57 protein-coding genes, 5 tRNA genes and 2 pseudogenes (1 of these 64 running past the window's edge) are annotated in these 57,671 nt (G+C 35.3%); 26 read left to right on the plus strand and 38 right to left on the minus strand.

Annotation, left to right across the window (positions count from 1 at the left end; genetic code table 11):
• The 8 genes and pseudogenes from T368_RS12975 to T368_RS15255 form a co-directional block, all read right to left on the minus strand.
• A pseudogene (locus T368_RS12975) lies at positions 1-327 on the minus strand (type VI secretion system contractile sheath domain-containing protein); the annotation flags it as partial.
• A complete protein-coding gene (locus T368_RS0101610) occupies positions 279-815 on the minus strand; it encodes a hypothetical protein (RefSeq protein WP_196218701.1) in 537 nt (178 codons plus the stop codon). The pseudogene T368_RS12975 and the gene T368_RS0101610, both read right to left, overlap by 49 nt.
• Positions 790-1,140, minus strand: a complete 351-nt coding sequence (locus T368_RS0101615) for a hypothetical protein (protein WP_004084237.1) — start codon at positions 1,138-1,140, stop codon at positions 790-792. Before T368_RS0101615 ends, T368_RS0101610 begins: the two co-directional genes overlap by 26 nt.
• Before the next feature lie 72 nt (positions 1,141-1,212).
• Positions 1,213-1,908, minus strand: coding sequence for a hypothetical protein (locus tag T368_RS0101620; protein ID WP_004084235.1), 696 nt, complete (start codon positions 1,906-1,908; stop codon positions 1,213-1,215).
• Between the two features lie 131 nt (positions 1,909-2,039).
• Positions 2,040-2,183, minus strand: coding sequence for a hypothetical protein (locus tag T368_RS15250; protein WP_004084234.1), 144 nt, complete (start codon positions 2,181-2,183; stop codon positions 2,040-2,042).
• 97 nt (positions 2,184-2,280) lie between these two features.
• Positions 2,281-2,610, minus strand: coding sequence for a hypothetical protein (locus T368_RS14400; RefSeq protein WP_027338255.1), 330 nt, complete (start codon positions 2,608-2,610; stop codon positions 2,281-2,283).
• Complete coding sequence (locus T368_RS14405) at positions 2,604-2,903, minus strand: hypothetical protein (RefSeq protein ID WP_027338256.1); 300 nt, start codon at positions 2,901-2,903, stop codon at positions 2,604-2,606. The genes T368_RS14400 and T368_RS14405 overlap by 7 nt, the downstream gene beginning before the upstream one ends.
• Positions 2,904-3,021: 118 nt before the next feature.
• Positions 3,022-3,183, minus strand: a complete 162-nt coding sequence (locus T368_RS15255) for a lysozyme inhibitor LprI family protein (RefSeq protein WP_230455579.1) — start codon at positions 3,181-3,183, stop codon at positions 3,022-3,024.
• An 81-nt stretch (positions 3,184-3,264) separates the two neighbouring features.
• Here T368_RS15255 and T368_RS15260 point away from each other — a divergent pair, with 81 nt between their 5' ends.
• Positions 3,265-3,429, plus strand: coding sequence for a hypothetical protein (locus T368_RS15260; protein ID WP_155116614.1), 165 nt, complete (start codon positions 3,265-3,267; stop codon positions 3,427-3,429).
• Positions 3,430-3,434: 5 nt separating this feature from the next.
• On the opposite strand, the gene T368_RS0101650 is transcribed toward T368_RS15260, so the two are convergent.
• The 7 genes from T368_RS0101650 to T368_RS0101675 form a co-directional block, all read right to left on the minus strand.
• The gene (locus T368_RS0101650; RefSeq protein ID WP_223808366.1) at positions 3,435-3,572 is read right to left on the minus strand and encodes a hypothetical protein; all 138 of its coding nucleotides are present in this window, start codon (positions 3,570-3,572) and stop codon (positions 3,435-3,437) included.
• A 23-nt stretch (positions 3,573-3,595) separates the two neighbouring features.
• Positions 3,596-3,856, minus strand: a complete 261-nt coding sequence (locus T368_RS15265) for a hypothetical protein (protein WP_138160727.1) — start codon at positions 3,854-3,856, stop codon at positions 3,596-3,598.
• A gap of 183 nt (positions 3,857-4,039) precedes the next feature.
• Positions 4,040-4,648 (minus strand): hypothetical protein, encoded by a 609-nt coding sequence (locus T368_RS0101655; RefSeq protein ID WP_230455578.1) that lies wholly within the window; start codon positions 4,646-4,648, stop codon positions 4,040-4,042.
• Positions 4,649-4,752: 104 nt separating this feature from the next.
• Complete coding sequence (locus T368_RS0101660; RefSeq protein WP_004084226.1) at positions 4,753-5,868, minus strand: hypothetical protein; 1,116 nt, start codon at positions 5,866-5,868, stop codon at positions 4,753-4,755.
• A 16-nt stretch (positions 5,869-5,884) separates the two neighbouring features.
• Positions 5,885-7,492 carry a phosphoglycerate dehydrogenase gene (gene serA, locus T368_RS0101665; RefSeq protein WP_004084224.1) on the minus strand — a complete coding sequence of 536 codons (1,608 nt, stop codon included), beginning with the start codon at positions 7,490-7,492 and terminating at the stop codon, positions 5,885-5,887.
• A gap of 30 nt (positions 7,493-7,522) precedes the next feature.
• Entirely contained in the window at positions 7,523-8,023 is a 501-nt protein-coding gene (locus T368_RS0101670) for a hypothetical protein (RefSeq protein ID WP_004084222.1), read from the minus strand.
• Positions 8,024-8,046: 23 nt separating this feature from the next.
• On the minus strand, positions 8,047-9,729 hold the full coding sequence (locus T368_RS0101675; protein ID WP_372446106.1) for a 30S ribosomal protein S1: 1,683 nt from the start codon (positions 9,727-9,729) through the stop codon (positions 8,047-8,049).
• Positions 9,730-9,947: 218 nt separating this feature from the next.
• On the opposite strand from T368_RS0101675, the gene kdsB reads away from it, so the two are divergent.
• On the plus strand, positions 9,948-10,661 hold the full coding sequence (gene kdsB, locus T368_RS0101680) for a 3-deoxy-manno-octulosonate cytidylyltransferase (RefSeq protein WP_004084217.1): 714 nt from the start codon (positions 9,948-9,950) through the stop codon (positions 10,659-10,661).
• A gap of 646 nt (positions 10,662-11,307) precedes the next feature.
• On the opposite strand, the gene T368_RS0101685 is transcribed toward kdsB, so the two are convergent.
• A complete protein-coding gene (locus T368_RS0101685) occupies positions 11,308-12,708 on the minus strand; it encodes a cation:dicarboxylate symporter family transporter (protein ID WP_004084207.1) in 1,401 nt (466 codons plus the stop codon).
• Between the two features lie 278 nt (positions 12,709-12,986).
• On the opposite strand from T368_RS0101685, the gene T368_RS0101690 reads away from it, so the two are divergent.
• The 4 genes from T368_RS0101690 (at position 12,987) to rpsU (ending at position 16,814) form a co-directional block, all read left to right on the plus strand.
• On the plus strand, positions 12,987-14,273 hold the full coding sequence (locus T368_RS0101690; RefSeq protein ID WP_004084205.1) for a tetraacyldisaccharide 4'-kinase: 1,287 nt from the start codon (positions 12,987-12,989) through the stop codon (positions 14,271-14,273).
• A gap of 86 nt (positions 14,274-14,359) precedes the next feature.
• Entirely contained in the window at positions 14,360-15,214 is an 855-nt protein-coding gene (locus T368_RS0101695) for an ATP phosphoribosyltransferase regulatory subunit (protein WP_004084203.1), read from the plus strand.
• A complete protein-coding gene (locus T368_RS0101700; protein WP_004084201.1) occupies positions 15,214-16,476 on the plus strand; it encodes an adenylosuccinate synthase in 1,263 nt (420 codons plus the stop codon). The genes T368_RS0101695 and T368_RS0101700 overlap by 1 nt, the downstream gene beginning before the upstream one ends.
• Positions 16,477-16,601: 125 nt before the next feature.
• Positions 16,602-16,814: a 30S ribosomal protein S21 gene (rpsU, locus tag T368_RS0101705; RefSeq protein WP_005219948.1), complete on the plus strand. Its 213-nt coding sequence runs from the start codon at positions 16,602-16,604 to the stop codon at positions 16,812-16,814.
• 1,061 nt (positions 16,815-17,875) lie between these two features.
• On the opposite strand, the gene ftsH is transcribed toward rpsU, so the two are convergent.
• Positions 17,876-19,783 (minus strand): ATP-dependent zinc metalloprotease FtsH, encoded by a 1,908-nt coding sequence (gene ftsH, locus T368_RS0101710; RefSeq protein WP_004084199.1) that lies wholly within the window; start codon positions 19,781-19,783, stop codon positions 17,876-17,878.
• A gap of 38 nt (positions 19,784-19,821) precedes the next feature.
• On the minus strand, positions 19,822-20,937 hold the full coding sequence (locus tag T368_RS14410; RefSeq protein WP_004084198.1) for a 50S ribosomal protein L11 methyltransferase: 1,116 nt from the start codon (positions 20,935-20,937) through the stop codon (positions 19,822-19,824).
• A 140-nt stretch (positions 20,938-21,077) separates the two neighbouring features.
• Here T368_RS14410 and T368_RS0101720 point away from each other — a divergent pair, with 140 nt between their 5' ends.
• Positions 21,078-22,130 carry a dehypoxanthine futalosine cyclase gene (locus T368_RS0101720; RefSeq protein WP_004084196.1) on the plus strand — a complete coding sequence of 351 codons (1,053 nt, stop codon included), beginning with the start codon at positions 21,078-21,080 and terminating at the stop codon, positions 22,128-22,130.
• A gap of 154 nt (positions 22,131-22,284) precedes the next feature.
• Here T368_RS0101720 and T368_RS0101725 read toward each other — a convergent pair whose 3' ends face one another.
• From T368_RS0101725 to T368_RS0101740, 4 genes are read right to left on the minus strand one after another with little or no spacing between them, the layout of a single operon-like run.
• Entirely contained in the window at positions 22,285-23,064 is a 780-nt protein-coding gene (locus tag T368_RS0101725; RefSeq protein ID WP_004084195.1) for a TerB family tellurite resistance protein, read from the minus strand.
• Between the two features lie 23 nt (positions 23,065-23,087).
• Positions 23,088-23,396, minus strand: a complete 309-nt coding sequence (locus tag T368_RS0101730; RefSeq protein WP_004084194.1) for a hypothetical protein — start codon at positions 23,394-23,396, stop codon at positions 23,088-23,090.
• A gap of 29 nt (positions 23,397-23,425) precedes the next feature.
• Positions 23,426-24,337 carry an HdrB C-terminal domain-containing protein gene (locus tag T368_RS0101735; protein WP_004084193.1) on the minus strand — a complete coding sequence of 304 codons (912 nt, stop codon included), beginning with the start codon at positions 24,335-24,337 and terminating at the stop codon, positions 23,426-23,428.
• 12 nt (positions 24,338-24,349) lie between these two features.
• A complete protein-coding gene (locus T368_RS0101740) occupies positions 24,350-25,123 on the minus strand; it encodes a DUF5644 domain-containing protein (RefSeq protein WP_004084192.1) in 774 nt (257 codons plus the stop codon).
• A 148-nt stretch (positions 25,124-25,271) separates the two neighbouring features.
• On the opposite strand from T368_RS0101740, the gene T368_RS15270 reads away from it, so the two are divergent.
• Positions 25,272-25,550, plus strand: coding sequence for a hypothetical protein (locus T368_RS15270; protein WP_138160728.1), 279 nt, complete (start codon positions 25,272-25,274; stop codon positions 25,548-25,550).
• Here T368_RS15270 and mnmA read toward each other — a convergent pair.
• From mnmA to coaE, 3 genes are all read right to left on the minus strand, one after another.
• Positions 25,500-26,561, minus strand: a complete 1,062-nt coding sequence (gene mnmA, locus T368_RS0101745; RefSeq protein WP_268902563.1) for a tRNA 2-thiouridine(34) synthase MnmA — start codon at positions 26,559-26,561, stop codon at positions 25,500-25,502. The genes T368_RS15270 and mnmA overlap by 51 nt on opposite strands.
• A gap of 102 nt (positions 26,562-26,663) precedes the next feature.
• On the minus strand, positions 26,664-27,041 hold the full coding sequence (locus T368_RS0101750) for a c-type cytochrome (protein ID WP_004084190.1): 378 nt from the start codon (positions 27,039-27,041) through the stop codon (positions 26,664-26,666).
• Positions 27,042-27,113: 72 nt separating this feature from the next.
• On the minus strand, positions 27,114-28,151 hold the full coding sequence (gene coaE / locus T368_RS14415; protein ID WP_004084187.1) for a dephospho-CoA kinase: 1,038 nt from the start codon (positions 28,149-28,151) through the stop codon (positions 27,114-27,116).
• 353 nt (positions 28,152-28,504) lie between these two features.
• Here coaE and trpB point away from each other — a divergent pair.
• From trpB to T368_RS0101775, 4 genes and pseudogenes are all read left to right on the plus strand, one after another.
• Positions 28,505-29,722: pseudogene (trpB, locus tag T368_RS16480) on the plus strand (tryptophan synthase subunit beta); the annotation flags it as partial.
• Between the two features lie 2,881 nt (positions 29,723-32,603).
• Positions 32,604-33,911, plus strand: coding sequence for a hypothetical protein (locus T368_RS0101765; RefSeq protein ID WP_004084184.1), 1,308 nt, complete (start codon positions 32,604-32,606; stop codon positions 33,909-33,911).
• A 237-nt stretch (positions 33,912-34,148) separates the two neighbouring features.
• Positions 34,149-35,126, plus strand: a complete 978-nt coding sequence (gene gap, locus T368_RS0101770) for a type I glyceraldehyde-3-phosphate dehydrogenase (RefSeq protein WP_004084182.1) — start codon at positions 34,149-34,151, stop codon at positions 35,124-35,126.
• A 121-nt stretch (positions 35,127-35,247) separates the two neighbouring features.
• Positions 35,248-35,961, plus strand: a complete 714-nt coding sequence (locus T368_RS0101775; RefSeq protein ID WP_004084180.1) for a toxin-antitoxin system YwqK family antitoxin — start codon at positions 35,248-35,250, stop codon at positions 35,959-35,961.
• A 91-nt stretch (positions 35,962-36,052) separates the two neighbouring features.
• On the opposite strand, the gene T368_RS0101780 is transcribed toward T368_RS0101775, so the two are convergent.
• Genes T368_RS0101780 through T368_RS0101795 form a run of 4 tightly spaced genes read right to left on the minus strand, consistent with a single transcriptional unit; the run spans position 36,053 to position 39,507 of the window.
• On the minus strand, positions 36,053-36,715 hold the full coding sequence (locus T368_RS0101780; protein ID WP_004084179.1) for a protein-L-isoaspartate(D-aspartate) O-methyltransferase: 663 nt from the start codon (positions 36,713-36,715) through the stop codon (positions 36,053-36,055).
• On the minus strand, positions 36,712-37,449 hold the full coding sequence (locus T368_RS0101785) for a carbon-nitrogen hydrolase family protein (RefSeq protein WP_004084178.1): 738 nt from the start codon (positions 37,447-37,449) through the stop codon (positions 36,712-36,714). The genes T368_RS0101780 and T368_RS0101785 overlap by 4 nt, the downstream gene beginning before the upstream one ends.
• A complete protein-coding gene (locus tag T368_RS0101790) occupies positions 37,433-38,488 on the minus strand; it encodes a ribonucleotide-diphosphate reductase subunit beta (RefSeq protein ID WP_005219933.1) in 1,056 nt (351 codons plus the stop codon). Before T368_RS0101790 ends, T368_RS0101785 begins: the two co-directional genes overlap by 17 nt.
• Before the next feature lie 44 nt (positions 38,489-38,532).
• Positions 38,533-39,507 carry a DUF475 domain-containing protein gene (locus tag T368_RS0101795; protein WP_004084176.1) on the minus strand — a complete coding sequence of 325 codons (975 nt, stop codon included), beginning with the start codon at positions 39,505-39,507 and terminating at the stop codon, positions 38,533-38,535.
• 235 nt (positions 39,508-39,742) lie between these two features.
• Between T368_RS0101795 and fur the strand changes: the two genes are divergently transcribed.
• The 3 genes from fur to T368_RS0101810 are packed head-to-tail and all read left to right on the plus strand — an operon-like array spanning position 39,743 to position 41,293.
• Positions 39,743-40,204, plus strand: a complete 462-nt coding sequence (fur, locus tag T368_RS0101800) for a ferric iron uptake transcriptional regulator (RefSeq protein WP_004084175.1) — start codon at positions 39,743-39,745, stop codon at positions 40,202-40,204.
• 4 nt (positions 40,205-40,208) lie between these two features.
• Positions 40,209-40,832, plus strand: a complete 624-nt coding sequence (locus T368_RS0101805) for a hypothetical protein (protein WP_004084174.1) — start codon at positions 40,209-40,211, stop codon at positions 40,830-40,832.
• Complete coding sequence (locus tag T368_RS0101810) at positions 40,829-41,293, plus strand: hypothetical protein (protein WP_004084173.1); 465 nt, start codon at positions 40,829-40,831, stop codon at positions 41,291-41,293. Before T368_RS0101805 ends, T368_RS0101810 begins: the two co-directional genes overlap by 4 nt.
• Before the next feature lie 27 nt (positions 41,294-41,320).
• Here the strand turns inward: T368_RS0101810 and T368_RS0101815 are convergent, their stop codons facing one another.
• Positions 41,321-41,983, minus strand: a complete 663-nt coding sequence (locus tag T368_RS0101815; protein WP_004084172.1) for a M48 metallopeptidase family protein — start codon at positions 41,981-41,983, stop codon at positions 41,321-41,323.
• Between the two features lie 64 nt (positions 41,984-42,047).
• Between T368_RS0101815 and rplI the strand changes: the two genes are divergently transcribed.
• Complete coding sequence (gene rplI / locus T368_RS0101820) at positions 42,048-42,491, plus strand: 50S ribosomal protein L9 (protein WP_004084170.1); 444 nt, start codon at positions 42,048-42,050, stop codon at positions 42,489-42,491.
• 325 nt (positions 42,492-42,816) lie between these two features.
• Here rplI and rpmE read toward each other — a convergent pair whose 3' ends face one another.
• Positions 42,817-43,017 (minus strand): 50S ribosomal protein L31, encoded by a 201-nt coding sequence (rpmE, locus tag T368_RS0101825; RefSeq protein WP_004084168.1) that lies wholly within the window; start codon positions 43,015-43,017, stop codon positions 42,817-42,819.
• A 140-nt stretch (positions 43,018-43,157) separates the two neighbouring features.
• Between rpmE and xseB the strand changes: the two genes are divergently transcribed.
• Entirely contained in the window at positions 43,158-43,355 is a 198-nt protein-coding gene (gene xseB, locus T368_RS0101830) for an exodeoxyribonuclease VII small subunit (protein WP_004084166.1), read from the plus strand.
• Between the two features lie 367 nt (positions 43,356-43,722).
• Here the strand turns inward: xseB and T368_RS0101840 are convergent, their stop codons facing one another.
• Both T368_RS0101840 and T368_RS0101845 read right to left on the minus strand, forming a co-directional pair.
• Positions 43,723-44,997 carry a hypothetical protein gene (locus T368_RS0101840; RefSeq protein ID WP_004084164.1) on the minus strand — a complete coding sequence of 425 codons (1,275 nt, stop codon included), beginning with the start codon at positions 44,995-44,997 and terminating at the stop codon, positions 43,723-43,725.
• A gap of 841 nt (positions 44,998-45,838) precedes the next feature.
• A complete protein-coding gene (locus T368_RS0101845; protein WP_004084162.1) occupies positions 45,839-47,371 on the minus strand; it encodes a YifB family Mg chelatase-like AAA ATPase in 1,533 nt (510 codons plus the stop codon).
• 325 nt (positions 47,372-47,696) lie between these two features.
• Between T368_RS0101845 and T368_RS0101850 the strand changes: the two genes are divergently transcribed.
• The 9 genes from T368_RS0101850 to hemA all read left to right on the plus strand — a co-directional run bounded on the left by T368_RS0101850 (position 47,697) and on the right by hemA (position 52,831).
• Positions 47,697-47,781 (plus strand) — tRNA-Leu (locus tag T368_RS0101850).
• Positions 47,782-47,842: 61 nt separating this feature from the next.
• Positions 47,843-47,917 (plus strand) — tRNA-Gly (locus T368_RS0101855).
• Between the two features lie 74 nt (positions 47,918-47,991).
• Positions 47,992-48,258: a TRL-like family protein gene (locus T368_RS0101860; protein ID WP_372446104.1), complete on the plus strand. Its 267-nt coding sequence runs from the start codon at positions 47,992-47,994 to the stop codon at positions 48,256-48,258.
• 70 nt (positions 48,259-48,328) lie between these two features.
• A tRNA-Leu gene (locus tag T368_RS0101865) sits at positions 48,329-48,414 on the plus strand.
• 22 nt (positions 48,415-48,436) lie between these two features.
• A tRNA-Cys gene (locus tag T368_RS0101870) sits at positions 48,437-48,511 on the plus strand.
• A gap of 30 nt (positions 48,512-48,541) precedes the next feature.
• Positions 48,542-48,629, plus strand: a tRNA-Ser gene (locus T368_RS0101875).
• A gap of 236 nt (positions 48,630-48,865) precedes the next feature.
• Complete coding sequence (locus tag T368_RS0101880) at positions 48,866-49,729, plus strand: fumarylacetoacetate hydrolase family protein (RefSeq protein ID WP_004084158.1); 864 nt, start codon at positions 48,866-48,868, stop codon at positions 49,727-49,729.
• A gap of 347 nt (positions 49,730-50,076) precedes the next feature.
• The gene (locus tag T368_RS0101885; RefSeq protein WP_004084156.1) at positions 50,077-51,342 is read left to right on the plus strand and encodes a polyprenyl synthetase family protein; all 1,266 of its coding nucleotides are present in this window, start codon (positions 50,077-50,079) and stop codon (positions 51,340-51,342) included.
• A complete protein-coding gene (hemA, locus tag T368_RS0101890) occupies positions 51,326-52,831 on the plus strand; it encodes a glutamyl-tRNA reductase (protein WP_230455577.1) in 1,506 nt (501 codons plus the stop codon). The genes T368_RS0101885 and hemA overlap by 17 nt, the downstream gene beginning before the upstream one ends.
• Positions 52,832-53,019: 188 nt before the next feature.
• Here hemA and T368_RS0101895 read toward each other — a convergent pair whose 3' ends face one another.
• The 5 genes from T368_RS0101895 to hslV form a co-directional block, all read right to left on the minus strand.
• Positions 53,020-53,241, minus strand: coding sequence for a hypothetical protein (locus T368_RS0101895; protein WP_004084153.1), 222 nt, complete (start codon positions 53,239-53,241; stop codon positions 53,020-53,022).
• A gap of 29 nt (positions 53,242-53,270) precedes the next feature.
• Positions 53,271-55,766 (minus strand): DNA topoisomerase (ATP-hydrolyzing) subunit A, encoded by a 2,496-nt coding sequence (gene gyrA, locus T368_RS0101900; RefSeq protein ID WP_004084151.1) that lies wholly within the window; start codon positions 55,764-55,766, stop codon positions 53,271-53,273.
• A gap of 120 nt (positions 55,767-55,886) precedes the next feature.
• Positions 55,887-56,021, minus strand: a complete 135-nt coding sequence (locus T368_RS17035) for a hypothetical protein (RefSeq protein ID WP_268902556.1) — start codon at positions 56,019-56,021, stop codon at positions 55,887-55,889.
• A gap of 69 nt (positions 56,022-56,090) precedes the next feature.
• Positions 56,091-57,428 (minus strand): ATP-dependent protease ATPase subunit HslU, encoded by a 1,338-nt coding sequence (hslU, locus tag T368_RS0101905; RefSeq protein ID WP_004084150.1) that lies wholly within the window; start codon positions 57,426-57,428, stop codon positions 56,091-56,093.
• Positions 57,425-57,671 carry the 3' portion of an ATP-dependent protease subunit HslV gene (hslV, locus tag T368_RS0101910; protein WP_004084149.1) on the minus strand. Its footprint extends 302 nt past the window's final position, so the window shows 247 of its 549 coding nt (coding positions 303-549); the start codon falls outside the window, past its right edge; the stop codon is at positions 57,425-57,427. Before hslV ends, hslU begins: the two co-directional genes overlap by 4 nt.

Genomic DNA, 57,671 nt, shown 5'->3' on the forward strand with positions numbered 1-57,671 from the left:
ATATGGAGAACGAGTTAAGAATCTTGTCACCATAAGTCCAGCATATTTAGAATCCTCGTTCTCTCTAAAAGTGCGCCACTTTGTATATTGTGGACCTTCTAATAAACTTTTTAGATCTTGTATTGTTGGAAGTTCTGCATAATTATCAAGCCCAAAAAAGCTTGCATCTACAGATGTTAAAAATGGAGAATGACTCATAGCAGCAATTGATGACATTTTGAATAAAAAATTCATATCGGGACTTGATGCATTTAGCGCATAATCACCGATTATTGCTCCTATGGGTTCTCCTCCAAATTGTCCATATTCGGCAGAATAAATCTTTTGTTTGTGTAGGAATGTGGTTTCCTTTTTATTTCATTAAATCTAGTATCAATTTTACTTATGCTTTTTTGTATATCTTTTTCATTTAAAAATGAGGCTAACTCTACCATAATCGTGTTTATATCTAAGGTTTCTTGTTTGTTTGGTAAGATGGGCGATATGGCATTATGGAAAGCTTCTTGCGTTATCCCCTTAATGTTACCCTCTTCTTTCTTGCTATTGCACTCCAGTGCTATTTGTGTTCTTTTATCTAATGTAAAAATATATTTTGATTGCGATGCAACTTCTTTTTGATTAAAAAATATTTGCGAGGCTAATTGTAAGTCTGCTACTTGCATTTGTATAACATTTGTTAGCCTGTATTGATTGAGATCTTGTGGCTTTAAAACTTCAAGTGTTATAGTAGAGTTGTAGCCTATGTGTGTTGGTGATAGAAATTTTGATTTATTTTGGATATTAAGGCGATTACTCATTTGTGTTTCCCGTATCATTTTCATCTATCTTTTCAAATTTAAGATTTTTAATATGATTTATCAAGAGAATCACAAAAAAGATAGAAATAACACCCACAATTGCTATCTTACCATAGAAAGCATCTATATCAAAATACCGGCGAAGCAAGATATACCCAAGAACACATACAATAACAAGTGGTATCGCAAGTATATATGATTTCTTATTATTCATTTTTGGTACCTTGTATTTTGTCTTACATTTTGGACATTCACACATAATATCATATTCATTTTCACCGGTGGAATCTAATGTTAACAAGTTTAACTTCTCACCGCATACTTCACATGCATGACACAACATTCTTAACTCCTTATTTCAAGTTCCATAATGATAACATATTATCTATGTTTCCACTTCAATTAATCATTACTATTACCTCACCTCCACCCTCACTCTCTCACACGCATTAGGTGCTAGTAATACTTTGCCTTGTATATTGAGTAAAGATATTTTTGTATTGTCCCCATTTTTTCCTTCCTCTATGTTACATTCCCTCATGTAATCTCTGCCTAAATCTATAAATCTCCCATAACCATAACCTAATTCTTCTTTCTCTCTTTGTTCTTTTAAAAGTTTATTTATGAATTTAGGCATAGTTTTTGGCACAATAAGCAAGTATTCATAAATTGTGTAGGCAATTCTTAGAGTAAGGATTCTATAACTAAAGAATATAGGATTATATATCTTGCTTATATCTTGTAGTATTGGCGTAAGAGTAGGATTAGAATCTAGTCTAGCATAATCTACATTTTTAGATAATGGAGGTAGTGTTATCTCTAATGTATCATTTGGCGTATAAAAGCCACTTTGTGAAGAAATGTATTGTTCTTTAGATTCTCTATTTTCATAAGTGCTTGGTGTGAAGTAATATTCCTCTAAATCTCTATAAGGGGTAATAAGAGTGAAAGAGGGAATAGCAATATCTATTTGAGAATCTAGGACTTCTTTACTTATATCTTTAGTATGAGTGGGCTTAGGCGAGTGTATCTTAAAGGTATTAGGCTTAGGTGTAGCAATAAGAGGGAATCCTTTATCGCTAAAGACATTGCTATTAACTAAATCTTGCATTATGGGGTAGTCATAGCTTTATTATCTATATTATCTAAAGCCTTTACATCTATAATAGATTTTAAATTTGCTATGCCACCAAATAAGCCCGGCTCATTTAATGTAGCAATCAGCCAATTCTTACTTGTAAATTAATGCCATAACCTGATGGTTAAATATCCACTATTGTCGCTTTTTGCTCTATCATTATATGGGGATTTCTTAAAATCTTCACTCACTAATATAATCTTTAATGCTTCTTTTTCGTATTCAATATTTTTTGTTGTATCAAACATCATCTTGCCTTAATTTTATTTTCAATAAGTGCATTTAATATCTCTTTTGTTGCCTTCTAGGAGATAAATGCGCGTTGTTGGATACATAGAATCGTTATCATAAAAAATCTCTTATTATAGAGAACAACATAGGTTTTCCATTGAAACTCCATGACCCCGTAGATAAATAGCTAAGTAAAGGATACTCCGCATCAGCAAATTCTAATCGCTGTGAGTTTTTATTGCTTGGCAAGGCATAAGTAGTGAATGCCATGTAGGGCAATTCATTAAACATCGCAACCTTATAGCTCATTTTTTCTCCACTCAAATGCAAATCATCGCCATACATTCTATCACTTGATTTTGTGTCTAATTTACCATTTCTATATATCCAAAGCGCACTAAAATACTCCCCCCCCCCCCCTGTGAGAATCGCATCTTCTAGCACACCATCATTATCAAAATCAATCTGTCCTTTATAGCTTCGAGGAAAACTGATATAGAGGGATTTTCTCTGATGGCTTGTGCCATTTCTGCTTGTTTCATTTCTCCCCTTTGTGTGCAATAATCATAAAAGCCGCCATATTTAGCATTTGCTTCAAAAGCACAAAAGCCTATGCTAAATGGAGGCCTGATGGATTTGGGGGCTTCCTGCCATTTGTTCTCATTAAACCTATCTTTTCTTGCATACTTGCATAGTTCATTATTGTTTAAATCAAGCACTTCACCTAGAGTTTGCAACAGCGTAGAATTCTATCCTCATACAAATTTTGCAAATTATCAGATAAAGGCATTGTATTTGCTTCTTTGATAAATGCTATTTGAGAGTGCAATATGCTATTTAGCCTTTTGGTGTCATTTACTTTTTAAGCTCACTCCTAAGCTGTGTATAAATCTTGCTCATATATCTGTCTAGATTCTGTAGATCCCCACTCTCATCACTGCAAACAATCTTTTCTGCTTTTGTGGTTGCCTTAGCACAATCAAAGCTAGGTTTTTGCCTCATTGCTACTTTTTGCATTGACATCTTGAGGTATAAATAGAGTTGCAAACACCATGCTTAGTATAAATTTTTGCCCATTTTAGAATCTCTTTAGAATTATTGCGTATTTTAGCATTTTTATTAAATACTCATAGATTCTACTCATTCTTTACCTACCCACCTTTTACTACAAGCCCTTTAGAATCTATTATGACTTCTATTCCACCTGCTTTTATTGTAACAGAATCCCTCTCAGTTGTGATAACAGATTCTCCTACTTTGTGAGCGATTTAGTTTCCAGCAGTTGCGGTAATATCGCTTTGTGCTTCTATGTTTGTATGGTTAGAAGTAAAAGCAGGTGTTTCTCGTGATTCAAATGAGCTAGATTCTTGTGTAGAGAAAAATATATTGTCTTGTGATTGTAGCAATGTTTTGTCTTGTTTCTTTATCTCTAAAAAATATAAGTCAGTATAAAAGCCACCACTACACATAACAATACAATGAATCTAAATTGCAAATGAATAAGCAGGGATACGCTTACTGCGACAATAACAACAAGAATAAGCGGAATGCGTAGCATTGTAGGTATCACTTCATTTTTGTTAAAACCAAAGGCATTGCACAACATTTCGTATTTATATTCCACTTTATGTTTATAAAAAAGTCCAGAAATGTAATGAATTTTCCATTGAGATTCTAAGCCCCTTTTCATCACTTCTTAATCGAAGCTACTTTAATCATCATAAAATATCCAACGACTCATTGTATGCATACAATAATACGCAATGGCAGGAAAGATAGAATTTAAAAACTCCCTGCAAACAAAGTTCAAAAAGCAAATAGCAATCAAAGCTGTGTTCTGAAACATAGAATCTAAAAAAAATAAAACCTGCATTTACTCATAATAGTCTTCTATTTCTTTTACTATAAGGTTGCCATCATCTGTTCTTTGGGCAGTGTATTTTATCTCTTTCTCTTCTGCTGCCATTTCTTCTGCACCCCTAGACATCTCTTCTTTAAATTCTTTTGCCTTTTTCTTTGCCTCGTTTATTATCTTCTCTTTTTGTGCCTTAGACATATTATCGCTGATCTTGTTTTTTTCAGCAGTTCTTATAAAAATTTCTTCAATGTTTTTCTCTGTTAGCTCCTCGCCGGACTTAAACTCTAAAGTATCTTTAAGTTCTACTCTGCCTATTAGATACATAAAATCTTTTGCCGCATTGACATCGATTTTCACATGTGCTTTACAAGTAACCTTTTTTCTTGTGTCATTCACTTCATCTGTAATGAAATTTTGAAATTTCATGCCTTTTACGATTTTTTCCAGTCCTATGTCCCTAGTAAATGGAGTATCTTCCATGTGTGATTTTAAAATTTCGGTAAGTTTTTCTTGCACATCTTTATCGCCGCATTTTGGTGTGCTTGTATTATTTTCACACGCTACAAAAGCAAACACGCAAGCTGCACTTATAACACTAAGTGAAATCTTTTTTCTAAAACTCATACTAACTTCTCCCATAATGTATTCAGTCTTATTACAAACAATAAAACGCAAAAGGATTTTACAAAAAAAAAAAAACAAATCAAGTAAAAGATTAAGCCTAGTATCTATTTTCGCACAGATCGATAACTCTGCCATGTGGCGATAAGATTCTTACAAAAGTTACTTTCATTATGTGGATAGATAATAATGTCATCTTGTGTCAGTAGCAAACAGAGTTTAGAATCTGTAAAAATGGGTAGCACATAAGGGGAATTGTGCCGTTGTAAGCTAGATTGCAAATAAGCTAACCATGATATAAAGGTGGTTTGTATGCACTTCTTTTGTGCTGGATAGTGCGTATTTCCTGCTTTGCACTGCATAATAGCTGTGGGATTTGTAGGCTCAAAAGGTGTAAAGGAAAAGTGTTTTTGCATGGTTTTTACATTGCTATGCTTTTGCTGTGTGTATAAGATCTTATTGCTAGCTTTTAGCGTAGAATCTGGGAATTGCCTTGACATTACATGCAATATGGAATTGCTTTGAAATTTTTCCATATATTTGGCATATAAGATTCTATAAAATAAAAAAGAGTATAGGGAATCTGGCAATACATATTGTGTTGTTTCAGTGATTTTTTGTGTTTCTTTGCTAGTTTGTGTGGCATAGGTGTATTTTTGTGTGAGATATAAAAGGTTGTGTGCTAATACAATGTTATTGAGATTCTCATAGCTTTCATTTTCAAGTTCTTCTATCTCTGCGGCTATATTTGCTACAAAACTTGCACTTAAGATATGATTGCTAAACTCAATATCACTTGCAAAGGCTTCCCATGGGGCAACTATTAAGCCTCTTTCCTGTAAGAATAAAAACTCTCTAAATAAGTCTTGTGCAAAGAGTGTAAAGCTAACAGATTGCAAAAGTTTATCTTGTGGAATGCGTTTATCATAATCTTGTATTTGACTTAAATCTGCAAAATAAAGCTTTGCAAACTGCTCGTATTCTTCTGCACCTTTTTTGCTTGATGATTGTTTGAGAATGGGTAGAAACCGCTCTTTATACCATTTATTACTTTCTGCTTTATTTGTGGCAAATGGTATGCTTGGCTGTTGTGCTTTAACTTGTGTTTTTATATCTTGTTTGGGTGGGACTTCCTTCTTAGCACAGGCACTAAAAAAGGCATATATAATACAAAATAGAATGTATAAAATAGGTTTTGGCTGTGCTAACTTCCCTATATTCATGATTTTTATTCTTTAATCACATAAGCACATTACGCACACTTAAGCATTCTGGTATGGCTTTTAAATCATCTAATAGCTGGGTAGATACCGCACTATCAACAAGTATTAAGGCTAATGCATTTCTTTCACTAGAATCTGTTTTTCTGCCGAGTCTAAAGTCCGCGATATTTACCTTATGCTTTGCGATTGTATGTCCTATGCTACCTATAACACCCGGGACATCGGTATTTCGCACAAGGATCATATTGCCATTGGGCTCTAAATCCATGCCAAAACCATTAATATTATTGAATCTTACAATATGTCCATCATAGATTGTGCCGCTTACACTCATGCTTTCTTTAGCAGTATTGAGAGTAATTTTTACAAGATTCTTATAAGGTCCTGCATTATGTTTGACTTCTACACTGCTTTGCACGCCCCTTTCAGTCGCAACAAATGGGGCATTTACATAATTGATTTTATCATCAAGGGAAGGTTTCAATGCTCCAACAAGTCCAAATGTCAAAAATGCGTCTTTGTATTTCTCAAGCTCAACGCCATTAATATACACATGCAATGCACTGATTGCCCCATCAATTGCTTGTGCGGCAAAATAGGCAAGCTTTTGTGTAAGCTCAAGGTATGCGATAATAGAATCTGGCATATCTTGCGTTTTTGTGGGGAGATTAAGTGCATTTGGAAAAGCTGATCCTCTTGCTGCTGAAATGGCGGCATGTGCAGCTTCTATTGCTATTTTTTCTTGACTTTCAAGCGTATTTGCTCCAATGTGTGGCGTTACATAAATATTGTCTAAATCTAAAAGTTTGTTATTTGTAGCAGGTTCAGAATCAAATACATCAAGTCCAGCCCATGCGATTTTTTTTGATTTTAATCCATCATAAAGGTCATTTTCATTATACAAGCCACCACGCGCACAATTGATGAGTATCACGCCATCTTTCATTTTTGCGATTTCTTTGCTTGTAATCATATTTGTAGTTTGCTTATTCTTTGGCGTATGGATAGTGATAATATCACAGGCTAGAATGTCATCAAAATTCGTTGTATATTCTATACCTAAATCAAGCGCTTTATTTGGGTTAATGTATGGATCATAGGCGATTACTTGCATGTCAAAGGCTTTTGCACGGATTCCAACACGGCTGCCGATATTGCCAAAGCCAATCACACCTAGCTTTTTATCCTTTAACTCAATACCATACCAATCTTCTCTCTTCCATTTACGCTCGACTTTTAGCTGTGTATGTGCGCTTGGGAATCTGCGGATAGCACTTAAGAGATGTGTCATTGTGAGTTCTACTGCGGCAATAGTATTTGCAGTAGGCACATTCATAACCACAACACCTCTGTAAGAACACGCATCAATATCGACATTATCCACACCCACGCCAGCACGCACGATAGCTTTCAGCTTTTTAGAATCTTTATATGCAGATTCCAAAAGCTTTTCATTAACTCCAGTTGAGCTTCTAGTGATAAGCACATCGGCTTTATGTAAATGTGTGAGTAGCTCATCTTTTGGTAAATGGGCTAGATTCTCCATAGAAATATCATCTTGTGTGCTTAGAATCTTTAAGCCTTCATCATGAATATGATCGCATACTATAATATGTTTTTTCATGTCATTCCTTTAAAATCATTGAGATAGAATCTATTTTTTCAAACTAATTTCATACTCTATACCATAATACTTAAAATCATTTAGAATCATTTCTCGTTGCGCTTCATTTGGCATAAATAGTAATAAGTCAAGCGTATCTTTATGCTTAAAATAAGAAAAGTCAATATGCTTTTGTCGTAAAATCTCATTCAAACAAAAAAACTTATAGTCATCAAGGTTTTTTACTAGCACCTTTGTATAATCTGTCTTTAAGTCTTCATAGCGTTTGACTTCGATATTAATATCTAGCACATTTGAAGGAAACTGATAAGTAGTGGCAATTGCTTTTTCATTTGCATTGCTAATCCATACATCATCTTGTATGGTTTCCATTTTTGGGATATTTTTTATTACCTGCTTTTGTGGGATCTTGGCAACGGACTCTTCTACTTGCACATCAGCATTTTGCATTTTTTGATAAAACGCATATAAAACATAGCCACCACCAAGCACAACAATAAGTATAAGCCCAGCAATTATGCCCCTTATCATTCAAAACCCTACACACAAAGATATTATTTTTTACCGAGATTCTTAAACTTATCGCCTAATGTATCGCCTAATGTAACTTTTTCATCAGAATTATAATCATTTAATTCTTGACGCTCTTTTTTCTTTTGTAATCTACGCACAGATAACCGCACACGATTTGCCTTTCTATCAACCTGCACTAATGCTCCCTTGATAGTATCGCCCACCTTAATGCTGTCTCTAGCAATATTGCCTAAATCTTCATTGCGAATAAGTGCGTCAATATTTTCATTCTCTACCTTGATAAATACACCAAAGTCTTTAATATCAATAACCTGCCCAGAAATCTCATCATCAATAGCGTATTTTTTTGCAAACTGCTCACTAGGCGATTCTACAAGATAGCGTCTATTAAGTGAAATTTTCTCATTGGCAGTATCAATCTTATCAATTTTTACTTCAATAGAATCTCCAACCTTAAACTCATCGGCACATTTCTTAGATTTATCCCAAAATGCGTCTTCATTATGTAATAGTCCATCAACAGAGCCAAGATTCACAAATGCACCAAAATTTGTAATAGTCGCAACCTTACCTTTTATCACATCGCCTACCTTATGCTCTTTTGTAAATCGCACAAAAGGTTTATCTTGTAGCTTCTTTAAACTTACTCGTAAGCGTCTATTATCAGGATCAATCTCTATAACCTCAACATTAATCTCTTCGCCTACTTTTAAGCAATCGCTAGGTTGTTTAATGTTCTTATCCCACGACATTTCAGAGATATGCAAAAAGCCCTCAACATCATTGCCTAAATCTACAAACGCACCATAATCTTCAATATTACTTACCGTAACGCGTATAACATAGCCAACTTTAATCTCATCTTTAATCTCTTTCCATGGGTCATCAAAAAGAGCGCGTATAGAAAGTGATAGCCTATTTTTCTCTTCATTATATTCAAGTGGTTTTACTTGCACTTTATCGCCGACTTTGTAGTGCTTTTCAGGATTCACAGGTCCCCTATGACTAATCTCTGTAAAATGCACGAGTCCATCAACAGAACCTATCTCAACAAATAAACCAAATTTTGTAACATTCTTTACGACACCTTCATAAGCCAAACCACTATCAAGAATCTTTTTTGCATTCTCTTTTTGTGCGGCAGTATGTGTGTCAAGATAACGCTTTCTTGAAATTACAATGGAGTTGCCATTTGGTCGTATATCAACTATACAAGCTTTTATGGGCTTTCCAACCACTTTAGAATCATCTTTATCACGGCTTAGGGCTGAATAATGCCTTGGCATGAAATATTCAACACCATTTGCAGATTCTACAATATAGCCACCTTTATTTTTCCCTCGTATTACACCCTCTACCACTTTATCCTTATAATCAGTGCCAAGAGCCTTGATCTCATTTACAACTTTTTCATACTTAATGGCTTTTTTGTAAGATATTCTAAGACCACCTTTTTTTGACACATGCACAAGAATGCTATCGCCTTGCTTAAACAAAAGATTCCCATTAGAATCTTTTATCTCATCGATACTCATGCGACCTTCTTTTTTGTCTTGCACATCAATCATAACGCTTTCATCATCAATCTTTACGATTTTTCCTTCTCTCAAGACATTATCTTCAGATTGTTCTGAACGGCTTAACATTGTTGCAAAATCTTCTCCTTCATTTGGAAACATTTCATCGATTTTTTCTGGACTAATTTTCATCGGATACCTTTTTTGAAATCTATAGATTTTGTTATTTTAGTATATTTTCAGTGAAAATGCGATAAAAATCTACAAAAAACGACTTTTTTAAAATAGAGTTATTGCAAAGTTTTACGCAAATTTGATTTAAATATTGTTTTATGCTATTTCATAACATTCTAAATTTTGTTAATTTTATATTAGAATATAACATTTTAATATAAGGTTATATTATGATTATTATTCCAGCACGACTTGCTAGCTCAAGATTTCCAAATAAGATTTTATGTGATATAGGCGGTGCGCCCATGTTTATTAAAAGCGCACAAAACGCACAAGTAATCGATGAAGTCGTCCTAGCCCTAGATTCTACTGAAACATACAATATCGCAAAGCAGTATAAGATAAAGGCAGTCCTAACTCACCCAGACATTCCAAATGGCAGTCTCCGTGTGCTTGAAGCTGCTAGAATCTTGGGGCTAAATGATGATTGCATGATTATAAATCTACAAGCAGATGAGCCATTTTTAGAACACCATGTGATACAAGCGTTAAAAGATTGTATGCAGCCTGATATTTTTATGGCAACTTGTGCAAAGAGCATAACGGCTGAGCAAGCACAAAATCCGAATCTAGTAAAAGTGATAACCAATCACTTACAACATGCTATATATTTCTCTCGCACAGCGATACCATTTTGCAGAGATTGCAATGAATCTATACCTATAAATTATCTAGGGCATTTAGGCTTGTATGGATTCTTTAAAGCAACACTTGAAGAATACGCAAATTTGCCAGAAACAAAGCTAGAACAAATTGAAAAGCTAGAACAACTTCGTGCAATTTACCACAACAAACCCATTAAAATTGCGCATGTAGAGAGTGAAAGCATAGGCATTGACACAGAAGAAGATTTGGAAAATGCAAGAAATAAGTATGGGTTTTAAGAAGTTTTAATGACTGATTTAATTTTCCATAGCAATACATTGTTGCTTGATGTTTTAAACTTTTAAATACCGACTTTATTTGGCGTTCAAGCACTATAGAAAACTTACATAAAGTCCATATTGTTGCAATCTGCCAAATTCTAAAATTGTCATGTTGGGCTTAGTAAAATTCCGTATAAAGATTTTATCCCCTTTTAACTCTATTTAGCTTTGAATTTGCTTTTGCTGCAAATCTCTAGGGTTAAGCAAAATTACCATGGTAATGGGATTATACAACAATATGATACATACAAGGAACATGTAGTTTTATATGCCTTTAAGCAAACATACTTTAATACACAGTGATGCTTTGCGTATCCTTTTTTAGAATATATTCAAAAATACACATAGGATTATACAAGATTCAGTGGCAGTAAAAGAGCATTATAGCATATTAAGCACATTATAAAGCAACTTGTTATAAACCCTTTAATAAGGCTTTTATGTGCTCGTGTGTTTATTGTGTGTGATTAAGTGTTTTTTGTGGATTGAGAAGTTAAAAAGTGTTATTGGGTTAATAAGGGAAGTGTAAAGACCAAGCCGATGTCGTAAATTCCTGTAAAGTCGTGCAAGAGACAACACAGCTAAACAAGAATCTAAGAATCTATTACAACACCCTAAACTCTTCAGGGTGATCGAGTGCATAGCGGAATTTTTCCATATCTACTCTTTTATCCCAAATGCTTACAATCATACATGCAACAGCATTACCGCATAGATTCCCAACGCTACGCATTTCGCTTAAAAATTTATCAATGCCAAGTATTGCCGCAACGGTTACTGCGGGGATTAAGTGCGAGCCATCAGAGGTGGTTAGAGCTGATAGTGTCCCTGCAAGTACGATAAAGCCACTGCCTGTAACGCCCACTGCACCTTTAGAAGATACCATTAAAATGATGATTAGCGTAATGGTTTGCTCCAGTGTCAATGGAATATCAAAGGCTTGTCCTAAGAAAATAACTGCAAGGCTTAGATAGATATTTGTCGCATCAAGGTTAAAACTATATCCAGTTGGAATCACTAAGCCTACCGAAGCCTTTTGTATCCCTGCCTTTTCAAGCTTACGCATAAGGGGTGCTAGGGCTGTTTCACTGCTTGAGGTCGCAAAGACAACAAGCACTTCGCGGTAGATAAATCGCATGAATTTAAAGATATTCACACGCGCCATTGCCGCGATAATGCCTAGCACACCAAAGATAAACACAATTACAGCGAGTGCCATAGTTACAAGTAATAATGCCATACCACTAATTGAGCTAAAGCCAAACTTTGCAATCAAAAATGCCATCGCACCAAATGTTGCTAATGGGCTATACCAAATCAAAATTGTAAGCACTTTAAAAAATGTCTCTTGCATACTTTCAAAATACTTTAGGGCTGCTTCTTTGAAATTCTTACTTGTAAAAGATAGAGCGATAGCGATTAAAACCGCCATAACAAGCACTTGCAATGTTTTACCCTCCACAAATGGCGTGATGGGGTCATGCGGTATCGCACTCATTAGGATATTATAGAGTTCTCCACCTGCACTTTGCTGCTCCTTAGCACCCGCCTCTATATAGCCTTGCACACTTGCTGCATCAAGACTTGCAATATCAAGGTGCATACCATGTCCGGGCTTAATAATCTCACCAAAAAATACACCGATAATAAGGGCAAATGTGCTGACGACTTCAAAATAAATAACGGTTTTAAAGCCAAGTGAGCCAAGCGTCTTAAGATCTTCTAGTCGTATGATACCAGTAATGATTGTAAGGAATATGATAGGACCCATGAGTAATTTTAGCCCTTTTATAAAGGGGTCAATGGTGTATTCCTTAGAATGCACGGAAAAATCATAGAAAAACTGCGTAAAAACAGAGGGGTTGTCTGGACTATGAAAGCTTCCTATTGTCCCAAAAAGCACACCTAAAAACAAGCCTATAAATACCCAGAATACTAAACTTTTTGCAAGTTTTTTATTTAAAGGCTGTTTCTTTTTGTAGATTTGTGTATTGTTATTTACCATTTAGACCACCCTTTACATGTTTTTTGCATTATAAAGCTTATAAAACCACAAAATACAGATAAAGTAAATAAAAATTATCAGCTTCTAAGCATAAATGTGTAAATAAGTGTAAAATTGTAACATATTTGATCTGTTGAAATATGCGTGATGTCAATTTATGGAATCTTATTTACTTTTATCATAAAGTCATGACAAAGAGACATAACAAATACACAAAGATTCTATAAAATTTGTCTTTTGTAAAAGTGCTACAATCGGTTAAAATTAAGGGGAAGTTTATGCAAATGGATATTAAACATGATGGGGAAAGTATGGAATCTAGCGAAGAGAAAGATTCTATAAAATCTAAGAATATGAAATCTAGCAAGGAAGTAAAACAAATAGAAACTAAATCAGCACCAACAAATATCAAAAAAGATTCTATAGATTCTAATATCACAATAAAATCGAGTTGGAAAATAGAATCTAATGAAGCGAGGTTAGAGAAAGATTCTAAAGATTCTGTGAAATCTAATATGAATACAGAATCTTTGGTAAATACAAATACAGAATGCGATACGAAACAAAGCAAAACTACAGAATCTAGCACAAACAAAATGGGCTTTATAGAATCTTATTTTTTCTATCCAAGTTTTTGGCATAAGATTCTAGCTTTTGCCTTGCTGCCATTTTCATGTATATATGCCCTTATTACGCTGTATAAAAAGTGCTTTACAAAGAAAAGAAACTTTAATGTAAAGATTCTAAGCATAGGCAATCTTGTGAGTGGTGGGAGCGGTAAAACACCTTTTTGCATTGCATTAACAAACTATCTACAAACAAAAGGATACACAGATATTTATGTGGTATTGCGGGGCTATAAGCGAAAATCTAAAGGCTTAATACAAGTAAGCAGTAATGGAGCGATATTAGTCAATGTAGCACAAAGTGGCGATGAAGCCATGCTTATTGCCATGCAAACAAAAGCTAGTGTGATAGTGAGTGAAAGCCGCATAAAAGCATTAGAATATATACAAACAAAAGATTCTAAACATAGCATAGTGATACTAGATGATGCGTATAGGTTTAATTTTAATAAGTTTGATATTTTATTGGAGCCAAAGCTAAAGCCTTATTTTCCCTTTGTGTTGCCGAGTGGATATTACCGCTTTCCAGAATCTTTTTATAAAAAATGTGATTTACATTTAAAAGAAGATAGAGATTACAAGCGAAGTGTGAGTATATTGTATGCAAAGGATTCTATACAAGATTCTAGCACAGAAACTACATATATCCTAGCCGCTGCGATAGCAAATCCCAGTCGCTTAAAGCCCTATTTACCAGAAAATATTGTATATGAATACTACTTAGCAGATCACGCCGAATTTGATTGCAATACATTAAAAACACTTTTAGAAAAATATCATGCAACACATATTTTAATGACACAAAAAGACTATGTAAAATGTCTAGATTTTAATCTACCTTTTGCCTTACTTATGCTTGATATAAAGATAGAATCTAGTGCCCTAAAAAGTATAGAATCTTTTCTTAACATAGAATCTTTTTTGGTAAAGCAAGGCTAGATTCTAAAAAATGGCGTTGTTTATCAAGTATTAGCTATAATTAAGGCTTTGTAATTGCGAGTTTGCTTTAAGGTAAAAGGCGGAATATGATTTTAGAACATGAGATTCCAGAAGGCAGTAAGCTACATTTTGGGCTATCAGCAGCACTTAAAAGAAAGGTTGAAAATCTAAGTGTGAATCTTTTTTATAAGCATGGTTTTGAAGAGATTGTAAGTCCTACTTTTGTTTATCAAGAACACCAAAAAAGCTTTTTAAACAGAGATGTAATCCAGCTAAGCAGTGAGAAAAATCATCAAATAGCAATGCGAAATGATAGCACCATTGATGTCGTGCGGATTATCACAAAGCGGCTTGGTCGTAGCACTACGCAGAAAAAGTGGTTTTATATCCAGCCTGTGTTTAGCTATCCTACAATAGAGCATAATCAAATCGGGGTAGAATGCCTCGATGAGAGTGAATATCTAAAAATTTTAGAGCTTGGTATCTGTATCTTTAAAGAGCTAGGCATTCAGCCGCTTTTACAAATCACAAACGCGAGTATTGCAAAGCTTTGTGCGGAGAATACAGAGCTAGAGTATAAGGACTTTGCGACATTAAATATTGAGAGATTACAAAAGATTGGCTTTCTTGCAAAGCTTTTGCAAGTCAATGATGTAGCAAGTCTTAAAGAATTTTTAGTAATATGCCCTAGCTTCTTACGCATTGAGATAGAAAGGCTTTTAGAGTTATGTTCTTCAAGCTATGAGAATCTTATATGCGCCCCGCTTTTGCCTGTGCCGGTTGAGTATTATGATGATTTATTTTTCCGCATGGTGCTTCAAAATTTCACATTTCTATCTGGGGGTATATCCTGCATTGATGAAGTAAAAAGCTGTGGTTTTGGAATCTATACAGATAATGTAGTGCATTATCTATTAAAGCAAAATAAAAAGGATATATAATGGCAGATGTTGTTGTCGGTGTGCAATGGGGCGATGAGGGTAAAGGTAAAGTCGTTGATAGATTCGCAAAAGATTATGACTATGTAGTAAGGTATCAAGGCGGACATAATGCAGGGCATACCATCGTAGTAAATGGTGTAAAATACGCCCTGCACTTAGTCCCAAGTGGTATCTTATATCCGCAATGTAAAAACATTATCGCTAATGGCGTAGTGATTGATTTAAATGCGTTATTACAAGAGTTAAAAGAGCTAAATAAAGCCCTAAATCCACAAGCAAGTGCTAATATAAGGCTTTTAGAAAATAGACTTTTTATCTCACATAAAGCGCATGTGATACTGCCCTATCATGTTATGCTTGATAACTTAGGCGAGAATAAACGCACAAAGACTATCGGCACAACGGGTAAAGGCATAGGACCCACTTACGCCGATAAAATCGCAAGGAATGGCATACAAATAGGCGATTTGCTTTGTGAAGAAAAGTTACGAGTAAAACTGCAAGCAAATTTTGAAAATTTAGCACATTTAAACCTCAACTTAGATTTAGAATCTTTAGTAAAAGAGCTATTAGACTATGCAAAAATCTTTGCTCCATTCATCACAGATACGACAAAGCTACTTTGGGATTCTATCGCACAGGGTAAAAAAATCATGCTAGAAGGCGCACAAGGCAGTATGCTAGATATAGACCATGGCACATACCCATTTGTAACAAGCTCAAATACAAGCATTGCAGGTTGTCTCTCTGGCACAGGCTTAAACACAAGGGATATAGATGAGGTAATAGGTATCACAAAGGCATATTGCACACGCGTTGGCAATGGTGCTTTTCCAACGGAATTGCACGATGAAACAGGCAAGTTATTAAGAAAGAAGGGCTTTGAGTTTGGCACGACAACAGGCAGAGAGAGACGATGCGGCTGGCTTGACTTAGTAGCGATTAAATACGCTGTAAGGCTTAATGGTTGCACGAAACTTGCCTTAATGAAAATCGATGTGCTTGATGGCTTTTCATCAGTGAAAGTGTGCGTTGGTTATGAATACAAGGGCGAAGTTATTGATTATGTGCCTTATGACTTAGATGTAAAGCCTATTTATAAAAGCTTTAAAGGCTGGGATAAAACGGCTGGGTTAAGGGACTTTGATAGCTTACCTAAGGAAGCAAAGGAATATATCGCTTTTATAGAATCTTTTGTAGATTGTAAAGTAGGCTTTATCTCTACAAGCCCAGAGAGAGATGATTTGATTGTGTGTGAATAGTTTATAATTGTGTAATAGTTGCATAAATAAATCGTTTTTGGCATAAAATCAAAAAATATTTATATTTATTAATAATTTTTTGATACAATAAAAGTTTTTAATCTTAAAAGAAAGTGGGTGATAACATGCCGGGAATTAAAGTAAAAGAAGTCGAAACTTTTGATGAAGCATACAGAAGATTCAAAAAACAAGCTGACAGAAATCTTATCGTAACAGAATGTCGCTCAAGAAGATTCTTTGAATCTGCAACAGAGCAACGCAAAAAACGAAAGATAAACGCTAAGAAAAAAATGTTGAAGCGACTTTATATGCTAAGACGCTATGAGTCTCGTCTGTAATAGACCTTGAGATAATATTTTAGCTAACTTCTTATATATTTGGGATGTGGTTTTGTTACCATTGCAAGATTCTTTCCCCTAGTTTTTCTCTAGATTCTAGGCTGAGTTTGCACATCTCAAATACTCTCTTTGTAGATTCTGTATTTGTATTGTCTTTCATTTCTTACATGCACCAATAGTTGTGGCATAAACTGATAATATTGTTTTATGGTGCGAAGATTCGGTTGTAACTCCATTTAGTGCATAGTGCAGTGTCTCATAATATTGCATTCGTATTTATTTTATTGCAAACAAATATAACATTTTACATAATCTTATCAAGGCATTCTCTGCCTTATGTTTGAGTTATATGCAGCTTAAACTATAATTAATCTACTTTTACAACTTTTATCTCTTGTTCTGTTTTGTAAATCCAAATCATATATCATTTAGAAAATGATATTGTAGAAATTCCAAAGTTTTTACATGACTTGGGACTTCCATGGAGTTTCGAGTAAAATGGACTGATTTGCGTTTTGGCTATTATGATTTTGTTTTGTTTGTAAGATTTTTATAATTGTTGGCAACTAATATATAGCTATGTGTCTATAGGCTACACCAATATATCTTCCGCATTTTAAAACAAGTAGGAATAAGAATCTGCGATTTCTAGGTTTCGCAAAAGCCTTTCTTTTTTGCATCGTGGAAGAAATATTGCAAAATGGGAATCTAAATCCTCTGCTAAATTTAATCAAAGAATTATGTATAGTAAATGTATTAAATGTTAAACAAAAATAAGTAAAAACAGAAAAATAAAGTTAGCCCATTTTATCTATTACCCACAAAAAACACTATATAGCATGTTTAATAATATGCTTCTCCTGATATTGGGGTATTTGTCTGCTTACCTTTTATTCTACTTGGGCTTGCTGGAGATATAGATTCTATAAAAAATACACGCAATTCTGAAAAACGGGGAAGAGGGGTCTCATAACCCCTATGTTAAGTTTATCTAATATGACGCAACAAAAATCGTAGCGACAATTTATACCCAAGTCGCAAAAACACTTTTCAATATTTTATTAATGCTCCTCAATTGGCACAAGTCGGCTTTCCATATTTTGTTCTGCCTCATAAGCCGCAATTATTTCTCGCACCCTCTCGCCCTCAATCACCTCTTTTTCAAGTAGCTCTTGTGCCATAGTCTCAATAGCACCGCGATAATCGCGTAAAGTTTGTTTGACATGTGTGTAATGCTCTTCAAGCTTTGTCTGGATAAAGGTATCCATTTTTTGTGCGGTTTCGTTGCTATATTCTCTTGAGTTACCACCGCCACCGCCAAGGAATCTATTTCTAGCAGTAAAGTCTTCAAGCACCATAAGCCCAGAAACATCAGTCATACCATAATATACCGCCATGTTTTTAAGAATGCCTGTCGCACGGCGTAAATCATCAGAAGCACCATTTGATATTTCTTCTAAAAAGACTTCTTCAGCACCCCTACCACCAAGCAATACATCAATGGTTGCTAACATTTCATGCTTTTGTTCTAAATGGCGATTTTCTTCAGGTGTGTGTAGCGTATAGCCCAACGCACCCATGCCACGCGGGATAATAGAGACTTTATTTACCCTATGCGCTCCTTTTGTAACCTCACCCATTAAAGCATGTCCGCTTTCATGATAAGCGACTATTTTTTTCTCTTTTGGTGAAAGTCTGCGGGATTTCTTCTCTAAGCCTATCATAGTTCGTTCCATCGCTTCTTTGAAATGCTTTTGTGAGACTTCTTTTTTATTCTCTCTACCTGCAAGTAATGCTGCTTCATTAATAATATTTGCTAAATCAGCACCTGCTAAACCAGCCGTAAATTTCGCGATTTCATTTAAATCCACATCTCTACTTAATTTCACACCTTTAATATGAACTTTTAGAATCTCAATACGCCCTTTAAAGTCCGGTGCATCAACTAATACTTGTCTATCAAATCTGCCCGGTCTAAGAAGTGCTGGATCAAGGATTTCAGGTCTGTTTGTAGCGGCTAAAACAATAACGGGTGCATTACTACCAAATCCATCCATTTCTGCTAAAAGCTGATTTAGCGTCTGCTCTCTTTCATCATTCCCACCGACAACAGACCCTGCCGCACGACTTTTCCCTATCGCATCAATCTCATCGATAAAGATAATACTTGGGGCTTCCTTTTTTGCCTTTTCAAATAAATCTCTCACACGACTTGCACCAAGCCCAACAAACATCTCAATAAAGCTACTACCACTCATTGAGAAAAAGGGGACATTCGCTTCCCCTGCGACAGCCTTTGCAAGTAAGGTTTTACCAGTCCCCGGAGGCCCTACAAGTAATACACCCTTTGGAATCTTCGCACCAACCGCTGCATATCTATCAGGGTATTTTAAGAAATCCACGACTTCCACAACCTCTTCTTTTGCTTCCTTGTTACCTGCCATATCATCAAATCGCACATTTGGTCGTTCTGCATTAATCAGCTTGTTTGCATTGCCTAACCCAAACATACCGCTACCCATATTGCGTTGTATGCGACTTGTTAAAAGCATCCAAAGTCCTATGAAAATAAACATAGGGAGTAACCAACCGATTAAATCTGTAAAAAAGTTTTGCTCACTAAATCCGCTATAGCTTACCTTATGTTCGTCTAAAAGCGGTACAAGCGTTGTATCTTGCACTTTTTTTGTTGTGTAATAGATAGTGGGATTGATAGTTTTACTCACACCTTTTACCATCGTTTGACCGATAGATACACTCTGAATCTGCCCGCTTTTAATAAGCTGCTTAAACTCTGAATATTCAATCGTTTGGCTAATGCTATTGCCACCTAATCTACCAAAAATACTAGAATCATCAGTAGAAAAAGACTTATATAAAATGATTGATACAATTCCAAGAATAATAAAAATAAAAACAGGATTTTTTGATATTGGCGGTTTGCCATTGTTTGAATCATTATTTGCCATTTTTTCCTCTTTTAAAAATACAAAATTACGCAATTATATTATTTTTTTATAAACTTGAAACATAACCATTCATCAATTTGCTTTTTTTCTAGTAGGGTTAGCTCTTTAAAACCTTCAAGTATTTTTGCTTCATGCTCTTGTAAAATGCCAGATAAAATTAAGATTCCATCTTGTTTGAGATAAAAGATTAAATCTTTTTTAAGCAGTAAAAGCACAGAGCTAACGATATTTGCACATATTACATCATAGCTTTTTGGCACTTCAAATTGCTTTAAACTCTGTAGGCTACCCTGCCATATTTCTTTGTATGAAAGGTTGTTTATCGCAAAGTTTTTCTTACTTTGATTGCAAGCTTCTATATCTGTATCACACGCATATATATTTGCGCACAGTTTTGCGGCAACAAGCGATAAAATGCCACTGCCACAACCTACATCAAGCATATTTTTATCTCTTAACTCCATCTCGCTAAGCAAGTCAATACACATAGCTGTTGTCGCATGGTGTCCGCTCCCAAAGCTAAGTGATGGATCAATGATTAGATTCTCATAATCCCTATTTTCTTCATGCCAACTTGGGCGGATATAGAATCTAGCGCATATAACAGGCTTTATACTTTGCTTGTATTCTGTAATCCAGTCTTTATTTTGACATAAGAAAATATTTGCATTGATTGTAATTTGTGGAATCTTGGGGGTATATTTTGGGCTATTTTTACAAAAAAATAAATGCTTTGTTTTTGCTCTTTTAAGTTTTTTATTTGCATGGGTTATGAGTTTTTTACTCAAAAAATTGCCCTTTTTCTCTTTGAGATTCTTTTGGGCTAGTCTCTCTTTTATTATAAAAGGGGTGTAAAAACTTTGCTTAAAATCATAATGACATGAATGCAGATTTTGTGTTTCTCTCTGCATTTTCATGATCTTTTTAGATGAAATAAGTGGTAGGTTATAAAGCATTATCTCATCTGTGTTTATATCAAAGCTTTTTGCTATCTCTTGTATTTTTATATGTATTTCTTGCAAAATAGATTCTATCTCACTTTGGGATTTATCTGTCCGCCAGATAAGCTTTTGTCCTTTAGAATCTAGTGACAGCATATTACTATCAAGCTGTTTTCCTTTTATTGTGTATGGCAATAGCTGATTATCATTCATTGGAATCCTTTTTCTAGTCTTTAAAGTGGGTAGTCAATGCGAAATTATAACAAAACAAAGCATGGATATAAATTTACACTACAAAGCAAAAACCTATAAAAATACATTATAATTACGCAATTTATACAAGCGAGAAAACAATGACAAATAAGCGTTATACAGATTCTGAAATATTAGATCTCATGCAAAATGCTTCTCTCAAAGAGTTAGGCAAAATGGCGTATGAAACTAAGAAGGCATTACACCCTGATAATATCACTTCATTCATTGTAGATAGGAATATTAACTATACAAATATTTGTTGGGTGGATTGTAAATTTTGTGCGTTTAAGAGAAAGTTGGGGCAAGAGGGGGAATATATCTTAAGTTTTGATGAGATAGATTCTAAGATTGATGAGCTTTTAGCGATCGGTGGCACACAGATTCTATTTCAAGGTGGGGTGCATCCTAAGCTAAAGATTGATTATTATGAGAATCTTGTAAAACACATTGCTGAAAAATATCCAAGCATTACGATACATGGATTTTCAGCGATTGAGATTAACTATATCGCAAAAATCTCAAAGCTAACAATACATGAAGTTTTAGTGCGTTTGCAAAAGGCTGGACTCTCTTCAATCCCGGGTGCTGGGGCAGAAATCCTTAGTGATTCTGTGCGTGATATTATCGCTCCTAAAAAACTTAGTGCTGATGAGTGGATTATGGTGCATAGAGAAGCACATAAAATTGATATGAAAACTACTGCTACAATGATGTTTGGGAGTATCGAAAAAGATGAAGATATTATAGAACATTGGCGTAGAGTAAGGGATTTGCAAGATGAATTTGGTGGTTTTAGAGCGTTTATCTTATGGAGTTTTCAGCCTTTAAATACGCCGCTTAGTGCTGAATTTCCGCATTTACAAAAGGCGAGTTCAAATAGGTATTTGCGACTTTTAGCATGTAGCAGATTATACCTTGATAATATTGCAAATATCCAAAGTAGTTGGGTAACGCAAGGCAGCCATATCGGGCAGTTAGCCCTTTTATTTGGTGCAAATGATCTAGGTAGCACTATGATGGAAGAAAATGTCGTCTCATCAGCTGGGGCATGCTACTCTATGAGTAAAAATGAGATGATTAAGCTTATACAAGATATTGGCGAAATCCCTGCTAAACGAAACACAGCGTATGAAATGCTTGAGGTTTATTGAGTAATTGATTCTGAGATGTTTGATAGGCATTAGAATCTAAAATTCTCAATACCTTGTATAAGTGAGTGCAGGGATTCTTGTGTATTTTAAAAGAGTTTGGATTCTACACCTTTATGGGTGGGTGCAGGGTTAAGGGTGCATTTTAGATCTAAAATCAATCCATCTCTTTTAACAGAACTGCATAGGCTTCAGAAATCTTTCGTAAATCCTGTCCGCCGCTTTCATTATATGGTTTGCCTAGATTTCTTGGATCAATTACATTTTGCCTTTTTTGTTTGAAAAAGTCGTTGTATTTAGAATCTAGCTCTTCTTTTGTGAAGCCCTCATTAAGCCCAAAAAGATTCATTGCCTCTTCTTTTGTAAGCGGCACATACTCTTCATTCAAGGCTTTAAAGCTATCATACAGATGATTAAAGTCAGCGTTGTCGATCTCTAAAATCGCAGCAACATTGATGATAGAATCTTCTTCTTCTTGTGAGAAATTCCCATCAGCATAAGCCAATGCAAACATAAATTCCACTATTTTTACTCTCTTTTTATACTGCCCGATTGTCTCGCTTGCAAAGAGTTCTGCTAACTCTTGTATATCATCATTTCTAGATTCTTTATAGATTTCTAAATACAACTCACTTGGCTGGTCAGAATCTTTTGCCATATCATCGATGATGCCCTTTACAAGCCGCTCTTCTAGCATACAGCTCTTATCATCTGCAAAGCTTAATCGCCCTAAAATACTCACAATAATGCCATATTCTGTGCGTTTTAGTTTTTCTTTTGGGCTAAGTATTGGACGCTCTTCTACATAGTCTTGCTGTCTTTGCGGCTGCAAAATATCTCTATCTGTTGGGACGATTGGATTGCTAAGATAGCCTTGAAAGGTCTTATAAAGGTAGAATATAATCCCCGCAGCGATTAAAAATAATACTAATTCCATTTGGTTTCCTTATATGAAAATATCTAGAGTTTTAACTTCTTTTTTAACTCTTGCTTACGCATTTCTTCAGCTTCAAGTGCTTGTTTTTTGAGTAGCTTTTTCTCTTCATTTTGTTTTTCTGCTAGAATGCGTTTTTTCTCCCTTGCCTCTTGAATCTTATGGCGATATTCATCTCTTTCTTTTGGGTCTTGATAGCTAATTGGCTTGATAAATGAAGCAAGTAATATCATAGCCGCTAAAATCCCAGCAATTAGTGCTTGTTCCGGTCCATTTAAATGATACCATGCCATGCCGACAAAACAAGCAAAAAAAATCTTTAAAATGACTGCCATACTCTTAAAAATCTCCGCAATAAATAGTGCTATGAAGCATTTTTGGAAGCCTTATTGTGCTGCATAAAATCTGGATTTATTTTGTGTGTTTCAAACCCTGCTTCATCTGCCTTACCAAAGCAAACTAGCAATATCTGTGCCATATTGAGACTTGCTATGCTGATAGGATCTCTCTTGCAATATTTCGTGCATAAATCCTGCTTATTATCAAACATATCAAAGGTAGAATCTGCAAATACACATAAAAAATCCACCCCTAAATCAATCCCTTCATACAAAAGATCCCCGCTTTTTTGATACGCCTTTTCAGAATCAATATGTGCTAAATGCGTGAAGGATTGCAGGCTAAAGGGCTTACTAAGATAGGTTAAACCTAAAATCTTGCATAACTTTTCTATATGTTTATACTCGCCCTGCATATTACAATCTGCATGCCTGCTACCATAAAAGGCACAAGAGCTAAAGCCTTTTGTGATATTATTCGGTGAGATATGCGGTAAATTTCTCTCATTTTTACCAAAGCTATATTTTATAGACTGCTCTATCTCTGTCATATAGTTAGCAAGTATTGCTGGAAAATAGGCAATGTGATTCTGTAATATATCTATATCAAGGATAATGCTTTGACTTTGCAATTCAGCTATAACAAAATCCCTTAAAGACTGATTATTTCGTAACAAATCAAGCGTAAATACAAGATTCGCATAAGAATCTTCTTCTAAGGCTAATAGCTTTTTTTCTTCAAGACTAGCAAGGGCGATATTATACACATTTGCGAATATAAACTGCTCTAATGCACCTATTCTGCCAAAATATCCGCCATGTGCCTTAAATCTTTTATTAGCATCTAGCGTTGTATAAGGTATATTTAAGTGCTTTAAAACCTGCTGTGTCGCAATGCTAAATGGGCTATTTTTTAAGCAATCATATATGAGATACATAAAGATCCTTTATTAATATGTATTAGCATGTAAAATGCTTTGAATAAATGGCGTAAAACTCTCTGTGGCGTTGTAATCGGCTATGCGATTTTTACATGTAAATTGATATTGTGAGTTAATGTAAGACCCAAACCCTAGCCATTCTTTATCCTTACATGTAGGTGAAATCAAGGCGCTTTGTAAAGATTCTATCTGCGTATCTATCGCCCTATTATGCGGTAGCATAAAATTTGCAGTGCTAACATGCCAGAAAATGCCACTCCCCCTGCAAGAAATAAAACGCAATAACTTCTCTTTATACAATGGATAACGCAAACACAACCATTTAATATACAATAAAAAGCCATCGCCACAATATGAGTCATCATAAGTTGGCACGATAAAGTTTATAAGTAGGTATTTTTTTAACTCTTCTCTATCACTTGGTGCGATAAAATCCATTGCATAAAAAAAGTCGCTATACCTTGCAAACGCCTTGTCCAAATCAAGCAACAAATCCTTCTTTGCATATCGCTTATTTAAAGGCTCAATCTCTAAATAACAACCAAGCTTTTCTACAATCTCTTTTACCCCAAGATTCCCAAACACTGCATAACCATTAATCCTGCAATGTATAAATTGCAGATCTATACCAAACTCTTGATACCCAAAGTTTTTAGAATCTACTGCTTGAAAAATGTCTTTTAGCGTATCATTTGCCTTATAATGCACCTCTTGTCTTACAAAGCCATTTTGAAAATCTATGCGTAAATCAAATGAAAATATGCTTAAATATAGTTTGCCCATATAATTCCTTTATCTTGCCCTTATGTTGTGTGCTGATAAAACCCATTTATAATACCAAAACAATACTTAGTGATAAAAGTAGAATCTTACCTTTATTTCTTATCTTTTTCAAGCAAAACATTTAAAGTTTTTAAACTTTAAGGCAGAGTTGCGAAAATATTACCATGAATCAAGCCTTCATTCTAAAAGCCCTGCTCTCTGTCCCCACCAAGACTTAGACCCCAAATCCTACCGCAACAACACATTGCATGTGATTAAAAAGAATTTCATCATAGAATCTAAACATAACTGCTTATTAAATACAATGGAAACAATTCAAAATACACAGGCTTGTATTTTCTTCTCCGTGATATTTTATACAATGCTAGAATCTAGCCTATATAATCACACCGCCACCAAGCACAATATCATCTTTATAAATCACTAAAGCCTGCCCTTTTGCTACGCCATATACAGGCTCTTTTAATGTTGCTATGATTTTATCATCTTGTATAGTAATAGTCGCATTGCTTGGTGTGCTACGATAACGCACTTTTGCTTTATATTCACCATTTATAAACTCATTTGGCAGGGATTTATTGAGTGCGGTTACACAAAAAGTCTCTAGCTCTTCTTTTTTGCCAACAACGATTTCATTGTCTTTTGGATTAATCTTTAGCACAAAATGCGGCTCATGCGCGCCCTTGACACTAAAGCCTTTGCGTTTGCCAATAGTGTATTGCATGTAACCCTTATGTTCGCCAACGATGTTTCCCTGCGTATCACGCACAACGCCCTTGTTTTCCACGCTGACATGCTTCTTTAAAATATCAATATAATCTGTCTCAACAAAGCAAATCTCTTGCGACTCTTTATAAGATTCCAAATCTCCAAGTATTGGCAAAGCTGCGAACGCCTTAGGTTTTACCTCTTCTTTTAGCATATCGCCAAGCGGGAAAATAAGGCGATTAATCGCATCTTGACTAATGGCATATAAAAAGTAGCTTTGATCCTTGCTCTTATCCCTTGCTTCTTGTATCCGCTTTATGCCATCTATGCTTGTTATGCGTGCATAATGCCCTGTTGCGATATACTCACAGCCATAGCCAAGTGCCGCATTCAAAGCTAGTCCAAACTTCATTAGTGGATTACATAACGCACAAGGATTAGGCGTCTCACCCCGTTTATAAGATTCTATAAACTCGTTATAAACGGCTTTTTTAAACTCTTCTTTTGCTTCTATAATCTTAAATTCTAAGCCCAAAAACTCACATACTTTCTCGCAGTTTCTAATAAAAACTGCATGTTTCTCTTCTTTATCATGAAGTTTGAGATAGATTCCCAAAACTTCATAGCCTTGCTGTTGCAATAAGTAGGCAGAATATGAACTATCGACGCCACCACTCATTAATAATGCAACTTTTTTCTTATTTTGTTCCATAAAATATAACCTTAATATAATTTAGTGTAAGAAGTGTATTCTATCGTATAAAATTGAATAGCATGTAATGTAATGGGTTTAGATTCTGACAATATTAGAATTTACACCCATTTAAATCAATTACTCATGCGTTCTAATATATTTATATAGCACATGGATTTCAGAATCTGTTAAGTAGTATTTTGGCATAACCGCATGTGTTTTACGCAAGGCTTCTGTAAATCTTTGCAAGTCAAGTCCTGTAATATCTGGTGCATTTATCTCTATCGCTTTACCCCTATGCGTGTAGCCTACAAGCTGTTTGCCTTTGCCATATTCGCCATGACATTTTTTACAGCTAATACCGCGTGGTTCTTGATACAGATATTTGCCATACTCTTCTTCTGTCATAAATTGCTCACTTATTATAGAATCTTTTGTATCAGCTTCTTGATCGAAAGCATATATATACTGAAAACACACAATACATAGCACAAAAGCACAACAATATCTTATCATTTCTCACTCCATAGCTTAAAAAAGGTGTTATTGTAACAAATTATTGTTATGCAATATCACTTCTGCCATTTTTTAATATTGACTTAAAAAAGTTTGTAAAAAAGATTCTATATTTTTTTGCAGCGTTTTTAAATCGCTTGTGTTTTCAATGACAAAATCGCTTTTACTTCGCTTTATCTCAATATCAATTTGTGAATCCACTCTTTTTATCGCGTCTTCAAGGCTTAGATTGTTTCTGGCTTGTATGCGTTGTATTTGCATATCCCTTGTGGCATATACACAAATAACAAATCGCTTTTTATACTCATATTTGCTTTCAAAATAAAGCGGAATATCTATGAAGTATGGGCTTTTCTTTTTCTCTAAAATCTCGCACTCTTGTGCGATATACTGCTGAATGAGTGGGTGAAGTATAGATTCTAACTTTGCTTTTTTCTCAGCATTGTTAAATACTATATTGCCTAATTTTTCACGACTGATTGTTATTGCTTTAGCATTAGATTCTAAATTGTGTTTTTTGTCATGTTGGTCGTTTAGAAGAGGTGGAATATCTTTATCTAAAATTGTTGTGGATTTTAGAACATTGTCATCTTGAAGCTCAAGCAAAAAATCTGCTTTAGATTCTATACTAGATACTTTGCCTAAAGGCTTAGTGCGATAAGTTATCTTAGAATCAAGATTCTTTTGAGTTTCTAAACAAGCCTTGCCTTTACTCTCTAAGTCTGTGCTAGATATTTCCCCTTCGCTTTGCTTAAGGTTGATATGACAATCTTTAGATTCCTTGCTCTCTGCTACTTGAGCGGTAGCAGATTGTATTGAATCTATGAAATCCAACTCCCTTTCATTTTCCAAATACACTTCATTTTGAGATGAAGTCAAAATAGTAGCTTTAGAATCTATGCTAGATATTTGCTTACGCATAGCATAGCAATCACTAGATTCTAAAATCTCATCACCAAATGCCGCCACAACGCTACTTTTAGCTGCCTCCAATGCTTTTCGTGCGATTATATCCGCATCAATAATCTTAAATCCATGCAATGCTAAAAGTCTTGCGGTTGTGCTTTTCCCACAACCTATACCGCCCGTAAGTATATTTGCGTAATACATTGTTGTCCTTTTTTAGATTCTGTATTGGATATTGGTTTCAAGCTTGTATAGCAAGAATTTCCGTTGAAATCCATAAGTTAGATTTTAGGAAAACCGCGTAAGTATTGCTTTCTAAAGCAATAAAGAATCTTTTAGATAATATCTGTTGTTAGAATTTAAGAGATTAATCCATTTAGAATTCTTAAATTGCTATTTTACACCATAAGATTCTAAGTTTCATTTATTTTTCACATATATTATACCAGTAAGCACCACCAACACGATATTGATTTATCCCAAAAGTCAAAAAATCACAGAAAAATGATAAAATAGGCGGTATTTGTTTTGTATTTTGCCATATTGAAAGAGGAAGCATGGATAATAGGATATTTTTAAAGAGTGAAAAAGGGTATTTTGGAGAGGGCGATTTTAGGTTTGGCGGGTGCTTTATCCCCGAGATATTGTATCCAGCACTAAATGATTTACAAAAAGCATATAAACAGATATTCCAAACAAAAGGCTTTCAAAAAGAGTTAAAACGACTTTTAAAAACATTTGTTGGCAGACCAACACCCCTTATCTATGCAAAAAACGCTTCCGAAATACTTGAGAATGAAATCTATCTCAAGTTTGAGGGTTTGGCAAATACAGGCGCACATAAGATAAATAACGCCCTAGCCCAAGTTCTACTTGCAAAGCGAATGAAAAAAACACATATTATCGCAGAAACGGGTGCAGGGCAACATGGTGTAGCGGTGGCTAGTGTATGTGCCTTTTTAAAAATGCCTTGCACGATTTTCATGGGTGCGACAGATATACAAAGACAGCGACCAAATGTATTTATAATGGAGCAGTTTGGTGCAGAAGTGGTGGCAGTAGAGAGTGGGACAAAGACGCTAAAAGACGCGGTAAATGAAGCCTTGCGTCAGTGGAGTAAAGTCCCACATGAATACTTTTATGTATTAGGTAGTGCGCTTGGTCCTTATCCTTACCCCGATATTGTGAGAGATTCTCAATCTATCATTGGCAAAGAGATAAAAAAGCAAATAAAAAAAGCTTTAGGTAAGTATTTAAACACATTTCTGCCAGACTATGTTGTCGCATGTGTTGGTGGTGGTAGTAACTCTATGGGGGCATTTAGTGCATTTTTAGAAGATATGGAAGTAAAGCTTGTAGGGGTAGAAGCTGGGGGAGATGACTTTAAAGCAAATAAACATGCCATGCGACTTGCTGAAAATAGTGGGGCAAGTATCGGTATAGCACATGGCTATCGTTCCTACTTCTTGCAGGATAAACATGGGCAGATTTCAAATACGCATTCTATTAGTGCGGGGTTGGATTATGCTGGGGTTGGACCTCAGCTTGCACACTTAAAGCATATTGGAAGAGTAGAGTTTATGGCTGCTAGCGATGATTCTGCCTTGGAGGCATTGCAGTTTTTTGCTAGACATGAGGGGATTTTGCCTGCATTAGAATCAAGTCATGCTTTAGCTGGTGTGCTTGAGATCGCAAAAAAAGAGAAAAATAAGATTATAGTAGTAAATGTGAGTGGTAGGGGTGATAAGGATATTTTTATCACGGCAAAGGCTTTATGCATGAATGCGTGGAGAGACTTTTTAGAATCTGAATTGCAAAGTGTAGAAAAACTATTAAAACAGAAAAATAAACCAAAGGAAGTAGTGGTCCAAGAAGAAAACGATGAAGAGGAATCAAAGCAAAGGCAAAATGAGCTAAAACTTGCCCTGCAAGATATAAGCCATGAGGATATGAGCTTAGTTTATTCTACTGATACAGAAAATGATGATACAAAAGCACAAGACACACAGCATTTAACAAGCACGCAAGTGGATTCTACAATACAAATACAAGACGATAAATCTTTACACAAGCTAGATATGCAGGATTTATCATCAATGACTTTGGATTCTATAAGTGAGCAGAGCTTAGAAAAGCTAGATTCTATGCTTTCTAATCAGGGCGTGGAGTCTAGGGCGAATAGTGAGAATCTAGAATCTAAAGCGGCTTGTCATACTGAGCGTAGCGAAGTATCTAGTATGAAATCTCAATTAGATTTTTCGCTTAACACGCAAAATGATAAGACATTGGATTCCACAGATTCAACAGAATCTGCCATTACAGAAGCAACAGATAGCATAGAATCTACAAATTGTCATATTGACCTTGAGCAAAGCGAAAAGGAAATATCTAGTATAGATCTAGAGAGTGAGAGCAAAGAATTTTTAGAAAATGATGAAAATCTAGAATCTAATCAAATCCCATCTCAAAGCCCTGCACCCACCCAAGTGGTCGGGAATCTAGATTCTAATCTCACTAACACAATAGATAATACAGAGACAAACGACACAGAAACGATACAAGATATTTTAAAACAAAGTGAGGTGGAACAAGAAAATAATAATCTTCAAACAGAAAGCATAGAGGACAATTTGCAAGATTCTCAAGATTCTATAGAATCTAGCGAGATAGAAAATGTAGCAGATTTAATAGATACAGATTCTCTAAACTCAAATGAAAGCGATATGGAATCTTCACATAAAGAGCCGCTGCATTTTTTAACCACAGATTCTAATATAGAATCTGATCTTTTAGAAACCACGCCATCTAGCAATAACACACAAGAAGCAAATATGCAAGCATTGCGTTTTTTACAAGGGAATGACTTGCAAGATAGCGACACACAAGATAGCAGTAGTTTGCAAGATGAGAGTGATTTGCAGCTTGATATAATGGATCAAATAGACACAGAGCAAGAAATAATATCTAAAGAAGATTCTATAAATCCCATAAGTGAATTTTCACAAGAAACAAGCGACAACACAGAATCTTTAGAATCTACTGAAATAGAATCGAGTGAAATAAGCAATGAAGCAGAGATTTTATCACAAGATACAGAAGCAAATTTGCAAGGTTTAATAGAATCTGATGACACAGATATATCATTAGAATCTTTGTTAAATGAAAATTCTAATATAGTCCCAAATGATGATACGCAGAATCTCCAAGATGATGTAGAACAAGAAAATATAGATTCTAAAGATAACATGGATTCAAGCGAAGAGTTAGCCCAGCAGCTTTTGCTTGACCTACAAGCTATGCACGAGAGCGCCCCAGAAGCTTTGGAAGATTTACAACATTTATCAACACAATATAAGCAAGAAGATTCTACTGATGAATTAACACAAGAACCAACAGAAACAGATACGACAAATGATGAATTAGGGCTTAATGATATAGAAAATATAGAATCTAGCACAATAGAGAAATGCAAAAATGCAATTGAGACAAGCGATACACAAGAAAGCATTCTTAATACAGATATAACAGACAATATGCAAGAAGATGAGCTAGAATTAGCCAAAGACATATCACTAGACAATGTATCAACAGAAAATACGCAACAAATAGATACTCACGAATCGCCCATAAATATAAATGCCTTTGATGAAATGCTGGGTTTAGAAAGTCTAGATTCTACAAATGAGACAACACAAGATTCTGGCATTTTAGATTCTTTACTTAACGCAGAAACGATATCGCAAGATGATTTAAATATAGGCTTAATGACTAGCGAAGATTCTGTTAGCCCACTTATGCAAACCAATGATTTAGACTTAGATTCTAATGAAACAAATGGGGCAGATGATATACGAGACGATTTTGATTTAGAAGAATCGGATATGCAAATAGACACTTTTACGCAAGATTCTACACAAGAAAATTCAGTTGAATTAGACGAACATAAAGAAGCCACACAAGAACATGTAAATATACAAGATTCTATGACAGATGAAAATATAACCACAGATACGCTAGAATCTAACCCATTTCATTCTACCCAAGATGATGATATGGCTTCATTAACGCAAACTGATGATTTATTAGATCATATGGATTCTACGCATGATGACTTAGAGAGTTTAGAGCAAGAAATAGAAAATGAGTTGGCAGGTATTTTTACAGACACCATTGAAGACATAGATGACACAAAGCAATCAAATGAAAATAATGCAAGTATAGATTCTAACAATGAAGTTAATATAAGTGATAGTGAAAGCAATATAGAAACAGATTTTTTATCAAGTGATTCTTCAAGTGATACTCAAAGTGATATTTTGGCAGAAAACCTAGACGCAACAGAAGACTCCAACACGCAAGATTCTAAAGATGAAGCGACAAATAATCAGACTCTAAGCTACATTAATACAAACATTGCTAAATCTCGTGTTTTTAAAACCGACCCGGAGTTGAGTAAAATCTGCGGCAAGTCTTTAAAGTCATAGCAGTCTCATACAACATGTTTGCATTTTTATGGTGGCTTTCGCCACAAAACCAGCCAATATATCCCACCAGCAATAATATCTTTTGCAAAAATAACATAAAATTAATAAACTTTTAATCTAAAAAACACTAATATAATGGCTTACATTCTAAAAATGCTGAAAGGATAAGGGTATGCTAAAAAAGTTAATAACCGCAGGTGCGTTAAGCATGGCTGTGTGTGGAGTGAGTTTCGCAAAAAATGGTGCGTTAGATATTATGGAGTGGGCATTGCAAGATGCAGCAAAGGCTGGTGTCGCGTATCATTGTGCTGGAGATAGCGTTCATGCGACATGTTATTTCAAAAATGTCGATGGTTTCTTATTCCAACTCAAAGATATGCGTGCTGATATATGGCTAAGTGATAACGAAGTGAAGCAAGAGGTATCGGGCAGTGTTGCCGCAAATTTTGGGGAAGATCTCAATCAATTTATCCCTAAAAGCTTTACATGCAATAGTGTCTCTACACTAAAAGACTTACAAAGTAATGCCAATGGGACATGTGTCATTAAAGCCGATGTGGCGACTTTACATTTAGAGTCAAATACACTTGTAGAATCTAAATCGTTTAGATATAAGACTATGCCTACGCTTTTAGTGCAGTATATTGCAAAGGTAGATGAGTTTAGCAAAGAGTATGATCGCATTCAAACAAAATATGAAAATGATTTGGAAGCCTTGCAACAAGGAGCCGCTGATATGCTAGATGATATTGATGCAGATATTGATATGCTAAGAGTATCGCAAAGAAATACGCAACATGAATATGGTTGTGGTTGCAATAGCTGTAGGTCGCAATCTCAAACATACGCCATAGAGAAAGAAATCGATCGTAAGCAAGAAATTAAAGAACAAATAAGAAAATCCTATGAAGATAAATACGACAAGATTCAAAAGCAGTATGAGGAAGAAATGCAAAACTTTAGCGATTCAGTCGTAGCGTGGCTTAGCCAATACAACTATACTATGCAGGAAGCACGCGTTTATGTCCGTGCTAATAAACTTGCTAAAAGTGCGTTTGAAACCTTTGCAAAAGAATATCTTGCCTTTAATGAGAATATCCCGCTATCAAAAGATGAGAGAATTGAAAGGGCAAACGAGAAGAAACGCATTACAGCCCAATACTATTCTAGCTTAGAAGCTAGTCGTGCTGGTGGTATGACTTTTGTAGAGCAAAGCCCATATTTAGCACCACATTTAAAGAAAAGCTTACAAAAGATAGTGTCAGACCATGCACAGCTTTTAGATCCAAATGCAAAGAAAAGAAGCGTGAAAATCCTTATCACGCCGATAGATAGCACAGCGATGAATCTCGGTGATGAAGCACAAAAGATGATCAACGCTTATAACAAAAGTAGAGGTCATGGACTGATGAAAACATTCTTTGATATTGTAAATAAATATGAGATTAAATCTGTGCGTGTGTGGCCAGAAAATAACTAGCAATATTTATAAAGATTTGATAAAGAGTGTTTATTTTTTTACAAGTTAGCTACGCTTTATTGCGGTTATACAACACTAAAATAAAGTGTAGTGTGCATTGACTATTCTCTTTGTTTAAATATAGAAGCCATGTAACTTTGAAAACATACAAAGAGTTTCTGCCAATACAACCCATACACACAAAAATAAGCTATAATCCACATAATTTATATATCTAGGATTACATAAGGTTAGAATATGACACTAGGGATAAATGGGCTTGGGAGAATGGGTCGCACGATCTTGCGTGAGGCGATTAAAAGGGGACATACCATCAAAGCACTCAATGATATTGCACAATGGGAGATTTTGACTTATCTCATTGAGTTTGATAGCGCACATGGCACACTTAGTCGCAATATTTCCTATCACAATGACACACTATATATTGATAATCAAAAAATACATGTAAGCAATCATAATAACCCAAAAGACATTGATTTTGGTGAAGTAGATATTGTGATTGAATCAAGTGGTAAATTTCTCACGACAGAATCTATCAAGCACCATTTACAAAAAGGTGCAAAAAAGATTATCATTTCAGCCCCACCGCAAGATGATACAAAGACATTCGTGCTTGGTGTCAATCACTTAGATTACAATGGCGAGTTAATTATTTCAAATGCGTCTTGCACGACAAATTGCATTGCCCCTATTTGTGCCATACTTGATAAACATTATGGAATCACAAGTGCTACAATGACTACAATCCATAGCTACACAAACGATCAGAATCTACTTGATAACGCACACAGAAGCGATAAAAGAAGATCAAGGGCAGCCGCAAATAATATTATCCCCACCACAACGGGGGCGGCTATCGGTCTAAAGCGAGTTTTACCGAATCTAGAGGGTAAAATTCACGGACAGAGTGTGCGTGTGCCTTTGATTGATGTTTCAATGGCGGATTTAAACTTCTATCTTAATAAAGCCACAAAACTAGATGAGATACATGCTTTATTAGAATCTTATGCAAATGATAGTATGAAAGGCATATTAAGTATTGATTCTAAATATCGTGTAAGTAGTGATTTTTTAGGGAGTGCGTATAGTAGCATTGTAGCAAAAGATTTAAGTGTGCAAGTTGGCAATATGCTAAAAATAATGGCATGGTATGATAATGAAAGCGGCTATGCAAATAGAATCTTAGATATGGCAGAGTTTATACTTGGATAATTGATACAAGATTCTAGATATTTGCGATTATCCTTAGATGTTTATTATTAAAAATATTGCCAATATGTTGGATTTTTAATGCTACAATGTTTGCCTATTCTGCGAAAGATAAAGGAAAATGATGAAGAAATGGGGCTTTTTCATTGCATTTGGTGCGTGTCTTGTTGCAATCGTTTGGGTTGTAACCAAACAAAAAGATGAAGCGCATAATACTCTTGTGTATATTGATTATGATATAAATAATAGCAATGTAATTAAAAGTGAGACAACTTATATTTCTGATTCTAGTCATACTTTTAAAATCTGTCAATCTAGAGATGGCGATACACCATGTAAAGAGATTTCAGGGGTGAAGCATGGGATACAAAAATGGTATGGTGATAGTGTTTTGAAATATGAAGATTTTTACGATCATGGCAATCGCACACATACAATAGCCTATTACAACAATGGGTTAAAACGAAAAGAGTGTCTATATCAAGATAATAAGCTTTTGCAAACAAATTTTTACGATAAAGATAATGCCAATTCTTTAGTTGAAACGATATTTTATAAAGATAATGAAGAGGTAAAAAAGTATTATATTAATAATAAACTTCACAAAGAGGAAAAATATCGCAATAATAGGCTTGTAAGTAGAAAAATATATGATAGCGATGGGTTGTTACAGCGACTTGAAGAGTATAATTTCATTGGGAATAATACAGATTCTTTTGATAATTTTTTTGAAGGGCTTGATTCTATAAATCCATTTTTATTTGAGTTTGAGAATCCAAATCCTATGCAAAGACCATATCAAGATAAAAATACAGGGGATAGTGGTTTATGGATTTAGTCCATTTGTGATTACCCATATTTCTTTATAATAGCTAAAAATCTAACTCAAACTTTTGCTACCTTTGAGACAAAAAATAATGCGTATTTATTTAACCCATACGCATAACGCCTTGTTTAATCGGCACAAAAGAGCAAGATTCTAAAATATGGCTTGTGAGTGTATGATCTTTTTGTTTTACAAATCGTGCGATAACTTGTCCGCCATTATGATATATTGGGGCTACAAGCACTCCATTTACTTGTAATTGATCGCTTAGTGTTTTTGGGATACTCTCTGTGCATGCAGAAAGTAAGATTCTATCATAGGGGGCGAAAGATGCCCAACCATTCATACCATCATCAAGCTTTATATTGATATTCATAATTTGTAGTTGTGCTATACGCGATCTTGCTTCAAGCCATAGAGATTCTATACGCTCAATGCTAAAAACTCTGCGTATAAGATGAGACAATACAACCGCTTGATAACCACTCCCAAGCCCTATTTCTAGCACATTATCTGGCTCTAATACGCTATCGCCTAAATCATACGCCATGAGATAGGTTGTCATCTTTGCCACAGTGAGTGGTGCGCTAATCCATTGCTCATCGCTTATAGGCAGGGCATTATCAAGGTGAAATGCGGAATGTTTTACGACAGAGGGGACAAAAAACTCCCTATCAGTTTGGCGTAATGCAGCAATGATTCTAGAATCAAAGCTATCTTTGACATCTTTTAGCATTTCCATATTTTTTATTTCATGAAGTTTCATGCGTGTGGGATTCCTGTGTCTATATGTATTCGCATTTTTGTAACTTCAGCGAGATTTACTTGTGCTTGTATCATCTCTTTAGAATCATTTTTATACACGATTCCATAAGGTGTGATAATGTTACTACCTTTTGCATACTCATTGCCCGCACATGAACTAGCAATAACAAAACTTTGATTTGCAATGGCTAAAGCACGCGTTAGCGTTTGAAAATGCACTTTCCTTGCCTTACCCCATGCGGCTGGGACAAAAATCACTTGCGCACCTTGAATCTTTTTCCATAAATCAATAAAGCGGACTTCAAAACAATTGAGAGCCGCACATAAGATTCCATCAAGCATAAAGGTTTTAATATCCTTTATATCCCCCGCTTTAAAATGCAAGTGTTCGTTGCCTAAAGGAAAAAGCTTTGCCTTTTTTTGCGTATAAGCAATTCTTCCTTTATGAAATACTTTCAAGCGATTGACATATTTTCTGCCCTCTTGTTCTATCATAGTGATTACAATGGTTTTGTCCTTGCTTAACTCTTGCAATTTTCGCGTGGCAGTCTCGCTAAACTCACTTGCTTCTGCCATTTTTTGATATGCAAACCCTGTGAGAAAAACTTCACTTGCAAGAATGTAGGAATCTTTTTCACACTCTAGCACTTTTGCTTCAAGTCTAGCTAGATTATCTTCCCAATTTGCTTTTGTCTTTAGCTGCAATGTATAAAAGGTCTTAAAAATCGTCTTCAAATTTTAGTTCTCCCCGTGTGTAATTACGCACTTTTGCTTCAAAAAAGTTTGTCCTCTGATTATTAAAATTTACTTGTTCATCTACCCATTGTATGGGATTTTGCGTGTTATATAGGATAGGATAATCAACCGCTTTTAATCTTTTATCCGCTAAATACTCAATATATTGACGGATAATTTTTGCAGTCAAGCCTAGAATTTGCCCTTGCGTAATGTATTCCCCCCAGCTAGATTCTAAATCTACTGCTTGACGAAACATCTCCATAACCTCATCTTGTAATGCTTGTGTGAAAAGATCTGGTCTTTCTTTACGCGTAGAGATAATCATTTGTTGAAAAATCGTTAAATGTGTAATTTCATCGCGTTGGATAAAGCGTATCATTTCTGCACTATTTTGCATTTTACCACTTCTAGCAAGTGTGTAAAAAAACGCAAAACCGCTATAAAAATAGATTCCCTCTAGGATCTGATTGGCAAACATGGCTTTTATAAGATTTGTTTCTGTTGGGTTTTTTGCAAGGTCTGTATATACATCAGCAATATAGTCATTTTTTGAGCGAAGTTTGTCATCTTTACGCCACATTTGATAAATCTCATCGGTATTTGCAGATATAGAATCTACCATAACTGCATAGCTTTGTGCGTGCAGAGATTCTTCAAACGCTTGACGCACTAAAAGCATATTTATTTCTGGGCATGTAATATATGGATTGATATTGTCTGTTAAGTTATTTGTTTGAAGTGAATCCATGAAAATAAGTTGAGCTAATGCTCTATCATAGCCTTGCTTTTCTTGTAGGGTTAGCTCCATATAATCGCGTTTATCTTGATTCATATTCACTTCTTCTGGAAACCAAGTATTTGCAAACATTGTGCGTAAAAGATTATAAGCCCACTGATATTTAATCTTATTTAACTCAAATATTGCGGTTGGATTCCCACCAAATATACGCCTTTCATTGACACTTTCTGTTGAGTGCGGATTATAGATTTTTTTGCGAGATACTCTATTATCTTTCTGCGTGTTTTCACTAGTCATACTCATTTCCTTTAAATGTGGAATTATAACAAAAAAGGTGAATTTTACATACTATTTTTATTTGCAACACGAGAGCAAATAAAGGCAATAGCAATAAATCCTACGCCAATAAGCCCTGTGATAATCTCACTTACTTCCATAAAAATCTTTAATAGCATAATAATAGCTAATGCCCCAATAGCATAATGTGCGCCATGCTCTAAATAGATAAGCTTTTGCAGTGTCTTATGCTCTACAAGATAAAGCGTCAAGCTACGCACAAACATAGCTCCAATGCCAAGCCCAATCATAATAATAAAGATATTCTCACTCAAGGCAAATGCCCCAATCACACCATCAAAACTAAAACTTGCATCAAGCACTTCTAAATACAAAAAGCCCATAAGTCCATTACGCACACCACCAGCCCCAAGAAATTTATCCGCCGAATGAATGATTAAATACAGCACAATCGCACAAAAATACGCCATGCCTACAAGTATATTATCCGTTAGGGCAAGTAGTATGATTCCAAGTGTGATAGCAAGCAATAAAGCAAAGTTAGGAAACTTCATAAAAAATCGCATAATAACATTATCTTCAATAAAACTTAGCCAATGCACCTCTTTATCTTCACTAAAAAAGAATTGCAAACATACCATAAGTAAAAACCCAGCACCAAAGGCATAAATCTCAAAACGCGTTTCTTCAAGTGTTTTATGATACTCTTGCGGTGAATATAAGGCAAGATTCAAAGTCTCTAGCATACCAAGCCTTGCAGCTACTGCCACAATAACAATGGGGAAAATAAATCTCATACCAAACACAGCGATGGGAATCCCCCAATAAATAAATCGCTTTTGCCATTTTATATCCATTGTATCAAGCACTTTTGCATTAACCACAGCATTATCAAACGAGAGACTAACTTCTAAGATAGAAAGCAAAATACATATATAAATCGCCTGCCAAGCCCCAACATAAAATGCCAAAACTAGCCCAACTAAAGTTACAACAAAAGAACTATAAAAATGCTTCATCACTCCCTCATTTTGTAGTAGAATAGTGTGCGTATTGTAGCATACTTTATATACATAATAATATAATGTGAATCTAAGTAAGTCTTCTGTCTGTATGTCTATTACTATTTTTACTGATATTTTGAGAAAAAATACTGCACTTTAAGTTTTTATTTGCTATAATTCTACAATTTTATTTCTAAGATTAGTTTTTACTTTTATATTATTTTTCACATTCATTATTAAGGGGATTTTCATGGATAAAGCAATTACTAAACGATTAGAAACTCTAGATTCTATACTGCTTAGACTACGCACTTCGATTAAGAAAAATGGCTTAAAAAACTCAAAACAAAGAGAAGAAATTATAGGTGTTCTCTACAAAAGTGGTACACATTTAAGCCCTGAAGAAATTGCCAATCAATTACGCATTAAAGATAAGAATACAAGCATTTCATCTGTGTATAGAATCTTAAGTTTCTTAGAAAAAGAGCATTTTATCACAGCACTTGAAGCAGATAAAACGGGTAGAAGATATGAGATTGCTGCTAAAGCCCATCATGACCATATTATTTGTTTGCAATGCGGAGAGATTATTGAATTTGTAGATTCTGATATTGAGAGATTGCAAGTTGATATTGCAGAGAAGTTTGGCACACAGCTTATAAGCCATGACATGAGACTTTTTGTGATTTGTGCTAAATGTAAAAATGCCTAGCTAAATGCAAAAAATCTTGCATACAATCACACTTTATCTATTACGAAAAAGCGTATTTGAACGCATTATCCTTTTATGTTTGTTTGTAGTGTCTTGTGTTACTTTGCTTAGCTATATCGAATATGATGAATGGGTGCTTACACAACGCAAACAAGTGGATATTACAACTATGCAAAGCAATATAGCCTTACTTTTTAAAGATTATGAGATTACGAGCAAATGTAAGAATGCGATTTGTTCCAATAAAGAATTAAAACAAAGGCGAATGCAAACTACACTGCCCTATACAACAAATCACTACACTTTATTTTTTACTTGTAAGGCAATGCTATGCTATGAATTTATACACGCCCTTGAAGCGTTGCCTACACTTTTTATACATGAGATTTCATTGTCAAATGCGACAATACGAAATCTCGATTCTATGCCTTATGGGTGGAATATGGGAGTTAGGATACAAGATAGCAAGAGTCTAGAATCTACAAATGCAGAGAATCTAGATTCTATACATTTTGCACCCCAAAGCCCTGCACCCGCCCAAGTGGTTGGGAATCTAGATTCCATAAATGATATACCATTCACACAGGATATAAAAATCGTATTTTCTGTTGGGACATATCAAATATGATAACTTTAAAAACCTTTTCTAAAAGATTTATTGCAATCTCTGTTTGCATAGCTTTTCTTTTTATTGTGTTTAAAGATAGATTCTTTATTACACCAACAGATGATATAGAATCTAAACTTTATTTTATACAACAGCAAAAAGATATTCCACACAAAGATTTTTCTTTTATAATCGATTTTTTAAGACCGAAAGAAGATAAGGCTTTACCCATTGAGTCATTATCACAGGAACATAAAGAGCCACAAGCACCACTAAAACTCTATGCCATACTTAATAATAAAGCCTTAATTAATGAAGAATGGATTAGCCTTTATAGCACAATTAACTACAATGACAAAATCTATATTTTAGAAAAAATTACTAAACATGGAATCTTTTTATATAACAAAGATGATAGCAATGATAGATTTTATCTTGAGATTTTTACCACACCAAAAGAGCTTTTTTTGGATATACGATAGTTAATGAATATTTTTGGTTGTTAAAAGTTAGCACAATCTTTTATGCAATAAGCCATAGTGTTTTAATATAGTCGCATTTCTATTTGCCATAATTTTTAATTCTTTGCGTGTATTTTTGTAATTAGGATAGAATCTTTCTACTTCTTGCCAAAAGAGTTTAGAGTGATTTGGGTGTCTAATATGTGCCAACTCATGCACCACAAGATAACGCAGCAATCTCTCATCGCACAGCACATTGCGATAATCAATCTTTATTTGAGCCTTACTATTGCATTGCCCAAGATATGACTTTGCGAAACTAATTATTAGCTTTGTGTAGTTTAGCTGCATTTTCAAAGCGTATTCATCTAATATTTCTTTTGATTTTGCATATAATCTTTGACATAAAGATTCTATAGTGCAATCTTTTGCTAAACATTGTGTCCCAAATACTACAAGTGAGTTTGGATACTCGTTTAGATATTGCGTCGCTAAGTCATTATTTGTATTGAATCTTGTTTGCTGTTTTAATAAAAATGTATTCATTTTAGCATGATTTTCTTTTATATATTGTTCTGCAATTTGTAGTGTATTTTTTGTGCGATATGGAAAATGAAAAATAAAAAAGCCCTCCACATTACACACAATCCGCCATCTCTTAATGCGTTTGCTTGTCTTAATCTCAAACCAAAACCCCATAAATTCTTGCAACAATTATCCTTTTTTTCTGCTAAAATAACGGCGATATAGTAGCAAATCAACTTAAAGGTGTCAAATGCGCGTTTTATTAATCAAAGATGTAGCAAATCTAGGCAAAGCTGGGGAAATAAAAGAAGTAAAAGATGGATATGCCAATAACTTTCTCATTGCTAAAGGACTTGCAAAACATGCCACAAATGAAGTTATCAATAAATACAAAGCAGAGCAGAAAAAACAAGCAGAACTAGAAGCATTACAGATTGCAGAAGCAAAGCAAATGCAACAAGCACTAGAAAAAATCGAGCTTACAATCTCAAAAAAAGTCGGCTCAAACAATCATCTCTTTGGATCACTCACAAAAGATGAAATCTCAAGTGAATTGCAAACCCAGCACAGAATCTCAATCGATAAAAAAGCCTTTGAGATTCCACAGATAAAAACTCTTGGCAAATTTCAAGCGGTTGTAAAACTTGGTCATGGACTACAAGCTAAGTTAAATTTAAATGTGACTGCAGAATAAGGGTTTATAATATCAGTAACTCATCGCATTTTACTACAACTCATGCCCCACATATTAGGCAAACAAATCCCACTAGATATATGACTACCTACGAAGTGATTGCGAAGCACCCCCACCTTACTTAATGATCTACTCGACAGAAAAAATATTATAGAAACACACTTATAACGAAGTATAAAGTCTAAAACAAGGGCTTATACATTTAACGACAAATGAGAAGTAAAACAACGAGTTTTCTAATTTTTCTAGTATTAAACAGATCCTTTAATCTAATTTAACACATGCAATTCTCACCCTTTTGGGAGAGACTTTATAAGAAGTGGTATTAACGATTATATTTCTTTCTAAATCGCTCTACGCGACCCGTTGTATCGGCAATCTTATCACTGCCAGTATAGAATGGATGACAAAAGCTTGATATATCAATGCGTAATTCAGACTTTGTGCTTAGCACCTCAATTTCTTTACCGCTTGTTACACAGGTTACTTTGCAAGGAACATATTTAGGGTGAATGTCTTTTTTCATGGTAGTTTATCTCCAAACAAATATTAAAATAAAGCTTAGGATTATAGCCAAAATAATCTTAAATACAGCTTGTAAATTTAAATTAATCATATTTTTGGTATAATTATCTACTCTAAAATAAAAAAAGCAAGGAATACTTCATGACTCAAACAACAGACATTGATTTTGAAACACATGTGGAAAAAGTGAAAGATATTATCAAGCAATTAAACGACAACACGCTGAATCTAAAAGATGGTATGAAGCTATACAAAGATGCACAAACACATATCAATATGGCAAACAAAATGCTGGAAGAAGCAGAGTTTGAATTAAAAAATGCCCTAGAACAACAATAATATTTCATTGATTTAAGCATTTGCAAAATCAAGTTAAACTTAGATTCTAAAGATAAACTATCACAATCAGTATAAAGAATAATCAAATCCAGCGTTTGTTATGCTAAGTAAAATAAAACATAGCGAGCACTAGATTCTAAAAAGGAGATATTTTTGTCTTCTCAAGGACTTATACGACAAATTAGAATTTTTATTATACAAGCTTATTGTAGCTTGTATAAGCAAGATGCATGAATTTATACAATGTGCCCTAAAAAGTTCCCAATGGTGTGGTTAAACATCGAGATTCCAGAAAAAATATTGCCTACTAAAATCCATAGCAACCCAACAACAGATGGTTGGCAGCATAAAATGCTTATACCATATCCTAATATGAAAGCTTAGCAAATGCCATCAATCCATGGTTGGCAGCACCAGCACCATGTGCGAATACATAGCCACCGCCGACATCAAATCCTAAGAATGAACCCTCATCGCTGTTTCTATTTTGTCTGTATGCTTTCCATAAACCAACAGCACTAATCTCTGTGTAAGTCCCACCACCAGCTAAAACTTGTGCTTCAAAAAGTCGGTGATTCATTTTACCAAATAGATACAATGTCCAAGTGCCACCTTGACCTATACCAGCACCATTGAGAAACTTACCATAGAATCTTGTCCTATCATTAAGTGAGAAAACCCTGCCTTGCTCGTTTGCTAAAACTGCCCTTGCACCACCACCAAAGCTAATAGAATAGATTTCATATTGTTTGCCTGCCTTGTTTGTGCCATAGCGGACATATTTTACCTCTTCATCTGCATATATAAAACCTAAGAAATTGTCGGCTGCAGCGTTATTGTTTGCCATGTCGCCATATTGAAACATTAGATTTGCACTTGTGATTGAATGCCAATTTGGATTAAATTTGTATGTATATTTCGCAGAAGCTCCAATCTGAAAAACAGGGTTAAAGCCCATTTTTGTCGTGCCATTTGGTGCTTTTGTATTGATTAATAGATAAGGTGATAAAAAGATTCCTTTTTTACTATAATCTGCACCAAATAAGAACACTTCACCACCAATCTTTGCCTTACCACTATCAAAATACGGATTCAGCATAGCAAGATCAGAGCCTATCCTACCGGGCAAATAGCCATTGTCAAGAAATGAGTTAATATAATGCGCCCAAACTTTATATGCGGAAGTGTTGCCACTAGGATTCCACTGCACACTTACACCTTGCAGATGTCCATTTACAAACGCACTGCTACGCACGATTGTTGAGCCTGTATCGATATTATATCGACCAGCTACAACCTTTAATCCATTCTTTTTATACACCATGTAGATATCTGCGACATCACCATTTGAAGTATAAGGCAAAAGATTGTTATCTATGGGGAAAATGCTTAACACATTCCAAATGCCAGCCGCACCCATACCTACATTCCAATTTTCATTTAAACCAAAGTCAGCTTTTACATAAGCGTTTAAACCAAGGTTATTGAAATTACTTGAGCCATTTTTTGGCGCACTATACCCAAAGAAACCAGCACTAAGCCTACCATGCGTCGTTAAATCTATCTTGCTTGCCATTAACCCTTGTGCTGCACCAAGCGATATTGCACATGTTAGCAGTCCTTTTTTCATCATGTTATTCATGTCTTTCTCCTTACTTTCAAATATCAAATCTTACGCTTTAAGCGATTTATAATGTAGCACATAATATCTAAAAATTATGCAAGTCGTAATTCTACACTATTTTTTGCAGTTTGTATAGAAAAATTACCGATAGTATCCATCTTACATCTCCGTAAGACACTAGAGATTGGTTGTCTGCTAAATAAAATCATTTTAGCTAATAGGAATGATTTAACGGAAGTTAATAATGCAAATAAGCTTACTGCATGTGGATTTTAATATTGAATGATAACTTTGCAAATATAATGTATGCGGGTATTATACACAATGTTTAATCATGTCGCTGATGGCAATAATGTATCACACGCCAACACTTACTAATAACACCATAAAGTCTTTCAATGAATAATGCTGTAATAATGGATTTTGAAAGGTTATTATGTATATTTACATATTTGTATATCGGCTTAACTTTGTATCACTTAATGTTGATATGTATGTAGCCATTAAAGTATAAAGCCCCAATTAATTAACTTAAATCTAACACCAAGAAACAAAAAAACAAATAATACATCTGACACTCACAACATTGTTTAAGACTCACTAAAAGGTTGAAACACGTGTAAACAATATGGAGTTATAAAGCAATGCAAGATTATTAAATGTGTTATATGGGTTATGTTGATGCCTTGTAGGAACTGAAATAGGGAGGGATTGTAAGATTGATTAAAGACTGCATAAAACTATACATGGCCTATATGAATATAATGAAAATTACCGATAACCACTTAAAGCCTTTCTTCTTTAAACGCATTAGAATTATACTAAAACCTAAATATGTTTTTAATATCACTAGAATCACTCACACCTTACGATAGCTTAGGGCTTCTAAAATATGCTCTTTTTGTATATTATTAGAATCTTGCATATCAGCAAGTGTTCTAGCGACTTTTCTTATCTTTTGTTCGCCCCGATAGCTTAGATTAAACCTTGCTTTTGCTTGGTCTAAAAGATTCTTGCACTCTAGGCTAAGTGGGCAGTATTGCTCCACTTGCAAAGGCGATAGCTTACCATTAAAGATAATATTTCCCTTTGTATCCATTTGCCCTCGCTCAACTTGGCGTTTAAATACGCTAAAGACAATTTTTTGCATATCTTTAGATTCTATAACGCTAGTTTGTTTTGGTGTATCTATATGCTCTTGCATTTGTATATAAAGGTCTATTCTGTCTAAAAATGGCTCACTTAGATTATTTCGATAGCTTCTAATTTCAGAATCCTTGCATCGACACTCTTTTGTGGGTGAGAGTAGATTCCCACAAGGGCAAGGGTTCATCGCACCGATAAAGAGAAATGAAGTATCATATATCACTTTTGAATGCACCCTTGAGATAGCCAACTGATTATTCTCAAGTGGCTCTCGCAAAGATTCTAAAATATCTCGCTTGAAATAGGGCAATTCATCAAAAAATATAATGCCATTATGTGCTAGGGCGATCTCGCCCGGATTTACCTTAAGGTGCGTCGCACTGCCTAGAATACTAGCTTTTGATGCGCTTTGATGGGGCGATCGAAAACTCCTTATGGGCTTATAGCATAGTGTTTGTTCGTTATATGCTTGCAATTTTACACTCTCTATCATCTCTTTTAGACTAAGTGGCGGGAGAATGTATTGCATACGCTTTGCAATCATACTTTTACCACAGCCCGGACTCCCTTCAAACAAGATATTATGGAATCCACATGCAGCAATTAATGCCGCTTTGACCGCTCTTTCCTGACTTTTCACATCAGCAAAATCTAGCTCAAAAGAGGTGTCATAATAAAATGGCATATCATTAATCTTAAAGGATTTAAACTCAAAATCGCTGCTTGTGTCTGCTTGTGCTATATTCCCCCTTAGAATCTCAAGAGCCTCTAATATATCATTAGCAAAATACATAGACAGATTTGGAATCTTGCTATAAAGCGCCCTTGCCTCACTTGGTAAAATAACCTTTGCGTTTGGCTTTTGCAGGGAAATATCAAGCAGCATAGGATAGATTAAGGGCACATTTTTTATCACACCAGATAGCCCTAACTCACCAAAGGCAAACCATGAATCAAGCACAATACTCTCTTTACTCGCAGCTATCAAAAGTGCGATAGGTAAGTCAAAATGGCTGCCATTTTTTGGTAAATCTGAAGGTGAGAGATTGATGGTTAGCTTTAGCGGTGGAAAATCCATGGAAAGATTAGCAAGTGCGCTTGTAACGCGGTGTTGAGATTCCTTAATAGAGCTTGAAGCAAGCCCTGTGATATTAAAGGTAGGTAATCCACGCGTAAAAGTCGCCTCAACTTCAATGATTTTAGAATTTAGTCCATCTTGTGTCGCACAATATATTCTATTTACCATGTTTTTCTTACCACTATTTTTGAAACAATGTTTGGATTATAGCATAAGTCCTATGAAAAGAGAGATGATTTGTAACGCAAAGTCGTCTCAATAGTCTTTTATGTAAGACCGACACAGCTTATCAGCCCAATATGACTTTATACTTAATCTTTCATATCATTTTCAGAGTCAAACATAAATTCGTGTTTTCTACGCACGATATATTTAAAAAATTTATACTCACACAAAAAGAAGTGTCAATCTTATTCCGCATTAAAATCAAATAATTACTAGAAATTTTATTTTATTTTAAGTTTATTGCGGTATAATCTCACTTTGTTTTTATGCGGAAGTGGCGAAATTGGCAGACGCACTAGACTTAGGATCTAGCGCCGCAAGGCATGGAGGTTCGATTCCTCTCTTCCGCACCATTTTACATTTTTTTGTAAAATATCGTTTTTTATGTTATAATTCTTCACTCTCATTTGTTTTGCGGGAATAGCTCAGTGGTAGAGCACAACCTTGCCAAGGTTGGGGCCGCGGGTTCGATCCCCGTTTCCCGCTCCATTTTTGTTAATTTTTTTGTAAGGATAAGATGATGAAAAAAAGGGTTGTTAGTTGCTTCTTTATTAGCTGGTTCGTTGTTGATTAGTGGTTGTGCTGCACCATATCCTATGGGTTCTTTATATACAGGCGTAAAACAAGGTGTTGGTGGTGATAGTGCTAAGTATTCTAAAGAGGGCACAGCTACATGCACAAGCATTTTAAGTCTTGTGGCTTTGGGTGATTGTTCTGTGGAGGCTGCCGCTAAAGCTGGTGGTATCACTGATATCAAGCTTATAGATCAAGAGGCTAAAAATTATCTTGGTCTGTATGGTCAATACACCACTATCGTAAAGGGTAACTAATATACCCCTTTATTATTTGAAAGTATGACTGGAGGGTCTATGATGGCTTTTTGTCATCATAGACTTGTTTGCCCAGGTGGTGGAAATGGTAGACACAAGGGACTTAAAATCCCTCGGACCTAGTCCGTACCGGTTCGAGTCCGGTCTTGGGCACCACTTTTGTATGTATGAGATAATCGGCGACATAGCCAAGTGGTAAGGCATGAGCCTGCAAAGCTTTGATTCCTCGGTTCGAATCCGAGTGTCGCCTCCATAAAAAGTGTTTGCTATGTTTTAGAATATGCGGGAGATGGCTGAGTGGTCGAAAGCGGCGGTCTTGAAAACCGTTGAGGGTCACACCTCCGGGGGTTCGAATCCCTCTCTCCCGGCCATTTTTTGTTAGATATTAATAAACTCATTTAACTGCGATACTTTATGATTCTAGCTATCCCTTCTCCATTTTTTTCATGATTTAGCAGTTTTCTTGTAAATAATTAATAACAAATATTTGAATATATTGTGTCTGCATTCGCACACAAGAAATTCCAAAAAGACTTGACTATACAATAATACTACTCACTTATATGCTATCATTAAAAGTATGCAATAAATCATAAAAGGATAAAGAATGGAATTACATGGTAAGCTTGTAAGATTCTTAGATAAAGGCATTGAGTTTCTGGGAATCTTATGTGAGAATGATACAATGGTTATGCCGCTTGATATAAGCAATAATATGAACGATTTTATCGTGCATTATGACAGCTTCAAGCAATATCTAAATAAGCCAAATCCACTCATACCACTTAGCGATATAACGCTACTCGCACCTATTAAAACGCCAATGCAAGATGTTATCTGTCTTGGCATTAATTACATGGAACATGCAGTAGAATCTATGCGTTTTAAGAATGAAGCATTCGATGGCAAACGCGAAGAGGCAGTCTATTTTAGCAAACGCATTAATGAATGCAACGCACCAAATGGTGATTTTTTCATCACAAATAATACAAGTCAGCTAGATTATGAAGTCGAACTTGTGGTAATCATCGGCAAGGATTGTCGCCATGCAACAAGAGAAAATGCACTCGATTTTGTATTTGGATACACGATAGGCAATGATATTTCAGCAAGGGATTTGCAGCAAAAGCATAAGCAATGGTATGCAGGTAAAAGTCTAGAGGGTGCGTTCCCTATGGGTCCATGTATTGTTTTGCGTGATGATTTGGATATTACAAACCTTGATATTAAAAGTTATGTGAATGGTGAGTTGCGGCAAAATAGCAATACTTCTAAGCTAATTTTTGATGTGCCACATGTCATTGCTGAATTATCCTCATATTTTACACTAAAGGTGGGTAGTATCATATCTATGGGGACTCCAAGTGGCGTTGGCATGGGATTTACACCACCTAAGTTTTTAAAAGCAGGTGATGAAGTCGTATGTGAAATACAAGGTATTGGGACTTTGAAAACAAATATTAAGAAATAGAGTTAAGATTTCATAAAAACATCAAGAGAAAACGCTGTCCATACCACATGGATCTTAAATAAAACCATGTGATGTTTATTCTTGATGCTTGTTTTAACATGTTTCACAAATATTAAGAGCAGTTAAACTAGTAATTGGTGTTATAATTTTAGATTCTCTAGACACCTCGATTTGCAAGTCATAATAATTAATAAAATTTAATTTCGACATTTAGAAATGTTCATCTTTTTTAAACAAATAAAACACATAGCTTTAGAATCTAAATTATCAAAAATAGCCTTTTTCATGTTAAAATAATAGTTTGCATTTAGAATTTTAAAAACATGGCACACATATAAAGGAATATAATGGAGCTTGATAGGATTGCAAAGCTTGCCACAGAGATGATTGCAGATATTAATAGCGATGAAGCGCTTACTTTGTATAAGCATTTAGAAAGCGGGAAAATGCTTCGATCTAAGCTTGTGTTAAGCGTTGTTGATAGCGATGAGGCATATCGGCTTTGTGCGATTATTGAGCTTATACAAAGTGCGTCATTATTGCATGATGATGTGATAGATTCGAGTGATTTAAGGCGTGGGAAGCCTAGCCTTAACGCACAATTTGGCAATAAAAATGCGATTATGTTAGGAGACATTCTCTATTCTCGTGCGTTTTTTGAACTCTCACATTTTCCAAAAAGCATAGCACAATCGCTATCAAAAAGCGTTGTAGAATTAAGCGTTGGTGAGCTAGAAGATGTGAATCTAGAACAAAGCTTTAATGAATATGAAGAAAAATATCTTAGCATGATAGGACATAAAAGTGCGAGTTTGATTGCTGCAAGTGCCGAATGTGCGGCGTTGCTAAAGAGTGAAGTGGAATTGCTAAATTCTAAAAATATGGAATCTAGTGGAGAAAATGCGAGGGGATTGGAATTTGCTACAAATTGTCATATTGAGCGTAGCGAAATATCTAGTATGGAATCTAAAAAAGATTTTTCGCCTATGGCTCAAAATGACAAGAAACTAGATTCTAGTGGGAATATGGATAAAGACCCTGCGGAAGTATCTTTGAGTGATTTTTCTAAAGAAACTTCGTTTTGTGGCTCTCAAGGGGGAGGTGAAGGGAGTTACCTAAAGGTAAGTGAGCGAGCCGACACCACAAAATCTGTAAAAAGTATCAAAACAAGGCAAAGCTGCAGTTTCTTTAGTAAAGAGACAACGCAAAATCTAGATTCTAACAAAGATATACACAAACTCTACTATGATTATGGTTTTAATCTTGGCATGGCATTTCAAATCATAGATGATATTTTAGACATTACACAAGATAGCACAAAGCTTGGCAAACCTGCTTTAAGCGACTTTAAATCAGGTAAGACAACACTTCCTTATATCTACCTTTATCATGCACTCCCAAAAGAAAAAAAAGCGTGGTTAAAATCACTCTTTAAACAAGACTTAAACGCAAAAGACGCACAAGAACTAAAAGATTTGCTACTAGATTCCCCATTGCAGAAAGCACGAGAGAAGGCATTGGAGTATGGCAACAAGGCATTACATATCGCTTCTATGCTGAATAATCAAAAACTCTATGCCATTATACAAGCTATGATTGAGCGAGATTTTTAATGAAAGGGATATGATGTATGCGGTTATAAGCTTTTCGCATAAAAATGTGGGTGTGGCTTTGCGAGAGAAGTTGCACTTTGATGATACTGATACCATTACGCTACTTAAACAACTAAATAATATCGATGGTATCCTAGAATCTATGCTGCTTGCGACTTGCAATAGATGTGAAATCTATGTGTATTTGCAAGGTATAGCAACAAAAGATTCTAAAGATCTCATTGTAACACAAAATGAGATTAAGACTACAGAATCTAATCATTACCATTTAAGACATGATAAAGCACTTCATGCAACTTCTTGTCAAGATAAAGCTATTTTAGAAAGTAATGGCAATCGGGATTCTAACTATCACGCTCTAACAATCTGCCATGAAATTATCGCAAAACTTGCAAATTTTAAGGGCATTGATAGGGATATTTTGCAGGATAACGCACATATTGCATTGCAAAGCCATGCGGTGCATCATGTATTCAGTGTAGCAAGCTCTCTTATGTCGGTAGTTATTGGTGAGACGCAGATTAGCGGACAGATGAAAGCCGCATATAAACTAAGCTATGATAACAATCTATGTGCGAAAGCACTCACAAGGCTACTGCATTTTGCCTTTCGATGTGCTGCACAAGTGAGAACGCTTACAGATATTTCTAAAAATCCCGTATCAGTTGCTTCAATCGCTGTGAATCTTGGACTTGAATATTTAGACAATACGCTTAAAAATGCAAAGATTCTAGTTGTAGGTGTTGGTGAAATGGGGCTTTTATGTCTTAAGAATCTAGCAAAACATAATGTAAATCTCACACTTTGTAATCGCACAAAAATAAAGGCGCAAGAGTTGCTACAAACACATAATTTAGAACATGTTTCTTTGCTTGATTTTACCCTATTGCAAACACATATAAATGAGTATGATGTTATCTTGTTTGCGGTGGCAGGTGGTGTGATTGTAACGCATGAAATGCTAGAAAAAGTGGAGAAAAAACGCATATTTTTTGATCTCTCAATGCCTAGAAATCTCTCATTTGACACTGCTAAATTGCAGGCTTTAGGCTATGATAATATAGAAGTGATTGATGTGGATAGTTTAAAAAGCAAAGCAGCTACACACATTAACGCAAGAAAAGAGAGCGCAAAAATGGCGATGGGTATAGTCGGGCAGTTTGTGCTTGATTTTGAGCATTGGCTATCTGGGCTTGGCGTAAATCCTGTAATTAAGGCGATGAGAGAACAAGCAAAACTTGCAAGTTATAAAGAGATTAATCGTGCGATTAAAAAAGGCTTTATCCCAGAAGCTTTGAGAGAGAATGTTGAGAAATTATTGCATAGCACATTTAATGAGTTTCTGCACACTCCAACAATGAAAATCAAAGCAATGGCAGATGATGAGAAGGCGGATTCCATGCTAGAGGCAATAGCAAATGTATTTGGCGCACAAGATAGAATCTTATTAAACCGTTATAAATGTGAATATGACATAACAAAGCAATAGACTTGCTATTGATGGAAACTTATTTAGTTTGTATTGCTTGTATGAAATCTCGCGGCTTTACATCTTCATGCTAATAGTCTTAATTTAAAGATATGAAAAATAATGCTTATAGCCTTTGATAAAGATAACACAAAATAAAGATATAAAAATCTTTAAAAACTAGATTCTAACTCATTCTTAGAATAAATTTAATTAAAGTCAAATGCCCCTTCCTCGCCTTTACTCATGCTTTCATAAGTAGCACTTACATATTGCTCTCGTATCGTGCAATCAAAAAGCATGCTGCATGTAAAGCATGAGTTTATATTCTTACTGCTTTGGCATTGTGTTAATGCCGCAAGGGCTTTGTTGTAGTTTTCTAAAAAAATATCTTCATTGATTGTATTTTGTGTTTCGCTAAAAAAGTTCATTCTTAAATCCTGTGTTTAGAATCTTATAGTCATTCTGGAAAATTAAGTGTTGGTCCCGTGCTAGATTCGCTGTCTTCTTCACTCTCTTCTTTATTACAAATACTTGCAAATGCTACTTTATCCTTATTCCCAAGACTAACGATTTTTACACCGCTTGTATTGCGTCCTGCTTCCCTTATAGATTCTAAAGGCACGCGTATCATTTTACCTGAAGTGGTTAGCACCATTAAATCCATATTAGAATCATTCACACTTAAAACACTCACAAGTTTGCCCGTTTTATTTGTAAGCTTCATAGCAATGACACCTTTTCCACCACGATTAATCGTGCTATAACTCCCCGCTAATGTCTGCTTACCAATGCCTAATTCACTAATGCTTAATAGCTTATCTTCATCGCCTTTAATCGTTGTCGCCGCGATAACGCTATCATTTGCTACTTTAAATTTAATGCCAATAACGCCCCTAGCAACCCTGCCAATATCGCGTATAGAATCTGCGGCAAAGCGGATACACTGCCCCTCTTTTGTAGCAATGAAAAGCTCTTTCACACTAGAATCTATAATGCTAGCACTGATGAGTTCATCATCTTCATCAAGATTTATTGCCCTTACACCATTATTGCGGATATTTTTATATTCGCTTAAATTTGTGCGTTTTACAATGCCATTTTTTGTGAAGAATACAAGCGATTTATCTTCATTAAAATCACTTGTAGTAATGGTCGTCATAATCTTTTCACCATCTTGTAAGCCTATGAGATTTACCACTGCTTTACCGATTGCAGTTCTGCCTGCTTCTGGGATTCTATACACTTTTAGCCAGTAAAGCTGTCCGCGATTTGTGATAAACATAATGGTATCATGCGTATTTGCTACAAAGAAAGATTGTATAAAGTCATCATCATGCGTATTGCCGCTGATTTTGCCTTTACCACCACGATGCTGTTTTTCATAAGTTTTTAGCAAGACTCGCTTCACATAGCCCCTATGACTCATGGTTACAACGACTGCTTCATTTGGGATTAAGTCCTCTATATCAATAGCATCATAATTTTCTTCAATAAGCGTTCTTCTAGGGCTTGAGAATTGCTTCTGCACTTCTAGCAACTCTTCTTTAATCACGCCATTAATCTTATCTTCACTTCTTAGAATAGATTCTAATTCAGCGATAAGGGCTACAAGCTCCCTGTATTCATTCTCTATCTTATCTCGCTCTAGTCCTGTTAAGCGTTGCAATCGCATTTCTAGTATTGCTTTACTCTGAATCTCTGTAAGGCTAAAGCGACTCATAAGCTCACTTTGTGCTTTTTCTGGATTCTCACTTGCACGGATAAGGGCTACAATCTCATCGATATTTTCAAGGGCGATTCTATATCCCTCTAAAATATGCACTCTAGCCCTTGCTTTCTCTAGCTCAAATATAATGCGGCGGATAACTATCGTTTTTCTATGAGAGATAAAAATATCAAGCAATTCTAAAAGTGTAAATATCTTTGGTTCTCTGCCCTCAATAGCAAGTAGTATAATCCCAAAAGTAGTCTCCATAGCACTGGATTTATAGAGATGATTTAGCACGATTTCACTCATAGCTTCCCGTTTTAGCTCGATAACTAGTCTCATACCATCTTTATCGGACTCATCTCTCACTTCAGCTATACCTTCTACCACTTTATCCTTTGCTAATGTGTCAATTTGCTCAAAAAGCCTTGCTTTATTCACTTGATATGGAATCTCATCGACTACGATAACATCTTTTGTTTTAGTTTTTTCTACATGCACTTTTGCTCGAATCTTAATCCTACCGCGTCCTGTCTTGTAGGCTTCAATAATGCCCTGCCTACCATGTATAATGCCGCCTGTTGGAAAGTCTGGTCCCTCGATTAAGGGCAGTATATCTTCAATCTCGCTTTGTGGATTATTGATTCTATAAATTAGGGCATCGACTACTTCATCAAGTCTATGTGGTGGGATAGAAGTCGCCATACCTACAGCGATACCATTAGAGCCATTTACAAGCAAATTTGGGAATCTAGTCGGCAGTATCGCTGGTTCTTTTTCAGAGCCATCATAGTTTGGGACAAAATCTACCGTGTCTTTTTCTATATCAAATAGCATGCTTTCGCCGACTTTTGTCATCTTTGCTTCAGTATAACGCATAGCAGCGGCTTTATCGCCATCAATAGACCCAAAGTTACCTTGTCCATCGACTAACTCTAAACGCATAGAAAAATCTTGTGCCATTCTCACAAGTGCATCATAAATTGCGGTATCACCATGCGGGTGATAGTTACCCATTACTTCCCCCACAATCTTAGCGCACTTTTTATATTTCGCATTACTTGTAAGTCCTAGATTATGCTTCATCGCATAAAGTATTCGTCTATGCACAGGCTTTAATCCATCTCTTGCATTAGGCAAAGCTCTACCGACAATAACACTCATAGAATAGTCAAGATAACTCTCTTTTATAGAATCATCAATGCGAACAGGTTTAATTATCGTATTGTCTAGTAAATTATCCATATATTTGCTCCTTTAAAAGCTGTAATTGTATCAATTTCTTGCTTAATATCCTATGAAATTCAAAATCTATATGATGAGATTCTATATGATAAAAATAGCTTGTTTTAATACGAACTCTTTTTATACATCAATCCCATAGAATCTAAAATTCTTGTCATATTTGCAAGTGTGGGCAAGAGCTTTGCTCGTGCGAGTGCGTAAGCACGAAATATCTTTTTTTGGATTCCATACTAGATGTTTCGCTACGCTCAACATGACAACTTATTGTAGGATCTTAAATCCTACATAACACATTTAAAATACGCTATCCTAACCCAGCAGATTCTACAAAATATATCTAGCTAAATCCACATTTTCTACTAAATCTTTAAGCTTTTCTTCTACAAGAGATTCTGTAATAACCACTTCCTGCCCCTTATAATCTTCCGCACAAAAGCTAATATCTTCTAGCACTCTCTCAATTGTAGTATGCAGTCTTCTAGCCCCGATATCTTCAGTCTTTTCATTTGCATGAAAGGATAATCTGCTTAATGCCCTTAATGCAGAATCTTCAAATTTCAAGGTAATGCCCTCGACTGATAGCAATGCCTCATATTGCCTTATAATTGAGTTTTTTGTCTGTGTTAGAATCTGATAGAGTGCTTCTTCATCAAGCACTTGCAATTCCACACGCAATGGGAATCTCCCCTGCAATTCTGGGATAAGATCGCTTGGCTTACTAAAATGAAATGCCCCTGCAGCGATAAATAGAATATGATCGGTTTTAATCTGTCCATAGCGAGTTTGCACCACACTGCCTTCAACAATGGGTAATAAATCCCTTTGCACGCCCTCTTTACTCGGGTCTTGTTTGCTAGAATCTTTTGAGGCAACTGCGATTTTATCAATCTCATCGATAAAAATTATACCGCTTTGCTCCGCAAGTTTCAATGCATCAGTTTTAATCATATCAGAATCTAGCACAGCATTTTGTGCCTCTGGGCGTAACAGCTCTTTTGCTTCCTTAATTGTGATTTCTTTTTTGATTTTATCGCCTTTCATGTTTAAGGCTTTGATTAAAGATTCTTGCACTTTTATAATTTCTGCTGGCAGGTTTTCATCAATCTTTTCTTCTTGCTTGGCAATCTCAATCATTATTTTTGTATCATCCATTGCCCCACTTTTTACACGCTCTTTCATTTTCTCAAAGCTTATATCATATTCTTGCTTTTTCTGCTCGGTAACACCTGCTGGCAAGGGCGGTAATAGCTTTTGTGTGATTCTATTAAGGATATAGTCATCTATTTTATCAGCAGAATCTTCTTTTTGCTTACTTTGCAATAGATTTACACTTGCATTGACCAAATCTCTTACCATAGATTCTACATCACGACCAACAAAGCCCACTTCAGTATATTTACTTGCTTCAACTTTCACAAACGGCAGCCCCATAAGCTTTGCCATACGCCTTGCAATCTCTGTTTTACCCACACCAGTAGAGCCAATCATAAGGATATTTTTCGGCGTTACCTCATCTTGCATTTCTTTTGGTAATTGTAGTCTTCTATATCTATTTCTAAGGGCTATGGCGACTGCCTTTTTTGCGTCCTTTTGTCCGATAATGTAGCCATCAAGATAGGATACAATCTCTCGTGGCGTTTGTGTGATAATTAATTCGTTCATTCTGTAATCTCCAATAATTTAATATTTGTATTTGTATAAATGCAAATCTCTCCAGCAATTTTTAAGGATTCTAAAACTAGATCTTTTGGTGCTATATCGCTAAATTTATCTAAAGCCCTAGCCGCACTTAAAGCATAGTTTCCACCACTGCCAATGGCTGCTATCTTGCCATCTTCTGGCTCTACGACATCACCTGTGCCACTTAGCACATAAATATGTGTAGCATTTAGGACTATCATCATG

It is taken from the genome of Helicobacter bilis ATCC 51630 (genome assembly GCF_000686565.1).
Classification (GTDB): Bacteria; Campylobacterota; Campylobacteria; order Campylobacterales; family Helicobacteraceae; genus Helicobacter_A; species Helicobacter_A bilis.

Coding starts and splice junctions, on each gene's coding strand:
- T368_RS0101610 (WP_196218701.1), bottom strand. CDS start 815: ATGATACGGGAAACACAAATGAGTAATCGCCTTAATATCCAAAATAAA.
- T368_RS0101615 (WP_004084237.1), bottom strand. CDS start 1,140: ATGTTGTGTCATGCATGTGAAGTATGCGGTGAGAAGTTAAACTTGTTA.
- T368_RS0101620 (WP_004084235.1), bottom strand. CDS start 1,908: ATGCAAGATTTAGTTAATAGCAATGTCTTTAGCGATAAAGGATTCCCT.
- T368_RS15250 (WP_004084234.1), bottom strand. CDS start 2,183: ATGTTTGATACAACAAAAAATATTGAATACGAAAAAGAAGCATTAAAG.
- T368_RS15255 (WP_230455579.1), bottom strand. CDS start 3,183: ATGCAAAAAGTAGCAATGAGGCAAAAACCTAGCTTTGATTGTGCTAAG.
- T368_RS15265 (WP_138160727.1), bottom strand. CDS start 3,856: ATGAAAAGGGGCTTAGAATCTCAATGGAAAATTCATTACATTTCTGGA.
- T368_RS0101655 (WP_230455578.1), bottom strand. CDS start 4,648: ATGAGTTTTAGAAAAAAGATTTCACTTAGTGTTATAAGTGCAGCTTGC.
- T368_RS0101660 (WP_004084226.1), bottom strand. CDS start 5,868: ATGAATATAGGGAAGTTAGCACAGCCAAAACCTATTTTATACATTCTA.
- serA (WP_004084224.1), bottom strand. CDS start 7,492: ATGAAAAAACATATTATAGTATGCGATCATATTCATGATGAAGGCTTA.
- T368_RS0101670 (WP_004084222.1), bottom strand. CDS start 8,023: ATGATAAGGGGCATAATTGCTGGGCTTATACTTATTGTTGTGCTTGGT.
- kdsB (WP_004084217.1), top strand. CDS start 9,948: ATGATTATTATTCCAGCACGACTTGCTAGCTCAAGATTTCCAAATAAG.
- T368_RS0101685 (WP_004084207.1), bottom strand. CDS start 12,708: ATGGTAAATAACAATACACAAATCTACAAAAAGAAACAGCCTTTAAAT.
- T368_RS0101690 (WP_004084205.1), top strand. CDS start 12,987: ATGCAAATGGATATTAAACATGATGGGGAAAGTATGGAATCTAGCGAA.
- T368_RS0101695 (WP_004084203.1), top strand. CDS start 14,360: ATGATTTTAGAACATGAGATTCCAGAAGGCAGTAAGCTACATTTTGGG.
- T368_RS0101700 (WP_004084201.1), top strand. CDS start 15,214: ATGGCAGATGTTGTTGTCGGTGTGCAATGGGGCGATGAGGGTAAAGGT.
- rpsU (WP_005219948.1), top strand. CDS start 16,602: ATGCCGGGAATTAAAGTAAAAGAAGTCGAAACTTTTGATGAAGCATAC.
- ftsH (WP_004084199.1), bottom strand. CDS start 19,783: ATGGCAAATAATGATTCAAACAATGGCAAACCGCCAATATCAAAAAAT.
- T368_RS14410 (WP_004084198.1), bottom strand. CDS start 20,937: ATGAATGATAATCAGCTATTGCCATACACAATAAAAGGAAAACAGCTT.
- T368_RS0101720 (WP_004084196.1), top strand. CDS start 21,078: ATGACAAATAAGCGTTATACAGATTCTGAAATATTAGATCTCATGCAA.
- T368_RS0101725 (WP_004084195.1), bottom strand. CDS start 23,064: ATGGAATTAGTATTATTTTTAATCGCTGCGGGGATTATATTCTACCTT.
- T368_RS0101730 (WP_004084194.1), bottom strand. CDS start 23,396: ATGGCAGTCATTTTAAAGATTTTTTTTGCTTGTTTTGTCGGCATGGCA.
- T368_RS0101735 (WP_004084193.1), bottom strand. CDS start 24,337: ATGTATCTCATATATGATTGCTTAAAAAATAGCCCATTTAGCATTGCG.
- T368_RS0101740 (WP_004084192.1), bottom strand. CDS start 25,123: ATGGGCAAACTATATTTAAGCATATTTTCATTTGATTTACGCATAGAT.
- T368_RS0101750 (WP_004084190.1), bottom strand. CDS start 27,041: ATGATAAGATATTGTTGTGCTTTTGTGCTATGTATTGTGTGTTTTCAG.
- coaE (WP_004084187.1), bottom strand. CDS start 28,151: ATGTATTACGCAAATATACTTACGGGCGGTATAGGTTGTGGGAAAAGC.
- T368_RS0101765 (WP_004084184.1), top strand. CDS start 32,604: ATGCTAAAAAAGTTAATAACCGCAGGTGCGTTAAGCATGGCTGTGTGT.
- gap (WP_004084182.1), top strand. CDS start 34,149: ATGACACTAGGGATAAATGGGCTTGGGAGAATGGGTCGCACGATCTTG.
- T368_RS0101775 (WP_004084180.1), top strand. CDS start 35,248: ATGAAGAAATGGGGCTTTTTCATTGCATTTGGTGCGTGTCTTGTTGCA.
- T368_RS0101780 (WP_004084179.1), bottom strand. CDS start 36,715: ATGAAACTTCATGAAATAAAAAATATGGAAATGCTAAAAGATGTCAAA.
- T368_RS0101790 (WP_005219933.1), bottom strand. CDS start 38,488: ATGACTAGTGAAAACACGCAGAAAGATAATAGAGTATCTCGCAAAAAA.
- T368_RS0101795 (WP_004084176.1), bottom strand. CDS start 39,507: ATGAAGCATTTTTATAGTTCTTTTGTTGTAACTTTAGTTGGGCTAGTT.
- fur (WP_004084175.1), top strand. CDS start 39,743: ATGGATAAAGCAATTACTAAACGATTAGAAACTCTAGATTCTATACTG.
- T368_RS0101805 (WP_004084174.1), top strand. CDS start 40,209: ATGCAAAAAATCTTGCATACAATCACACTTTATCTATTACGAAAAAGC.
- T368_RS0101810 (WP_004084173.1), top strand. CDS start 40,829: ATGATAACTTTAAAAACCTTTTCTAAAAGATTTATTGCAATCTCTGTT.
- rplI (WP_004084170.1), top strand. CDS start 42,048: ATGCGCGTTTTATTAATCAAAGATGTAGCAAATCTAGGCAAAGCTGGG.
- rpmE (WP_004084168.1), bottom strand. CDS start 43,017: ATGAAAAAAGACATTCACCCTAAATATGTTCCTTGCAAAGTAACCTGT.
- xseB (WP_004084166.1), top strand. CDS start 43,158: ATGACTCAAACAACAGACATTGATTTTGAAACACATGTGGAAAAAGTG.
- T368_RS0101840 (WP_004084164.1), bottom strand. CDS start 44,997: ATGAATAACATGATGAAAAAAGGACTGCTAACATGTGCAATATCGCTT.
- T368_RS0101845 (WP_004084162.1), bottom strand. CDS start 47,371: ATGGTAAATAGAATATATTGTGCGACACAAGATGGACTAAATTCTAAA.
- T368_RS0101880 (WP_004084158.1), top strand. CDS start 48,866: ATGGAATTACATGGTAAGCTTGTAAGATTCTTAGATAAAGGCATTGAG.
- T368_RS0101885 (WP_004084156.1), top strand. CDS start 50,077: ATGGAGCTTGATAGGATTGCAAAGCTTGCCACAGAGATGATTGCAGAT.
- T368_RS0101895 (WP_004084153.1), bottom strand. CDS start 53,241: ATGAACTTTTTTAGCGAAACACAAAATACAATCAATGAAGATATTTTT.
- gyrA (WP_004084151.1), bottom strand. CDS start 55,766: ATGGATAATTTACTAGACAATACGATAATTAAACCTGTTCGCATTGAT.
- T368_RS17035 (WP_268902556.1), bottom strand. CDS start 56,021: ATGTTGAGCGTAGCGAAACATCTAGTATGGAATCCAAAAAAAGATATT.
- hslU (WP_004084150.1), bottom strand. CDS start 57,428: ATGAACGAATTAATTATCACACAAACGCCACGAGAGATTGTATCCTAT.